We start from the raw sequence: 57671 nt of genomic DNA on the forward strand, positions 1-57671 counted from the left end.
AAAACTAAGAAAAGAGTAGTTAATGTAACTCAGGAGGGAGAAGTTCACATCAGAGCATCTTTTAACAACATTATCATCTCTTTCACCAACAAAGAAGGACAAGTAATTTCTTGGTCTTCAGCTGGTAAAATGGGCTTCAGAGGCTCAAAGAAAAACACTCCTTACGCTGCGCAACAAGCGTCATCTGATGCTGCTAAAGTAGCATTTGACTTAGGTATGCGTAAAGCGGAGGTATTTGTAAAAGGTCCGGGTTCAGGTCGTGAAGCGGCTATCCGTACTGTACAAAATTCAGGTATCGAAGTAACTATCATCAAAGACGTTACTCCTCTACCACATAACGGTTGTCGTCCTCCAAAGAGAAGAAGAGTCTGATACGACTCTCTCTTGTTGAGAGAACCAATCGATATGAGTGTGTTATTTAGTTAGGGTCTGTCGTCTTAAGCCACGACAGAGATCATTAACACCTCCTGAAAAAAATTAATTTTTAAAGACACTCCTAAAAATTCTAGAGAAATGGCTAGATATACAGGGCCTACGTCGAAGATTGCTAGAAAGTTTAATGATCCAATCTTCGGGGCATGCAAGGAACTTAAGAAAAAGGCGTATCCTCCAGGACAGCATGGTAAAAACAGACGTCGTAAACAGTCTGAATATGCTATCCAGCTTGCTGCTAAGCAGAAAGCGAAATACACTTATGGTGTATTAGAACGTCAGTTCCGTAATATTTTCGAAAAAGCTGCGAAAAAGTCAGGTATCACAGGTACTAACTTATTACAGTACTTAGAAGCGAGACTTGACAACACAGTATATCGTTTAGGATTCGCTCCTACTCGTAGAGCTGCGAGACAATTAGTATCGCACAAACACATTACTGTGAACGGTAAAGTAGTGAACATTCCTTCTTACACTTTGAAAGCAGGTGATGTGATTGGTATTCGTGCTAAATCACAAACTAACAAAGTGATTAAAGAGGCTACGACTGGTAAGCAACGTACTGCTTACTCTTGGTTACAATATAATGCTGAGAGCTTAACTGGTACTTTTGTTCAATCACCAGAGAGAGACGAGATCCCTGAAAATATTCAAGAGCAACTTATCGTCGAGTTGTACTCTAAGTAATATAGATCTTTGGAAAATGCTTCTAAGAATGTTATTTTAACATTCTTAGAAGTTTTTCGTATGATCTTATTAATCTTTTTAAAACCGCAACCATTATATGTCCATTCTTGCTTTCCAAAAACCCGATAAAGTGGCGATCGAAAAGGCTGATGATTTTAAAGGTCTTTTTGAGTTTAAACCATTAGAAAAAGGGTACGGTGTAACAATAGGTAACGCACTCAGACGTATTTTACTTTCGTCGCTTGAAGGATATGCTATCGTGGGGATCAAATTCCCAAATGTACTCCACGAATATTCTGCTATAGATGGCGTTGTAGAAGATGTTACTGAAATCATTCTGAACTTGAAACAAGTACGTTTTAAGGCAGAGGTGGAGAGCCCATCGCAAAAAATCAGTATCAACATCAGTGGTAAAAGCGAATTCAAAGCAGGCGATATTGCTCAGTTTACTGAAGAATATAAGGTCTTAAACCCTGATTTCGTAATCTGTAACTTGGATGAGAGTGTGAATCTACAGGTTGAGTTCACAATGATGAACGGCCGTGGATACTTATCTGCTGATGACCAAACAGAGAGCGAAGCTGACGATGTTGTAGGTTTTATTCCAATTGACGCGATCTTTACACCAGTAAAAAATGTTAGATACCATGTTGAAGACCTTCGTGTTGACGACCGTACTGACTTTGAAAAATTGGTGATTGAAGTTGCAACTGATGGGTCTATCCATCCTGAGGAAGCGTTAAAAGGAGCTGCCAACATCCTTATTCAACACTTCATGCTATTCTCTGATAAGAATATGATCATTGATGAGTTTGAAGATACGAATGCTGTAGAAATTGATGATGAGTATTTAAGAATGCGTAAGCTACTTAAAACTTCATTATCTGATCTTGAGTTGTCAGTTCGTGCGTACAATTGTTTGAAGGCTGCTGATGTGAAAACATTGGGTGATTTAGCCTCATTAGAAATTTCTGACATGATGAAATTCAGAAACTTCGGTAAGAAATCTCTTACTGAACTTGAACTTCTTATGACAGAGAAAAATTTATCTTTCGGTATGGACGTGACTAAGTATCGTTTAGACGAAGACTAGGTCATTTTTACATAAAGAATAGATAGCGGTTGTTCCTTGGACACGGCAACTGCTTTACTTACCGGCTAAAAATAAGCTACGGCTTATTGGAAGTTATTCGTCCGATTTAATATTTATTAATTGTAGCAGTTCCTAATACGGCTGTTGCTTAATCATTTTCTTAGAAATGAGACACGGTAAAAAATTCAACCACTTAGGTAGACAAAAGAAGCACAGAGAGTTGATGCTTGCTAACATGGCTTGTTCATTAATCGAGCATAAGCGTATCTTCACTACTGTAGCTAAAGCTAAAGCTTTACGTAAATATGTAGAGCCATTAGTAACTAAAGCGAAAAACGATACAATGCACTCTCGTCGTGTAGTATTCTCTTACCTTCGCGATAAAGAAGGTACTTCAGAGTTATTCACTACAATTCGTGATGCTGTTATCAATCGTCCAGGTGGTTACACTCGTATCATCAAAACTGGTCGTCGTTTAGGTGACGGTGCTGAGATGGCGATGGTAGAATTTGTTGATTTCAACGATATCTACAACGTAAAAGAAACTAAGACGAAAACTCGTCGTAGAAAGAAAAAAGCTTCAGCTCCAGCTGCTCCAGAAGCACCGGCAACTGAAGAAAATAATAATGAAGAATCAGCTGAATAATTCAGATGATGATCCATTAATTTATACAAAGGGAAATGATTTTATTAATCATTTCCCTTTTTTTTGAGCTGTAATTAACATGGTTACAGAGTTTTTAATATTTTTGTGCAATCTAAGTTCAAACATACTGTAATATCAATGGAGAAGAAGACGGCCATTTTAATGCTTCAAGACGGAACTACTTACAAAGGAACGGCTATCGGAGCGGTTGGTACCACAACTGGTGAAATTTGTTTCAACACAAGTATGACAGGTTATCAAGAGATCTATACAGATCCGTCATACTACGGACAAATTATCGTAAATACTGTATCTCATATCGGTAACTATGGTACAGTACACAACGAAAACGAATCAAAAAAGCCTCAAATCAATGGTCTTGTTGTAAAAAACTTTTCTAGCGTATTCTCAAGAAGTACAGCAGAAGTCTCATTACAAGATTACCTTGAACAAGCTAACTTAGTAGGTATTGCAGATATCGATACTCGAGAACTTGTTAGGCATATTCGTCAAAAAGGTGCAATGAATGCTATTATTACATCAGAAACTGATGACCTTGACGAAATCAAAAAACTCTTAAAGGCTACTCCAAACATGGAAGGATTAGAATTATCTTCTGTTGTTTGTACTAAAGAACCTTATTTTGTAGGTGATCCTCATGCTTCTGTAAAAGTAGCAGTTTTAGACCTAGGTGTAAAAAAATCAATCCTTGAGAACTTTACATCAAGAGGTATGCTTTGTAAAGTATTCCCTTCGGATACTACTTTTGAGCAAATGAAACAGTGGAAACCTGACGGATACTTCTTATCTAATGGCCCTGGTGATCCAGCTGTAATGGATTACGCTGTAGAAACTGCTAAGCAAATCTTAGAAGCAAATAAACCATTATTTGGTATTTGTTTAGGGCATCAAATTATTTCAAGAGCTGTAGGTCTTGAAACTTATAAGATGCACAACGGTCATAGAGGAGCAAATCATCCAGTGAAAAACTTGGTTTCAGGTAGATCTGAGATTACTTCACAAAACCACGGTTTTGCTGTAAGTATGGAAAGTATTGAAGGGAATGATTCTATTGAGTTAACACACATCAACCTTAATGATGACACTGTAGAAGGTATCAGAGTTAAGGATAAGAATGCGTTCTCGGTACAATATCACCCTGAGGCATCTCCAGGACCAAATGATTCGAGATATCTATTTACCCGCTTCTTAGAATTAATTCAAGAAAACAGCTAATTGTTGTTATCTTAAAAAAAATACAAGCATAGTTTATTTTTATAGACTATGCTTTTTTTTTGTTTTAAAGAGTCTTCAGTATGTTTTTTGTATCTTGTGTAATTAATAAACAAATCACAGGGAATTTTTTGATGACTTACTTTAAGTTCAATATATATTATCTGATTCATCTAGTATTCTTTTTTACAATAAGTAGTACATGCTTTGGTCAAGGTCCTTTATCAAGTGGTAAAGTATATAAGATTAAGGTAGATAAAAGTGGTGTTTATAAATTAGATGCTACTGTTTTTAATGAATTAGGAATTGACTACACTACTATTAACCCACAAAATATTTCTGTTTTTGGTTTTGGTTATGGTATGATGCCACAACCTAATGCTATAGATAGACCATCTACATTATTAGAGACCCCTATTCAGTTTGTCGGTCAAAACAGTTCATCATTTTCTGAAAATGATTATTTCTTATTTTATGCAGATGGTCCTGATAAAGTAATATTTGATCAGGAGAATGAGTTTGTGGATTATGAGTTAAACTTATATGATACCGATAACTATTACTTTATAAAAGTAGGTAGTGAGCTTGGAGCAAGAATTAACATTGAAGATGCATCGGTATCTAATCCATCAAATTTTTCTAAGCTCATAGAAGTAGTGCATCACGAGGAGGAATTAGTAAAAGGATTAAGTGAACCTTCGGGAAGGTTTTGGTTTGGAGAAAGTTTTATTTCCACAACAGATAGAACTATAGAAGTACCTATTTTATCTTCTACTAGTTCTACAAAACTAAAATTGAAGCCAGGTGTAATGGCTAAATCAAGAGCTGAAAGTACATTTAGTTTTACTATTTCTGGTTCACAGAGAGGAGAGGTCAATGTTCCTGCAGCTCCTGATTTTAACTCTTATCGTTATGGTAATCAAGGACACATGGTTAATACTATGTTTGATCAGTTTACTGTAAGTTCTTTAGGTGCTGCGATTAATGTGGATATAAGCTATAGTAAACCTATCTCAGATTCCGAAGGTTACCTAGATTATCTAACTTTTAATGTTGAAAGAGCATTACAGAAAACTTCAGGAGGTATTGTATTACATGGGTTTTTAGGTAGTACTGAAGATGGTGCATCAATAGAAAACCCTAATAATTTATCAGTATGGAATATATCTCATACTGATCAAATCAAAGAACTTACTACGACTTCAGGTAGGGTTTACCTTCCTACAGATGAGGATAACTTTTCTGTAATCGCTTTTGATAAAAATGATGTATTACTTCCAATAGCAGAAGGAGAAATAAGTAATCAAGATTTGAGAAATTTAAATACCCCTCATCTAATTATTATCACAGCACCTCAATATTTATCAGAATCTCAAAAATTTGCAGATCATAGAAAATCACACTCTAATATTGATGTTACAGTTGTAACGATAGATGAAGTATACAATGAGTTTTCTTCCGGTAGGCAAGATGTAACAGCTATAAGAGATTTTGCAAGACATTTATATTTATCAAACCCTGAAAAATTGAAGTATTTATTACTAATAGGACAGGGGTCGTACGATTATAAAGACATCAAAACAGAAGGAGGAAGTCAAGTAGCTATTTATGAGTCTAGAGATGTTTTGATGAGAACAAGAACTTTTTCGTCAGATGATTATTTTGGTTTTTTTGATGAAGATGAAGGTTTTTGGGGTGAAAATATAGATGGTCAGGTAGATAATGATGATTTGGAAATTGGTATTGGTCGTTTGCCTGTAAAAAATAGCGAACATGCTGAAACCATGATTAATAAAATTATTTATTATGATACAGCTACTCAGAATTTAAATCAATGGAAAAAGTCTGTTTTATTTGTCGCTGATGATGGAGATAATAATACTCACCAACGAGATGCAAATGATCTAGCAGTTTATGTAGAAGAGAATAACCCTGATTTTAATTCAGAACGACTATATATTGATAACCAACCCAAAGAAACATCGCCGACGGGTGCAGTTTCACCAGAAACTAATGAATTGTTAGTGGATTGGATTGAAAATAAGGAAGTTCTTATTGTGAATTATAGTGGTCATGGTTCCGTTTCTAAATGGGCAGATGAGGATATCTTTAATATTCCAACAATTGCAGATCTATCTAATAATGCTGTATTACCATTATTTTTCACAGCAACCTGTGAATTTGGACGTTATGATAACCCAGCTATAACCTCTGGAGCGGAGCGATTAGTATTCCTTGAAAATGCTGGAGCTATTGCCATGATGACAACAACACGACCGGTGTACGCATCTAGTAATTTTAAAATCAATAAAGCTTTCTATGAAAATGTTTTCCAGAAAGAATCAGATGGAACTTTTCAATCTTTAGGAGAAGTATTTAGGTTAACAAAGAATCAAAGTTTATCAGGGGTAAACAATAGAAATTTTGCCTTATTAGGAGATCCTTCTTTAGAGCTATCCTTACCTTCAAGAGAAGTTTCAATTACGTCTTTAAACGGAGAGTCATTAACAGGCGAAGATACTATCAGCGCTTTGGACAGAGTTTCAATAAGTGGGGAGGTAACTTTAAATGGACAGAAAGACGAAAGCTTTAAGGGTGAGGTTTATCTAACGATGTATGAAAAACCAGTAACTAGCTCAACAAGAGGAAATGATGGTGAAGAAACAGTATTTCAATACCAAGAAAGAAAATTCCAATTGTATAGAGGTGTGACAAATATTGAAAATGGAACTTTTAATACAAATTTTGTAGTTCCTAAAGACATAAGATATTCATTTGGCAACGCTAAATTTAGTTTTTATGCTATCAATGATGAAACTAATGATGCACTCGGAAGTAATGTAGATATTATTTTAGGAGGGACTTCTAAAGATCCTGTGATTGATGATACTCCTCCAAGCATACAATTAATGATGAACGGAGTAGAGAATACTACAAATGTCTATCCCGATTGCTTTGTTCAAGGTTTATTAAATGATGAGTCTGGAATAAATCTTTCTGGTCTTGGTGTAGGACATGATTTGTTGTTACAATTGGATGGAGGCGATACTTCTTGGGTAGTCAATGATTATGTTCAACCGTTAAATGATGGAAATAATACATATTCTTTCGTGTTCCCGCTAAATGATTTGGAAGTAGGAGAGCACACTTTGACTTTAGAAGCTTGGGATGTTCTTAATAATAGAAGTGAAGCAACGATTACTTTTTATGTTTCACCTGTTGAAGCAATAGAAGTGGAATCATTTATTGCTTATCCTAATCCTGTTTATGATGATTTTACATTATCATTTATGCATAATATTGAAGGTCAAAACATCAATGTCATCACAAATATTATTGATATGACAGGAAAAGTCGTTATAAGTTCAGAGAATGAGTTTGAAAGTGTGGATAATTCAATACAATTGTATTATAATGGATTAAAATCACAATATGGGTTGTATCCTGGGGTTTATGTAGTTCAATCGATCATAAATTGTAAAGATTTGAACCTAAATACAGTAAAGACGACAAGAATAATATTAAATTAAAATTAAATCTATCAGAAATTTACGATTAGATTAATTATCTTTAAATGAAAGTAAAATCTACGCCTATAAAGTAACTATACTCAACTGTTATAATACTGCTCTATAATGAGCTACATTTTTTTAGACTTTAATAAGTTTCAACATATAGTTATGTTCAATCTGAAAGTTAAATTCGCTTTATTTTTACTAATTATTTTTTCAGTAGTTGAAGTAAAGGCTCAATCATCTAATCCGCCGAGTACAATTGTTGGAGGTAATCCTAACAGCAATCCTATTATTACTGCGGTACCGTTCTTAACGATAGCACCAGAAGCTAGAGGTGCAGCCATGGGTGACATGGGTGTCGCTACTTCTGCAGACGTAAATTCAGCACATTGGAACCCTTCTAAGTATGCGGTTATCGATGACGAATATGGAGTTTCTTTGTCATATAACCCTTGGTTACAGAAAATTGTAGGGGATATGTCTTTAAGTTATCTCGCAGGTTATAAAAGACTAAATGATCGTCAGACTATCGGTCTTAGTATGAAATATTTTGATCTTGGTAGTATTAACTTTACCGATGATCAAGGTAATATCACAAGAAATTTCAATCCAAGAGAATACTCTTTTGATGGACACTTCGCGATGCAATTATCAAAAAGATATAGCATGGCCGTTTCAGCAAGGTATATTTATTCTAACCTTGCAGGTTCAATCAGTAGTAATGGTACTCAGGATAGTAAGCCAGCTCATGGTTTTGCTGCAGATATTTCTGGTTATTGGCAGAATCCAGATATCCATCTTGGACAATATACTGGTGTATTTGCTTGGGGATGGAATATCTCGAACATTGGTACTAAGATGAATTACAATAGTACCTCTCAAGAAGATTTCTTACCAACCAATCTTCGTTTAGGTACAACCTTAACAATGGATTTAGATCCTTACAACAAAATTACTTTTGGTGTAGACGTCAATAAATTGTTAGTACCAACTCCAGACCCTAATGACTCAACGAACAGTTATAAATCTGTGGGTGTATTAGAAGGTATGTGGTATGGATTAACTAAAGCTCCAGGTGGATTTTCAGAGAAGATGAAAGAATTCATGTGGAGTGTGGGTGCCGAATACTGGTATAATGATTTATTCGCAGCTCGTATGGGATACTTTTATGAGAACCCAGATAAAGGAGATCGTCAATATATGCAATTAGGCCTTGGTGTAAAATACCAAGTGGTTACATTAGATTTCTCATATCTCTTATCATTCAAGCGAAACAATCCATTAGAAGATACTTTACGATTTACACTATCGTTTAACTTTGGTGATAAAACGAAAAAAGGATCAAAGAAAAGTAGTGGAGGAAGCTCTGGAGGTAATGATGTACTAGATGCTGACGATATTTAATTCAAAATATTAGAATAAAAGAAGGTGAGGAACATAAAAGTTATCTCACCTTTTTTTATCTTCAAAAGATATTAAAAAAGACAACATGAAGATAAATTTAGATCGTACTATAGCACCAGATTCATATCCGGTAGAAGATTTTGTTTTATTAAAACCTGAAATTTTTTCAACAAGAAATCAGTGTAAAGTTTTTTCACTCAAAAATGCTTCTCAACCGATACTTCATTTTTCTATTGTTATTAAAGGAGGGAAACTTGTTGAAGAGAAACAAGGAGCAGCTGCTTTAACTTCTAAAATGATGGGTGAAGGTGTGAAAGGGATGACTAGTGCTCAAATTCATGAATATTTAGACTCTTTTGGAGCCATCATTTCAGTATCTAATGATATTGATTCATTTACTATCACAGGGCATTGTTTAAACCGATACTTTGAGCCTGTAATGGAAATGGTGAAAAGATACCTTACAGAGCCGACATTTTCAGAAAAGGAGTTTCAGCATATTCTGCAGGTTATGATTCAGCAGAAGATCTTAAGCGAAGAGAAGACGTCTTTTTTGGCTACCAAGTTATTTAGAGAGAAATTTTACGGAAATAAGCACCCTTATGGAAGCTCATTAACTTCTGCAGAATTATCAGAGTTTCCCTTACAAGAACTAGAGAATTATTTTAATAACCATGTAATTGGAGCTCCATTTGAAGTATTTATTTCTGGAGATGTTGACGATAAACATATTAAAATTATTGATGAGCAACTAGGGGACCTTAATATCTCTTCAGAAGCTGCAAATTTAATTTACCCTGATTTTGTATCTAAAATAGCTAGTGATGAATTAAAGATATATCAAGAAAAGGAAGATGCTGTACAAACTAGCTTAAGAATAGGATGTCCCACTTTTAAATTGCCCCATGATGATCTAGAAGCGTTCTCTGTGATGAATGAAACATTAGGTGGGTATTTTGGGTCAAGGTTGATGAGAAACATTAGAGAGGATAAAGGGTTGTCTTATGGAATTCACTCTTCCTTCCGAAATGAAATCAATCAAGGTTATTTTTTAATTGCTTCTGATGTGAAAAAAGATCTTAAAGATTTAGCAATTGATGAAATAAGAAAAGAAATAGATGTACTTGCGACTGAGGTAGTTTCGCAGGAGGAGCTATTGACAGTGAAAAACTATATGGCAGGTAGTTTTGTGATGTCTATTAATTCAAATATTTCGCTTTTAGAAATAACAAAAGGCCTTTATAAGAAAGGATTACCATTCGATTATTATGACAATTATGTGTCAAGAATACAGAGTATTACTGAACAGGATATCATGGCGATGGTAAATAAATATTTAAAAGGAGATTTACTTGAAATAGCAGTAGGGTAGCCTTTTAAATAAACAAAAAGTGCTAGTAAGTTTTTAAAGCTTACTAGCACTATGTTTGTAGTTTGAAGTTTGTGAAGTATTTGTTAATACTTAGTAAATTTGTGCGACAACATAAGTTGCCAGTTAATATCTTTTGACTAAAAAAACTATGTAATTAGTTCAGTTGCATTAGTTGAAAGTTTGTTGTTACATAGTAAGTTAAAAAATAGTCTGTAATGTTAGTTTATTTGTTTATTAAAGTGTGATAAAAACGTTTATAAGTTTAATATTTCTTACTCCGTTTTATCTTGATACAATGGTAATACATTGAGATTTAATAAGCAATATTTGTTAACATTTGACCCTTTTTTTATGAGATAAATCGTATCGATTATTTGATAAGTACTAATTTTTAGTGCTTTTTTTATTGTTAAATGATTTTAGTCAAATTTTTAATTCTTTTTCTACAACACTTTAAAAAAGTTGATAAATTGTATAAAACTTACATAAGTATGTAAAGCTGATATATTTTAGATATTTCCCAATAAATATTAATATAACTTAAATGTTAAATAAAGTACCCGTATACATTAATACATTAAAAAATCTAACTCTTAAAAAATACTCATAGAATATGGCATCATTTGATAACTTGGATATGGCTACTTTATCAGGTAGTTCTTTAGCAAACTTTAAAAAAATTCAAAACCAATACACTATTGAACCTCAATTCAAAAGTAAGTTCAATAAGGCAAAATTAATTAGTACTTTATGTTATCCAGTTGAAGCCATTAACCAGAAATGGTTGTATAAAAAAATAGATAAGTTAAGTGTTGATAAAGCTCCTGTATTTGTTTTAGGTCATTGGAGAAGTGGTACAACGCACTTACACAATATGCTAAGTAAAGATCCTCAGTTTGGATTTGTGAATACTTTCCAAAGTGTATTTCCTAATGCTATGATGTTTGGTAGAAATATTTTCACATTTATGATGAAACAATTTATGCCAAAGGAAAGACCTGCTGATGGTTTGAAGTTAGACCCTAAGTTTCCTCAAGAAGAAGAGTTTGCTTTAGGAAATTTACATGATATGAGTTTCTATTATTTTTGGTATTTCCCACAGGATACTGTAAGAATATTTGATAGATTCTTACTGGGTAAAGGATTAACTGAAGAGGATAAACAATTATGGAGAGATACTTATGAGCGTTTTGTAAAACTTGCTCTATGGCAAACTAAAGGAGAACGTTTCTTGTCTAAAAACCCTCCTCATACTGCAAGGGTTGATGAGATTTTAAAAATCTATCCTAATGCGAAATTTATCTATATCTACAGAAATCCATATGAGGTATTTGGATCTACGGTAAGGTTCTTTAAAGGTGTATTACCAAGTCAGAAGTTCCAAGAGATTTCAGATGAACAACTTGAACAAAATATCTTAGATGTCTTTACTAAGATGTATGACAAGTATGAAACAGATAAAGCATTGATACCGGAGGAAAATCTAATTGAAATTAAATATGAAGAGTTCGCTAAGGATAACCTAGGTTATTTAGAGAACATCTATAAGCATTTAGATATCGGAGACTTTGAAAAAGCTAAACCTTATATGGTTGAATATTTAAATGGCTTAGGAACCCATAAAAAACATCAATATCAATTCCCTCAAAACACAATTGATAAAGTAAATAAGCATTGGAGTTACGCTTTTGAAAAGTGGAATTACGAAATGCTGTAAATAGAAAAAGACCTTCAACGGAAAGTTGAAGGTCTTTTTTATATGAATAATTTCTTTGATTATTCTTGTGCTTGTTGTTGCTCTTCTCTAGTAATCCAACCACCACCAAGCGCTTTGTATAGCTGTACATAAGAAGTTAAGATTTTTCCTTGTACAGTAACCAAATTAAGTTCTGCTTCGAAAGCAGTACGCTGTTGTTCTAGGTATTCAAGGTAACTAGTAACACCCTTATCATATCTTTGTTTTGATAAGTACTCAGCATTAGTAGCTGCTACAACGTGTTTTCTTCTGGCAATAAGTTCTTCTTGGTAGTATTGAACAGAAGCTAAAGCATCTTCTACTTCTTGGAAAGCAGCAATAGCACTTCTTTCATATTCTAGAATTGATGCTTCAAGTCTCGCTTTTTCAACCTCTACTTTTCTTTTGTTTTTACCCCATTGGAATAATGGACCAACAATACCAGCACCGATATTCCAAGCAGCTTCAGCACCAGATGCAGTATTAATAATACTTAGTGCACTTGATACACCGGCAGCACCTGTTAAACTGATGGTAGGGAATCTATTAGCAATAGCAGCTCCTACATTAGCATTCTGAGCAACTATTTCTTGTTCTGTGCGAAGAAGGTCAGGACGTCTTTTCAATAGATCTGAAGGAATTCCTGCAGGAATTACAGGAGGAATCTGTTGTTGATCTAAAGCTTGACCAGTAACAATCTCTCTAGGGTTTTCACCAAGTAATACAGAAAGAGCATTTTCAGATAAGGCTACACCTCTTTTATAAACTGGTACTGCACTCTCAGCAATTGCTTGTTGAATTTGTGCTTGGTTCAAATCAATTTCAGGAATAGTACCTAATCTATACCTTGCATCCATAATTATAATAGAGCTATCTCTAGAAGCTAAAGTTTCCTGAGCAACTTTTAAACTGGCTTTATTTTCCAATAATTGGACATAGGCAGCAGCTACGTTGGCAATAACAGATAGTTGTACAGCTCTTAAGCCGTGAACTGTTCCTGTATAATTTGCCATTGCGGCCTCAGATAGTCTTCTGTTTTTACCCCAAAGGTCAAGCTCCCAGTTCATTTGAAGTCCTCCAAAGTAGTTACTTACAGCTTCTGGTGAGGTAAAACCGTTGTACGTTCCGTAAGTATAACTACCATTGTAATCGAATGATGGTCTTGTTTGAACTTTTTGAATACGGTAAAGCTTTTCCGCTTCAACGATTCTTTGCATTGCCACTCTAACATCTTGGTTATTTTGCAATGCTATTGTAATTAAAGTATCAAGAATAGGATCTTTAATTAAAGTCCACCACCCGATAGTATCGGATGATGTAGTAACTATTGAGTCAACTCCAAAGCGATATTCAGTTGGAGAAACTATATCTGGGGCTTCATAATTTTTCCCCATTTTACAACTCCACATAAAAGCAGTGATGCTAAGAACTATGAAGAGCCTTTTGAAAGTTAAATTCAGTTTTTGATTCATTTTTCTATTCATCTGCCGTTGAAGTTTTCACTCTGTCTTTTTCATAACCAGCAATTCGACCTACTAATACGAATAGCATAGGATAAAGGAACAGTCCTAATATTGTTGCCATACCCATACCTCCAAGTAGAGCCATACCCATTACTTTTCTTGCTTCTGCTCCAGAACCTGTAGCGATTACAAGTGGAAGAACACCAAGAATAAATGAGAATGCTGTCATCAGAATAGGTCTAAATCTTAGTTTTGCAGATTCAATTGCAGCATCGTAAAGTGATAAGCCTTCATCAAATTTAAGCTTAGCAAATTCTACGATTAGGATGGCGTTTTTGGCTGCCATCGCGATAAGCATTACTAATGAAATCTGAGCAAAGATGTTATTTTCATAACTCTCACTAAAGAATCTAGCAAACCATAATAAGAAGAATGCTCCAAATATGGCAAATGGAGTACCTAATAGAATACTGAATGGCATTGACCATGATTCGTATTGGGCAGCCAAGATTAAGAATACAAATATCAAGGAGAATGCAAAAATGATAAATACAGACCCCGAAGCCTTTTTCTCTTGGAATGACATACCATTCCAAGAATAAGTCATGTTCGAAGGTAAGACTTCTGCAGCAACCTCTTCGAGGGCATCCATAGCTTGACCCGAACTATAACCTGGAGCAGGAGAACCTGTTACTTCTACTGATCTAAGCAAGTTAAATCGGTTTGTAAATTCAGGACCACTAACTCTTTCAATATTTACAAGTGTTGATAACGGAACCTTTGCTCCATTGTTCGACTTCACATAGAAAAGGTCTAATTGCTTTTCATTATTTCTATATTCAGGCTCTGCTTGTACATATGCTCTATATAAACGACCAAATCTGTTGAAGTCATTGACATAAGAACCGCCTAGGAAGGCTGCAAATGTTGTATAAACATCTTGAAGGTTTACTCCAAGCTTTAATATCTTGTCTTTATTGATATCAATAAATCGTTGTGGTACACTTGCTTCAAAAGTAGTAAATGCCATACCGATTTCCGGTCTTGCATTAGCTGCTTTGATAAACTCGTTTGTATAATTCGCCAAATAATCTGGAGTGTTACCACCTTTATCTTGGACCATGATACTGAAACCAGAACCGTTACCTAAACCAGGGATTGCAGGAGGACCAAAGGCAAATATTTTCGCTTCGGTGATTTGAGTTGCAAAAAGATAATTCAACTTTTGGATTACCTGTTTTGCAGTTAACTCTCTTTCATCCCATTTCTTTAATGTGACAAAGAAGAAAGTAGAGTTTGTAGAGTTACTACTCGAAAGTAATGAGTAACCAGCTACAGTTGTTGTCATTTCGATTTCTGGAATCTGAGAGACAATCTTTTCTACTTTATATGATAATTCGTTTGTTCTTTGTAGTGATGAAGCTACAGGTAACTGTGCATTTATATAGATGTATCCTTGATCTTCTTCTGGAATAAATCCAATAGGAACTTTAACACCTAACCAACCTGCAGCAACTAATGTACAACCAATAAAGACACAACTCATTACAATCTTTCTTGTTGCGATCTTAGTTACACTAATGTATGATTTTGTAGAACGGTCAAAAACATTATTGAATACCTTGAAAAATGCTCCAAGTGGACCACCCACTGGTTCTGATTTTCTCAATATCAAGCCACAAAGTGCAGGAGATAATGTTAAGGCATTTAGTGATGAGAAACATACTGATACAGCTACTGTAATGGCAAACTGTTGATATAATCGTCCAGTAATACCTGCCATAGCGGCTACAGGAATAAATACTGCAACAAGTACTAGCGTAGTTGCAATAACTGGAGCAGTTACCTCACTCATCGCTTTGTTAGTAGCTTCTTTTGGTGAGTAACCTTCTTCAAGGTAAACCTGAACCGCATCAACTACTACAATTGCATCATCCACTACAATACCAATGGCGAGTACTAAACCTAATAATGATAATACATTGATTGTAAAACCTAATAGAGGGAATAGCATGAATGCTGCCACCAAAGATACAGGGATCGCCATTGTAGGAACTAATGTCGCTCTCCAATCTTGGATGAATACATATACCACAAGTACTACTAATAATAAGGCAACGAATAAAGTTTCGATAATCTCATTAATACCAGCAGTAATCGGAGCTGTTGAGTCAAGTGAAACTTCATACTCTATACCATTTGGAAAATCTTTTTTCAGATTATCCATTTTAGTAATCATTTGTTCTGCTAGTTCAACGGCATTTGAACCTGGTGCTTGGTAAATAGCGATTACCGCACAGTTATTACCATTTAGTCTTGTAAATGCAGAGTACGTTTCAACACCTAATTCGATTCTTGCTACGTCTCTTAATAATACTTGACTACCATCTTTATTTGTTCTTACTACAATATTTCCGAACTCTTCTTCTGATTGAAGACGGTCTGGAAGAAGTACTGTATATGTAAACTCAGTACCTTTTGGCGCAGGCTCTGCACCAAACTTACCACCAGGAACGATAACGTTCTGATTTGAAATAGCATTAGTGATTTCAGGAACTGTAAGGTTCAGTTTTGCTAAGATATCTGGCTTTACCCAAATACGCATTGAGTAATCTGATGTACCTAATACTGCTACACTACCAATACCTTTTGTTCTTGCTAGAACGTCTTTGATATTAATTAGTGAGTAGTTTCCTAAAAAGTTTTGATCAAATCTACCATCGGGAGAGGTAAGAGTGATCAGCATTAGAATGTTAGGTAATGATTTCTCTGTTTTAACACCTGTTCTTTTTACCGCATCGGGTAATTTCGGAGTGGCAGTTGCTACACGGTTTTGTGTAAATACCGTACTCATATCAGGGTCAGTACCGATTTCAAATGAAGTCTGAATCTGTAAAGTACCATCATTGGAGTTGATGGACTTCATGTATATCATATTCTCAACACCATTAATTTCCTGTTCTAATGGAGTTGCTACTGATTGTTCTACATTTAGGGCACTCGCACCAGTGTAAGTTGCTGTAATCTTTACAATAGGAGGAGTTAAATTAGGGTACTGTTCGATGGGTAACCCTTTCATAGATACCGCACCGACGATGGTCATAATAATGGCAATGACCATGGCGACTATTGGTCGCCTAACGAAAAAGTTGGATTTTATTTGTTCTTGGCTCATTATTATCCTTCGTACTGTGATTCGAACTTAACAACTTTGAATTTGATAGTAGCACCTTCGTGTACCTTTTGTAAGCCTTCTAAAACGACTTTGTCGCCTTTTTTCAAGCCTGAACGTACAAGCCAATAGTCTTTATAAGTACGGCCAAGTTCAACACTTTTTTGAGTTACTTTTCCTTGGCTATCCACTACAAAAACAGAATAACGCCCTTGGAATTCCATGATAGCTCTTTGTGGAACCAGAATACCGTTTGGAACGATATCAATAACAGATCTTACTTTTGCAAATTGTCCTGGTCTAATTAAACCATCAGTATTAGGGAATGTTGCTTGAATAAGCATTGCGCCTGTATTTGCGTCAACATTTCTGTCAAGAAAATCATAATGTCCTTTTTCAGCATAAACAGTATTATCAGAGAAAATTAATTCTAACTTATCGGTTTCTTCATCATTTGACCTAGCTTCTTTCTTGCCGCCGTTTTTCTCTCGGCTAATAGCATATCTAGCTAGTTTCAGATAATCATTTTCAGTAATAAAGAAACGAACGTTTACAGAGTCAATTCTAGAAACTGTATTTAAGATAACTGGGTTAGGATCTCTACCTACGAATTCACCAACTTTAGCTTCAGTTCTACCAATGATACCATTAATTGGAGATTCGATAGTAGTATAACCAAGTTCGATTTGTGCCATTCTTAGGTTGGCTTTTGCTGCAGCTACCATAGATTCAGCAGCACCTTTCTCTGCTAAAGCTGCATCAAGATCAGATTTTGAAACGGCATTTTGTTCTGCCAAAGGTTGAATTCTGTCTAAATCATTAGATGCTCTGATTAATGTTACTTCAGCTTCTGCTAATTTACTTTTTAGCATTGTTACTTCAGCAGCATATGTTTGAGGATCGACAGTATATAGAAGTTGTCCTTTTTTTACTCTACTACCTTCTTTGAAGTGTATACCTTCTAAATAGCCTTCAACTCGAGAACGAATTGGGATATCTTTTGTACCGTACACTTGTCCCACAAATACCTTTGATAAGGGAACGTCCTGTACCAACACTTCGGTAACCGGTATTTCTACTTGAGGGATCTTAAGTTGCTTTTTTGCTTCATCGCCACCACATCCAATAAGGAAGTAAGATGTGAATGTCAGTGCTATAAGTTTAAAAGCATTATTAAAGAAATTAGATGTCATTATATTAGGTCGTGTAGTTTGATGTTATATGGACTATATAATCCAACAAATCTATGAAATATTTGTTAATGATTATTCTGAAACCCAAGAAAAACTACGTTTTACGGCTTTTTTCCAGGATTTAATTCTCTTTTTACATTCTTTCTCTAGAATTTTTGGAGAGAAGATCTTTTCCTGTTCCCAAATCTTTTGAATTTCATCGATTGAGTCCCAATATCCTATAGATAATCCTGCTAAAAATGCAGCGCCAAGGGCGGTTGTTTCCATGTCTTTTGGACGTACAACATCGACTTGGCAAATATCACTTTGGATTTGCATGAGTAGATTGTTAGCAGAAGCTCCACCATCTACTCTAAGTTCTTTAGTTGGTTTGCCTACATCAGCTTCCATAGCTTTTAATACATCATTGGATTGTAAAGCAATTGCTTCTAATGTGGCTCTAACTATATGTCCTTTCTCTGTGCCTCTTGTGATACCTAAAATTGTTCCTCTAGCATATTGGTCCCAATAAGGAGCTCCAAGTCCGGTTAATGCAGGAACAAATACAACACCTCCATTATCTTTCACTTCTTTTGCTATTTTTTCGGAATGATGTGCTTTTTTTATAATTCCAAGTCCATCTCTTAACCATTGGATCGCAGCTCCACCAACAAAGACACTTCCTTCAAGTGCATAGTTTGTTTCATCTCCAATTTTCCAAGCTATAGTAGTCAATAACTTGTTTTGAGAAGAGATTGCTTTTTTACCGGTATTCATCATAATAAAACAGCCGGTTCCATACGTATTTTTAGCCATGCCTTTGTTGACACACATCTGACCAAATAATGCAGCTTGCTGATCCCCAGCAATTCCTGAGATGGGGATTTTTGATGCAAAAAGTGTTGTGGCAGTCTTAGCATAGACTTCGCTACTAGATTTTACTTCTGGAAGCATGCTTTCTGGAATATCAAAAATCTTTAATAATTCTGGGTCCCATTTGAGATCATGAATATTAAAGAGCATAGTTCTACTTGCATTACTTACATCAGTAACATGAATTTTTCCTCTTGTTAGGTTCCAGATAAGCCAGCTGTCTACTGTACCAAATTTTAATAACCCCTTTTCAGCTTTTTGTCTTGCACCTTTTACGTTATTCAGTAGCCAATTGATCTTACTTGCGGAGAAATAAGCATCAATAATTAACCCTGTTTTTTCCTGAATTTTTTTTGAATACTTTTTTTTGAGCGAGTCGCAAAATTTGGCAGTTCTTCTATCTTGCCAAACGATGGCATTATAAATCGGTTTTCCAGTTTTTGTATCCCAAATAATTGTTGTTTCTCTTTGGTTGGTAATGCCAATAGCTGCAATGTCTAATCCTGTTAAACCAGCCTGAGCAACAACTTCTGCGGAAACACTAGCTTGTGTAGACCATATTTCTTTGGGATCATGTTCAACCCATCCGGGTTTAGGATAAATTTGTTTGAATTCTTTTTGGGCAATACTGTTTATTCGTCCTTTGTGATCGAATAGTATGGCTCTAGAGCTTGTAGTTCCTTGGTCTAAAGAGAGTATAAATTTATGTTTTTTATTCATAAGAAGGTGATAGCTGTTTTATTGGTTACAGATTATTCCTTCTAAATTATAAAATTATACTGTGAAATTGAATCCTATTACTAGAGTATCATCAATGGATTTATGGCTGATGCCCTCAGATGGAGAAATCCAATTGATATATTCTTTTCTTAAAAGATCTTTTTGCACCTCGAATGGAAGGTGAGAATGTTCAAATAAGAATTTTCTAAGGTTTTTCTCTAAGTATTTTTTGTTATGAATGCCTCCAAATTGGTCTCCAAACCCATCAGAATACATATATAATTTAATATCACTAGTGATATTGAAGGTATGTCGCTCGAAAGGTTTTTTGGGAGTAAATAGAGTTTCACCAATAGATCTTCTTGTACCTTTTATGTAAACAGGCTCATTTTCATTAATAAAGTATAAAGGTCTTTTGGCTCCAGCAAAGGAGATAGTTTTAGCTAAAATATCATATACTAGGATAGATACATCCATCCCTGAAATGTCTTTATTTAATGACGATTCCACATCGATTCGCTGATCTAATTCTTCTAGGATTTCATCGGGGTGAACATGACCTTCATCGATAATATCACTTAAAGTTTTTACTCCTAAAGTAGCCAATAGAGAAGCTGGTGCACCATGTCCAGTACAGTCCATCAGAGTGATAAAAATATAATCGTCTTTCTTTTCAATATGGTAAATATCTCCACTTACTTCTTGTAGAGGTTTCCAAAAAATAAAATGCTCAGGTAATGCTTGTTTAGTATCTCTAGGGATTTCAACTATGGAGCGCTGAATTTTACTTGCAAGCTTTAAACTATCCATTAATTCGGAGTGGATAGTTAATATTTCATGGTTTTGCTCTCTAATAAGCTTATAGGTTTTTCTTCCTTTTCTATTGATTAGATAAATGAAGACTAAAAAGGCTAATAGAAGTAAAGAAATCATGATTAAGAATAAATTGATTCTATTCTGGTAAATGATTTTTTCTTCTTTTAATTCTTTCTGCTTATTGAGTTGGTCAATGAGTAAAAGTTGCTGCTTATTTTCAAATTTACTGTTGATGTCTTCAATGATTTTCTTTTGTTCAAGGTCATTGATTTTTTCGTTGACCACTAACCATTTATCCAAGTAGTGGTAAGCCTTTTTATAGTTTTTCTTTTCAATGTAAGATTGATGAAGGTGTTTCAGAATGTTTCTGTATTCTATGGTATAATGGTCCTCATTGTAAAACTGTTCAGCCTTTTTTAGAAGTACAATGGCTTGATCATATTTACCCATATTATAATAGCACTCCCCTTCGATATAGTAGCTTTTATTCAGAATATGATGGTTTTTTATTTCCTTACTTAACTCTTGTGACTTTTTAATGAAAGAAAGAGCTACACTGTATTCTTCTTTCATGATTAGTACATTGGAGATATTCAAATAAGTCTCACAAATTCTATAACTATTGTTTTGTTTTTTGTAAAGAGATAGTGCGATATAGAACTTTTCTAATGCCTGATCAGCTTCTTTTAGTTGATGGTAGATGGCTCCGATATTACTATTAGCACTTGCAATTCCTCTAGGGTAGTCAATTTCTTCTGCTATACTTTCAGCTCTTTCATAAAAGGAGATAGCTTTATTAAAGCTTTTTGTATTGAAATGAACTTGACCAATATTATTAAGAGCGATGATCATATCTTTTTTATAATCTTGCTCTGTATTAATCTCTAAATCTTTAGTATAATATTTTAATGCTTTAGAATAGTTTCCTTGAATTTTATGTATTGCTCCAAGGTTATTTAAAGCAATAGAAAGACCAATGGTGTCTTGTTTATTTTCTAGATGATAAATAGCGGTTTTATAATGATTGATTGCCGAATCGTATTGGTAAAGTGATTTGTAATTTCTCGCCAACTCAATGTAGATGTCGCCAACTTCATCAACATTGTTGGTTTTGTCTACCCAATAAATAGCACTTAAGGCTGACTTTTTACCTTCATTATACTGTTTTAACCTTCGAAATGATCTGGATTGATATAAAAATAAACATGGCAAATGATCATAGTATAATGACTCTTTTGATAAAGAAATACTATTTGATGCACTTTCTAAGGATGCATTGTAATCACGTTTTTTGTAAAGGTCTTTAGTGTGTTGCACAGAGAATTTGATGGAATCTTTTAAAGCATCATTGCTTTGTTCCTTCTGTGTTGTGTCCTCTGATTTTAAAGTAGCTCTATTGTCAAAATTACACCCAAAGGCAATAACGATGAGTAATATGTTAAGTAATCTATTCAGTTTATTTTTATTTAGTCGCGTAAATTAAATGGAAGTAAGTAAGTATCTGTATTTATGTAAAGGTAAAGGATTGATTTTAATTTTAAAAAACCAACCCTTTCCACAAATTTATAATAATCTAAAATAAAGAACCTTGATTGCCATCTGATGGAGGTGCAATACCTAAATGTTCATAGGCTTTCATAGTGACTTCTCTACCTCTTGATGTCCTTTTAATGAATCCTTCTTGAATCAAGAAAGGTTCGTAAACTTCTTCAATAGTTTCAGCTTCATCGCCACATGCTGTAGCGATTGTACTAATACCAACAGGACCACCTTTAAATTTTTCTATAATTGTAGTCAAAATTCGGTTATCCATTTCATCTAAACCGCCTTGGTCAACATTCAATGCACCTAAAGCCATTTTTGAAATATCTAATGTAATCTGACCATCACCTTTGATTTCTGCAAAATCTCTAGTTCTTCTTAGTAGATTATTACAGATACGAGGTGTTCCTCTACTTCTTCTTGCAATTTCGAAGGCAGCATCTTCATTTATAGGAGTATTTAAAATGGCTGATGATCGTTTTACAATTTTAGACAACAGAGCGGAATCATAATATTGTAAACGGGCATTGATACCAAATCTAGCTCTTAAAGGAGCAGTCAATAAACCTGATCGAGTGGTTGCTCCAATTAATGTAAATGGGTTCAAGTCAATTTGTATTGTTCTTGCATTGGGACCAGAATCTAACATAATGTCAATTCTAAAATCTTCCATAGCAGAATACAAATATTCCTCTACAACAGGGTTTAAACGGTGTATTTCATCTATGAATAATACATCGTTTTCCTCAAGATTAGTCAATAGGCCAGCTAAATCACTAGGTTTTTCTAAAACAGGACCTGAAGTGATTTTTATTTCAGCTTCCATTTCGTTGGCAATGATATTCGATAAGGTGGTTTTACCTAAACCGGGAGGTCCGTGTAAAAGCACATGATCAAGCGGTTCATTACGCTTTTTGGCAGCTAAAACGAATATTTTTAAGTTTTCAACAATTTGATCTTGTCCAGTAAAGTCACCGAATGACAGAGGTCTTAATGCTCTTTCAATATCCTTCTCAGCATCAGAGTACCCTGCATCGTCTCCTTTTAAATAGTCTTCTCTCATATCGGTAATTTCTCTTGAAAACAAAGGTAGTAAAATGTTCTCTCTATTTTATGCTTTGTAAAGTGGTGATTGACTGCTAACTTTATCTGATCACTTAAAATATAAAGAATGATTCAATTTAATGAGTTCGTCCTTGACAATGGTTTAAAGGTGTACGTTCATGAAGATCATCATATTGCTTCGGCAGTAGTGAATATAATGTATGATGTGGGCTCGAGAGATGAAAATCCTAATAAGACAGGTTTTGCACACTTATTCGAACATTTAATGTTTGGAGGTTCAGTCAATATTCCTTCATATGATACTCCTTTACAGAAAGTTGGAGGAACTAACAATGCCTTTACTTCTCCTGATATCACTAATTATTACATCACACTTCCAGCTCAAAACTTAGAAACAGCTTTTTGGTTAGAAGCGGATAGAATGTTAAGCCTTTCATTTGATCCAAAAGTATTGGAAGTTCAAAGAAAGGTAGTGATAGAAGAATACAAGCAGAGGTATATTAACCAACCTTATGGTGACGTTTGGCATCATTTAAGAGAGTTAGCATATGAGAAGCATTCTTACAATTGGCCTACCATAGGCAAAGATATTAGTCATATCGAAGAGGCTACAATGGATGATGTTAAAGCATTTTTCCAAAAGTATTATGTACCCTCTAATGCAGTGATGGTGGTGGCTGGTAACGTTAAACTTGAAGAAGTTAAACGTTTAAGTGAAAAATGGTTTGCTTCAATTCCAAGTGGAGTAAAACCAGAAAGAAATATACCAGTAGAGCCTATTCAAACGGCACCAAAAAGAAAAATTGTTGAAGAAAGTGTTCCTTTAGATATGTTGTATAAGGTATGGCATATGGAAGGACGAACTGATGAAAGTTATTATTCAACAGATTTAGTGAGTGATTTATTAGGAAGAGGTAAATCTTCAGTTTTATATCAAAAGCTAGTTAAGAACGAACAGCTCTTCTCAGGTTTAAGTGCTTACATCACTGGATCATTTGACCCGGGATTATTATGCATTACCGGTAAAATGGCAGATGGTGTGACTATCGAAGATGCTGAAGCGGGCTTAAATGACACTTTAAAAGAATTCTCAAGCAAGGAGATTCCTACAGAGAGTTTAGAAAAAGTGAAAAATCAAGCTGAATTCTCAATGACATATGGTAAAACAGAAATTTTACCAAGAGCGATGTCAATTGCATTTGGAGCTACTTTAGGAAATCCAAATCTAATTAATGAGGAAGAAGAAAAATTAAGAAGTGTTACTGTAGAAGAAGTGACATCAAAAGCAAAAAATATACTTACTGAAGATAACTCATCAACTCTTTATTATAAGGCAAAGAAATAATGAGGAACAATTTTTTTTCGTTAAACTTATTCATCTTATTCATTTCGTCTATTACCGTTTCTTATGCTCAGCTTGGTGGAGTTGATGCATTTAATTTTTTGACAGTACCTACCAATGCAAGACAAGTAGGATTAGGCGGATTTTTAATCACATCAGGCTTAGATGATCCCAATGCGATGTTCTACAATTCGGCTCTATTAGGAGAAGAATCTGTGGACAAAGTCGTATTCAATTATTACGATTATCATACTACTGCAGGTATGACCTCTTTAGGTTATGCCAAACAGTTGGGTGGTGGAATTGTGGGCTTTGGTATGGCATATATGGGGTATGGTGAATTTGATGGATTTGACCAAAACGGAAATTATACTGGTACTTATAATGCCAATGACTATTGGCTGCAAGGTAGTTATACTTACAAACAAGGTGTTTTTTCTTTTTCAGCCAATATGAAGTTTGCCGCTTCTAAAATTGAAAGTTATAAAGCTAATGCATTAATGTTTGATATGAATGGTGCTTTCATTCACCCAACAAAAGATTTGGTTGTTGGATTGTCCGTAAAAAATGCAGGTTTTGTAATGAGACAATATCAACCAAATGATACTAGTGAATTACCTTTTGATACCCAACTAGGACTCTCATTTAAGCCAGAACGTATGCCATTGCGATTTTCTGTGACGTATCATCACATTCATCAGTTCGATATTACGTATACAGATACATCCTTAAAAGGAGAACAGGACGCTTTTGGCAATGATTTATATAAAGAACCGACATTTGCTGACAAATTGTCACGACATTTTGCCTTTGGAGGTGAATTTGTATTAGGGAAAGTGGTAAACGTTCGCGCAGGATACAATGTAATGCGTAGAAAAGAAATGATCACTCAAGGTGTCAAAGGAATGGCAGGGATGTCATTAGGAGCAGCCTTGAAGATCAAAAAACATATTGACTTCGGATACAGTGTGGCTTGGTATCATGTAGCAGGACCTACCAATAGTTTAAGTTTATCCATTGCTACTAAAGGATGGGATAAACGTAAAAAAACTGTGATTGAATAAAATATCAACCCTATTAAATAAAAAATTATGCTTGAAAACTCGAATTATTTAACACCAAGAGAGATAGTACAAGAATTAGATAAATATATTATTGGTCAGGCAGATGCAAAGAAAAATGTATCAATAGCGCTTAGAAACCGTTGGCGTAGAATGAATGTAAAGGGTGACCTTCGCAAAGAAATTATGCCAAATAATATATTAATGATTGGTTCTACTGGTGTTGGTAAAACTGAGATTGCAAGACGTTTAGCTAAGGTTGCAAAAGCACCATTTGTTAAAGTAGAAGCATCTAAGTTTACTGAAGTTGGTTATGTTGGTAGAGATGTTGAAAGCATGGTTCGAGACCTTGTAGAGCAATCAGTAGGGATGATTAAAGACCAAAAAAAGGCACTAGTAGAAGAAAAAACACAACAAGCTGTTGAAGATGCAATTCTTGATGCATTAATTCCACCATTAAAAGGAACTCCAACAACCAATGCGAATGGTGAATATCTAAATCAAGATCATGAGTTAAATGAAAAAACTCGTGAGCGTTTTAGAGAAAAATTAAGAGCAGGAGAATTAGAAGATAGAAAAATCGATGTCACTGTTGATAAAAGCTCAAACTCATTAGGTTTTGTAGGTGGTGCTCCAATGGATGAAGGTTCTATGATGAACATTCAAGAAATGATTAACGGAATGCTTCCTAAGAAAACGAAGAAACGTAAGATGACGATCGAAGAGGCGCGTAAAATCTTGGTAGACCAAGAAAGTGCGAAGCTGATCGATATGGATGAAGTGAAAGATGAGGCAGTGAAGTTGGCAGAAAACTCAGGTATCATTTTCATTGATGAGATTGATAAAGTAGCAAGTGGAGGTTCTAAGCAAGGTGCTGATGTTTCTAGAGAAGGTGTGCAAAGAGACCTTCTTCCCATCGTAGAAGGCTCAACAGTAAATACTAAACATGGTGTAGTGAAAACTGATCATATTTTATTTATTGCTGCTGGTGCTTTCCATTTATCTAAGCCTTCTGATTTAATTCCAGAGCTTCAAGGTAGATTCCCAATTAGAGTGGAGTTACAAAGCTTAACGAATGAAGATTTCAAAACAATCTTACGTCAACCTAAGAATGCTTTAACAAAACAGTATGAAGCATTATTGGATGCTGAAGACGTGAAGTTGAGCTTCAATGAAGATGCGTTGGATGAAATTGCTTCTATTGCTTATGAAATCAACGTAGAAGTTGAAAATATTGGAGCAAGAAGATTGCATACTGTAATGTCTCATTTATTAAATGATTTATTATTTGATGTACCAGATGTTATCGGAGCAAATGCTCAGATCGTTGTTACTAAAGAAATGGTAAATGAGCGTTTATCAGGTCTTGTGAAAAACAGAGATTTAAGCCAATATATCTTATAAGATAACGATATGTTTTGTTGAACATACTGTATGATTATACCGTTGTACAGTAGTGATATAAACAATAAAGTCCTTGATGTAGTTTAATAGCATCAAGGACTTTTTCTGTTTTATAAGGTATGGAAAATGATATAATCACAATTGGTTGAAATTTGAAAAATATGATGATTTCAATGTTTGAAGAAATAAGGTTTATATTTAAAAAAGTTCCCAATCATGATATAATCCTATTTATTCTTTATCTAAAAAGGTGATTTTAAGAAATTTTATATGTAATATTATAGAAAGAAAAATAGACTTTTACTTCATCACCAACAAACGAAGATTAGATTAGTAAACAATTGAGAAACCACTTAAAAATAACTTCTCTCTTTCTATCTGTATTCATTTCAATCTCACTCTTCAGTAATTTAAATAAGAAGGCGATGAACTTAAAGTAGGCTTAATATAGTTAACCAACTTTGAACGAATGAGACTCAAAACAACTCTGTGCCTGCTCCTCTCTTTAATCAGCATGACTTTTTCATTAGCACAAGAAAGATTGGTGACAGGTAATGTAACTGACGGTGTAAAGCCACTCCCCGGGGTAACTATTGTAGTTCAAGGAACTAGAAGAGGTGCCGTTTCTGATATCGAAGGTAATTATAAGATAAAATTACAATCAGAAGACAAGGTTTTAGAATTCAACTTTATCGGGATGAAATCTCAGGTTGTTGAAATCGGTACAAGATCAAAAATTGATGTTGTACTCGAAGAAGATACTGAAGAATTAGATGAAGTAGTAGTTACAGCCAATGCAATTGAAAGGGAAAAAAGAACTTTAGGTTATTCTGTAACTTCTGTAAAGGGTGAAGAAGTAGACCGAGTAAAGTCTACAAACTTTCTTAACTCTTTATCAGGTAAAGTTCCTGGTGTACAAATTTCTCAAGCAAGTTCAAATCCTGGTGGATCTACCAGAATTGTCATTAGAGGTACAAATTCATTGAGTGGAGGTAACCAACCACTTATTGTCGTGGATGGTATCCCTGTAAGTAATACGAATGTATCTACGGGTAGTGGTATTCAAGGAGCTTTTGATGCAGGTAATGGTGCAGGTGAAATCAACCCCGCCGATATTGCTTCGGTGACAGTCCTAAAAGGAGCATCAGCTGCGGCACTTTATGGATCAAGAGCTGCGAATGGAGCAATTATAATCACAACTAAAAGAGGTAAAGAGTCTGCTGGACCTACAGTGAGTATCAACTCAAGTGTAAGAGTAGAAAACCCAAATAGATTGCCATCTTTCCAGAATAAATATGCTCAGGGTTATGATGGTAAATACGATAAAAATGCAGAAAATGGATGGGGTCCGATCATAGATGGTCAAGTTGTTCCTATGTACGATTATGAATCTGATATTAATGAACTACCAGAAAGTGAATGGCCCTTACAAACGCTGACTGCTTATCCATCGAATGTAGAAGATTTTTATGAAACAGGTACTTTATTTATCAACTCTGTTGATGTATCTAGTGCGACTGAAAGAGGCGATTACCGTTTGGGTTTTACTTCGATGAATCAAAAAGGTATTGTTCCTGGTGCAGGGTTGGATAGATATACTTTCGCTGTAAATGCTGGTCAACAACTAAGCAAGGTGATTAAGTCTAGAGTCGGGATGAACTATGTAAGTTCTGAAACGAAAGGTTCTGTCTCTCAGGGTGGTAATTCTCCAAATGTGTTGACATCAATTATAAATGGTATTCCAAGAACAACTCCATTAGAAAGGTTACAATTAGTTGACGGCGAACAAAATCCAATTGGTCGTTTCTCAAATTCACCGTATTGGGTAGCAGAGAAAAATGGTAATGATGTAAATGTTAACCGTTTCTTTGGTTTTGGTATGTTGGAAGCACAAGCAACAGATTGGCTATCCTTCAGAGCAAGAGTTGGTATGGACTATAGAGCAGACAAGAGGTTTGCGAAATCTGCAAAAGGAACATTAGGTGCAATCAACGGTTCATTTACCAATGATGATATGGAAAGAACGGAGTTAACGACTTCGTTAATGGCAACTATTCAGAAAGAGTTTAGCGAGAAATTTAAGTTGACGGCGATTGTTGGACATGAGTATAACCAAAGAGTTTTCAAAAGAAATACTCTTCAAGCTTCAGAGTTGTCAGTGTCTGATTTATATACTCCAACAAATGCAAAAAACACAACGAGTACTACCGATTTTGTAGAACAGAGATTATTAGGAGCTTATGGTGATATATCACTTACTTATAATAATTACCTAACGCTGAATGTAACGATGCGTAATGATTGGTCATCAACTTTACCAAAAGACAATCGATCATATTTCTACCCTTCAGCTAGTTTGTCTTTTGTATTCTCAGATGCATTCAATTTACATAATGATGTATTCTCATATGGTAAATTAAGATTAAGTGCCGCTCAAGTAGGTAATGATACAAGTCCTTATCAATTGGATTATTATTACTATCCAAGGTCAAGTTATTTTGGTCAGTATGGTACCACAAACAATTATCCATTTAATGGACAAACAGCTTATTCGGCAACAAATGTGATTCCTCCAGAAAACTTAGTTCCTGAAAGACAGAATTCTTGGGAGATAGGTACAGAACTAGGATTCTTTAACGGTAGAATTGGTGTAGATTTTACTTACTACCAAATAGAAACAAAGAACCAAATTTTAGCTGTACCTACACCTGAATCAACAGGTTATACGACGAAAAGAGTCAATGCAGGTGCTGTAGAAAATAAAGGTATTGAATTGTTGCTTTCGTTTATTCCTGTTAAAACAACAGAGTTTGAGTGGAATTCTCAGATCAACTTTACCAGAAACCAAAATATGGTAACTGAGCTGACTGAGGGATTGGAAAAACTTCAAATTGCATCAGGCTTTAATGGAGTTTCAGTACAAGCTGTTCCAGGTCAATCACTAGAATTACAAGGGGTAGGTTTTAAAAGAGCACCAACAGGAGAAATCTTGGTGGATCCAAATACAGGCTTAAGAATGCAAGGAGATGAAGAAACATTTGGAGAGATCCAACCTGACTTCTTACTTGGCTTTCAAAATAGCTTCACTTACAAAGGAGTGACATTAAACTTCTTGATTGATTGGAATCAAGGAGGTAAAATGATTTCTAGAACAGTAGGAGATTTAAGATACGATGGATTAGCTGAGGAAACGGCACTAAATAGAGAGCAGACTTTTGTTGATAAAAATGCATATATCTTAAATGGAGATGGATCTGTGACACCAAATAATATTGCAGTCTCACAACAAGATTTCTGGCAAGCATATTCAACAAGTGGTGTGGCAGAAGGTTCTGTTTTTGATAAAACTTATGTCAAGCTAAGAGAAGTTAGTTTAGCTTACACATTCCCTAGTACATGGATTCAGAAAAGTAATTTTATCAAATCACTATCACTAGGTTTTGAAGCAAGAAACTTATGGTTGATTTATAGTAAGATACCTCATATAGATCCAGAAACTAGTTTGTTTCAAGCTGCAAGTGATGCTTCTGGTGCTGTTGAAATGGGTAGTTTACCTTCAACAAGAAGCTTTGGTGGTAATATTAAAATCGTATTTTAATCATGAAAAAGATCAACTCAATATATAAAATCACTCCTATTTTATTTTCATTGTTGTTCACAGTGATTATAGGATGCGATAATATTCTCGATATAAATAAAGACCCATTTGCTGCAGGTGATGATCAGGTGGCAGAACAGCCAGGGTTATTAATGACAACAGTCATGACAAGTGTTTCTTCAGATAAAGTAATGGAGACGAACTTGTTCAATAGATGGGCACAGCATTATGTTGGAGCAGGTGCTAGTGTTTTCTCAACGGCAGATAATTATTCTGTACCAACGTTTCCTCAAACCAATACTTGGTCTACTTTTTATGTTTCAGTGCTAAAAAATGCCAGTAGAGGTGAAGCTTTAGCTTCTGAAATTGGTGAAGTGAATACTGCTGCTCAATTCAAAATTATGCAGGCATTTGCTTTCTATCATCTAACGTTAATGTTTGAAGATGTTCCATTTGATGAGGCATTAAATACAAATATTTTATTCCCTGAAAGTAATGACCAAGCGAATGTCTTAAAAGGTATTGTAAATCTATTAGATCAAGCAATGAATGATATAGATGTATCAAATCCTGAAAAGATTAGCGATGAGGATTTATTATTTAAAGGCGATTTAGATAAATGGTTGATGTTTGCCAATTCTATTAAGATTAAAACTTTAATGGTAATTGCTGGGCAAGATGCTTCGTATGCAAGTTCAAGACTTGAGACGGCTTTTTCACAATCACATGTTGAAGCAATAGAAGATGAAGTGAAATTAGATTACTATGAAGACCTAACCAATGCGAACCAGTTTTATAAGCTGCATTATCAGTTTGCAGGAGGTCAAAGTTTATTCTTCTATGCTTCTAATCCATTTATTGATTTACTGAGAGGAACGAATGATCCTAGAATTGATATTTTTTATGATCGACCTGATGGAACATCAGATCAGGTTCCTCATAGAGGTGTGGACCCTGGAGCAAGATCTGCCTTTACTTCTACTTCAGTATTAAGTTTACATTATATATCAGCAACTTCTCCTGATTATTGGATTACTGCTGCTGAACTAAAATTATTAAGGGCAGAAGCTATTTTACAAGGTTGGCTTACTGGTACAACTGAGGATGCTAATGGTTATTACAGAGAAGGAATCGTTTTGAATATGGTTCATTTAAATACCATGGCTACGGTTCAAACATCAGGAAGAGGTATCACGGGAGCAGAGTATGAAAACTATGACAGTTCTTTACCAAACCTTCAGGAATTGGCTCCAGCTAATGCTTTAAAAGCAGTTTATCAACAAGGATATATTGAAACATTCAATAGAGGTATTGATTCTTGGACATATGTTCGTCGAACAAATTATCCTGAAGATATGCCATTACCTGAGGATGCAGCCATTTCGAATCATATTACTCGTTTACCATATTCTCCTAGTGAAGTAAGTGCTAATCCTAATAGCCCAAGTCAGAAAGCTTTGGATACTCCTATGTGGTTTATGACATCTAACTAACAGAACCTATGAAAAAAATAATTAAAATAGGCATCACTTGTTTGAGTATATCACTCTTTGGATGTGAGCCATATGATACTTATAAAGATGAACTTTCTGTTGAGTTTAATGGATCGGCAGTTGCTTTTTCAACAGCAACGACATCACCGGACTCTGTAAAAGAAAACTCAGTACCAATAAGTTTAACCGTTGAAATGCCTTATGCAATTCAAACGTCAAGAGGCGTTCAAGTAAACTATGAGTTTGGCGGAGATGCAACTTTTGGGACAGACTTTACGGCAAAAGCTATAGAAAGTAATAATCCCAATTCGCAAGATGTCGTAGAAAAGTTCGCTGATGCAAGTGGAGGCTCTTTTATCATTAAAAATAAGGAAAAGTCCGAAGATGCTGATGGAGAACAAAGCTATACGAATGTGAAGAATACAGCGACTATTGAGGTATCACCTTTAGTAGTTTATGGTGTAGATAAAACCGGAGGAAAGGTACTTGATGTGATTTTAACATCAGCTACAAACCTGGATGATAATTCTGATGTAACTGTTGGACAAGGTGGCATTAAAGGAATCTATAATATGGTGTTAGAAGATATTCATTGTCCTACTAGTTTGGATGGTACTTATTCAGCAACAATCGAAACAGAAGAAGGATTAGAAGCTGCTCCAGATGTTATAATTACAACGGTTGATTCATTAGCAAACCCTGATAATATTTGGGGACTTTATGATATTTCTAATATCGCTGGTGATATTCAAGATATTCCTTTTCAAATCATAGATCAGTGTGGAGAATTTTTGGGTCCTTCAGATAGTTATATCACTATTTCAGGAGATACAAATGAGGCTGGTCGAATTGAATTGGATGTGATGTTCTCTGATGGAACAACTACAAGACAATGGATCCTTTATCTTACTAAACAATAAGACACATGAAGAAATTAGTATTATCAATATTATTTGTGGGAAGTCTTTTAGTAGGCAGTAAGGGATATTCCCAAGGTGTACAGCAGATTACAAATCCGACACCTCAATTTATAAGTCCAAATATATCAAGTGCTCCAAATAAACTCTTTGTTCGTTTAAAGGACTACCGAGATGTTGATATGGCTTATATGGAACAGGGACAAGATCAATTTGTAAACTCTGATAAACGTTTCCTTTATAGAGCTTTAACGGATGCAAGAATTGCTTCAGTTATAGAGCCTATGAGTGTCTTGAAAAAAAGAAAATCTGATGTATTACAGATTACGCTACATAATGATAATGACTTGGACCGTTACATGAGTGATTTAGCTCAGGATCCAAACGTTCTTTATGTAGAACGAGTACCATTACCACAATCTTTCTCTACACCAAATGATCCTCTTGCAGGAGATCAATACCATTTGGAGTTAGTGGGAGCAATAGAAGCATGGTCAAAATCTACAGAAAATGCGAATACTCCTAAGAACGATATTGTAATTGCGATTATCGATGACGGGGTATTGATTACACACGAAGATCTAAAAGACAATATGTTCATCAATGAAACAGAGTTAAATGGAACTCCTGGTATTGATGATGATAATAATGGGTATGTAGATGATATCTATGGTTGGGATGCTTCAGGCGATGAGTATTATAACGGAGATCCCGATCCTAATCCTCCATCAAGTGAAGCGACAAGGTTTAACTTCTCTCATGGAACACACTGTGCTGGTATTGCAGCCGCAAGAACTGATAACAGTAAAGGTGTAGCTTCAGTATCAGATAATAGAGTGAAAATATTGGCAGTGAAGGCAACAGCCGATGATACGCCAAATGCTAGAGCTATTACACACTCTACAGAAGCTTTAATGTATGCGATTGAGATGAAAGCAAATGTTGTTAGTATGTCATACGGTGGATATGGTTATTCGGCAACTGTTGCAAGATTAATTCGAGAAGCAACTGAAGATTACGGTATGTTTTTCGTAGCAGCGGCAGGTAATGATAACGTTAACCTTGCTAGTTATCCTGCAGGATATGATAATGTAATGGCTGTAGCTAATACAACGAGTAATGATGTGAAATCACCTTCTTCTCAATATGGACCTTGGATTGATATTTCGGCTCCTGGTACAGATATTATTAGTACAGTTGCAGCAGATGATGGTAATACCAATGGAGATTATGCTCCTTACACAGGTACATCAATGTCATGTCCAATGGTAGCAGGTGCTGCGGCATTTTTGTTAACCCAAGATTCAACAATTTCACCTTTACAAATGAGGGCATTGTTAATGGGGACAGCTACAGACATCAACCCCAGAAACCCTAATTATCAAAATGCATTAGGTGCAGGTCGAATAAACATGAGTGCGGCGATGGATGCATTACTTTCAGATCGTCCAATTGCTGCGTTTGATATCTTATCTGATAATGGTATTGTCAATCAAGATATTCAATTAGTGAACTTATCGTTTGCGGATGGTGCTACCTATGAATGGAATTTTGGAGATAGTGAAACAAGTACCTCATCAGCAGATACAATATCACATGCTTATGATTCTATTCCGACTTTAGGTACTTATTTGATCACTTTAAAAGTGACAGATGCTTCAGGAAGAAGTAATACATATAGAAGAGGAATTACTATGATTGCAGGCCCACCTGAAGGACCTGAAGAATCAGTGCCTTTCTCTACCGACTTTTTGTCGGATACGGGAGGATTCGTTACGGAAACAGAATATCTAGATGGAGGTACTGGTGATGACGTATGGGAATGGGCAAGAGCAAGAGGAGATAACTTGAATAGTGGAGATTCTACTGTTTGGGTAACAGCTGCCTCAGGCGGTGTACCTTTAAGATCATATTCAGCAATTTTATATACACCAATATTTGATTTTAGTGAGGAGGAAAAAGAATATAAAATATCTTTTACAAAAAGTATGGAAACGACATACTGTAATGCCCCTGCTGCTTGTCAAATGCAATATACTACTGATAATGGAGGAACTTGGAGGTTACTGGGTGAGCCAAATGATGGTTTAGGGTATGGTTGGTATAATAAATCACCAGACGATGCCTGTGCGATACACCCTATTATTTTCGAAAACCAAACCGGTTGGTTAGGAAATTATGAAAATGATTCTACCGCTTATAATGTATCGTTCTTAGCAGGCAATGATAAAGTCCGTTTCAGATTTGTCTACAGACATGAATCAGCCTTTCAAATAGAAGATACAGATGATGGTTTTATGATTAGAGATTTTATTGTCACTAAAGAAGAACCAACAGCAGACTTCAACATTACTGCAGATGTTGAATATATCAAAAGACCTATACAATTTGTTTATAACTCAGGTGGAGCAATAGATTATTTGTGGGATTTTGGTGATGGAAATACATCTACAGAGCCAAGTCCAACACATACTTATGAGACTACAGGTGAGTATGAAGTAGAATTATATATAAACAACGATCCTAGCAGGAACCACAAAGACACTATTCCAATCTTAGGGGTAAAAAGTGTACCATTTGATTTAGCAGATGGTGGAGATCTTGAAGGTGATGACTTACTATTTTATTCACTTAACCTTGCTGGAACAGACTTGGAATTAGGTTCATCTAGTATCGAAGGTAAAAACGGAACTCTAAGTGGTGATAATGCTTATGTATTGGGTAAAGATACCGCGGGATATCAAGTACCAACAGGATTCTATTTATATACATCAGTATTTGATTTACCTGATGGAGATGATGATACACAACGCTTTTCTTTTGCTTTAAAGCAAGATGTAAAAGAACAAGTAGATGGCATGTTTGTAGAATTTAGTAATGACTATGGTAGATCATGGAGATTATTAGGTTCTTATGTTGATCCATCATGGAACAATGAATTGTCTTCTGAATATTATTGGAGTGGTGAAAATATTCCTATTATGACTGGTACAACAGACAATGAATGGGAAACAAAATATATCCCTTTGGCAGGGTTTGAAGGGGAGAAAGTAGCCTTTAGATTATTCTTTGTAGCAGCAAGCCAAGATTCTTCTGGAGGTATTGGATTGGCTATGGATAACTTCAGAGTAGTAGATTATGAACCTCAAGTTACTTCATTGAACTATACTATAGATAAAACTATTGTAGGCTTAAATTCAGAGGTAACCTTTACAAGTAGATCAGATGTTGATAGTGCATTGGTAGGATGGTATTTTGGAGAACCTGAAGACGCCACACCTTCTGTCGTTTATGGGGAAGGACCTCATGAGGTGACATATCAGACTGAAGGACTTAAAGACTTATTAATGTTTGTTGTTGGGTCAGACCAGCAGGCTTCCTATCAAGGAGTGGTAAGAGTAAATGCTAGTGTATCTTCAACAGTCGAAGAAGACTTAAAAGAAATGGCTCCGGTAGTTTATCCGAATCCAAACTTAGGGAATGAGCTCTTTATTTTATCTGAAAAAGGGATAAGCTCTGTTGATATCTTAAAAACTTCAGGTCAACAAATTTCTTCTCCTCCACATTGGGATGGAAATAAAGTTGACATCACAAACCTTTCTAAAGGTTTATATATCATAAGGATTGAACAACAAGATGGAAGTATCTATCATAAAAAGCTGATAAAAGAATAATTACTATAACGAAAGGAACAGGTTTACATCTGTTCCTTTTTTTAGCTTGTCCTAAAATTAGAAGGCGTCATTTCAGTCTTTCTTTTAAAGTATCTGATGAAATGAGATGAATCCTTAAAATTCAGATCAAAGGCAATTTCACTAACAGTTTGGTTCGTATATAGAAGCATTCTTTTTGCTTCCTTAATAATGTATTCACCGATAAATTTTGATGCAGATACTCCAATAGCAGTTTTACAGATTGCATTTAGATTTTGTGGAGTGGTATGTAATAAATCTGCATAATGGTTTACGCTGTTGATGATCTGTTCAGAGCTTTCTAACAGATCTTTTAGCTGTATAAAAGACTCTGAATATTGGTGCGTATTGCCAGTAGAAGGAGTTGTGTCATGAAGGAACTTAGCAAATAATGCTTTTAACAACCCTTCGATGACTGTCTGTTGAGTATCATATCTATCTTTTAAATTATCAACAAGAAGCTGAAAAATAGTATTTACTTGATCGATATCTTTGAGATAAACACATGGGTGATGACTCATTTCTCCAATAAGTTGTATTAGCTGCTGGTCAGTACTGTTTTCAAGAAATGATTTTTTCATTATGATAACAAAACCTTTTGGTTCTGAAAGGATATCCCAATGGTGCATCTGTTCTTTTTGAATAAAGAACAAAGTAGGTTGATTAATTTCGAAGGTGTCATAATCTATTGTGTGGCTACCAGAACCTTCGTAGAGATAAACAATCTCAACATATTTGTTGTGCTTGTGTGGGTTGGTTTTTCTGATGTTTGCTCTGAATGCTTCTATTTTTATATCCTTAGCATTTTCTATTTTGTCCTTGGTGGTAATTTCCATTGATAGTTATTTTTAGTAAAGTGTAGTACGCAATACAAAAATGCGAGAATAATCCATTAAATGAATTATTCTCGCATTATTTATAAATTGTTATGATTATATGCCATTTTACAGGATTCCATCATCTGTTTCTGTAGGAGCAACATATTCTTGCTCAGTAGCTACAGAATCATCCTCAGCCATTATATCCCCAAAATTATCAGGGCTGTATTTACTACAATCCAATTCAACATTAATAGGAATTGATGGCTCTGGGAATTTACTACGCTTATAACCTAGTTCTTGGCATAATTGCTTGTCTTTGTAAACATCCTCCATAAAATAAGCAAATGCAGGTAATGCTAAACGGGCACCTTGACCATACTTAATAGTTCTGAAGTGGATTGAACGATCTTCGCCTCCACACCATACACCAGTTACAAGGTCATTAGTGAAGCCCATAAACCAACCATCAGAGAAATTAGCAGTAGTACCTGTTTTACCACCTACATGGAATACCTCTCCAGTTTTCTTATCTCTCTTAAAGTTATATCTATTCAAACGCATGGCAGTACCACCTGCTTCTTCTGAAGTACCTCTTAGCATGTATGTCATTAACCACGCAGTTCTCTCATTTAGTACTTCTACTTTTTTAGGAGTAAATGTTTTTAATACTCTACCATTTTTATCCTCGATTCTAGTAATAAATCTAGGCTCGGTCCAAGTACCTTTATTGATGAAAACAGAATAGGCAGTTACCATTTCAAAAACAGATACATCTTCAGTACCTAAACATAACGAAGGTACACCTTTGATTGGCTTTTTGTCATAACCAGTTCTACCTCTTGCTTTATCATCTTCCGTCAATAAATAAGAGAACATTTGATCTCGTATAAATTTAAAACCAAACTTGTCTCTTGCATATCTTGATAATGTCGGAGCACCTAGTTCTTTTACTAAGTAAGCAGCAGCAGTATTGATTGATCTCGACATTGCTTGTCTCAATGTATATGTTTTACCACTATATCCATCAGCATTGGCAGGTGTCCAAGGTTTGTCCGCTACTGCTTCTTCAGCAGTAAAAGTAATCGGGACGTCAGTGATAGGAGAACAAGGTTGAAAACGATCTTCTAGTGCTTTTGCATATAAGAACGGTTTGAAAGTTGAACCAGGCTGACGATAACCTAAACGAACATGGTCATACTTAAAGTATTTATAGTTGATACCTCCAACCCAAGCTTTTATTGCTCCAGTTTTTGGTTCCATTGATGTCATACCAACTTGTAAGAACATTTTGTAGTACTTTAAAGAGTCATAAGAACTCATAACAGTATCTTTTTCATGGTTGTTGTTCTCCCAAGTAAATACTTTCATTTTCTTTTTCACTTTTAAAGCTTTATCAATAGCTAATGAATCGCCACCGTATTGCTTATAAAGTGATTTGTAAACTCTTGTTCTTTTGATAGCTCTTGGTAAGAAGTTTGGAATTACTTCACCTTCTCTATCTCTCCAAGGCTCACCTTGTCCTTCCCAGTGCTCGTTGAATAATGCTTGCTGAGCTCTCATATGTTTATCAATTGCTTCTTCAGCATATCGCTGCATACGAGAATCGATAGTTGTATAGATTTTTAAACCATCAGCATATAAATCCAAGCCTTTATCTTTACAGAATCTCTGAATATCTTTTACTACTTCAGCTCTAAAGTAAGGAGCAAGACCTTTATTGTGGTTTTCAACATTGTATCTTAAACCTAAATCTTCACCCATATACTCTTTTTCTTGAGCTGCAGTGATCAAGTTGTATTTTTCCATTTGACTGATGACCTGATTACGAACTTTTAAAGCTCTTTCAGGGTGAAATCTTGGGCTATAGAATGTTGGTGCTTGTAAAATACCAACTAGTACCGCAGATTCAGGTACAGTTAATTGATCTGGAGTAGTACTAAAGAAAGTTTGAGCAGCAACATGAATACCATAGGCATTGGAACCAAAATCGACAGTGTTTAAATACATTGTCATGATTTCTTTCTTTGTGTAGGCTTCTTCAAGTTCTACAGCTACAATCCACTCTTTTAATTTATTGATTACAAGTCCAATTAAAGGAACACTTGATAATCTACCTTCTAGATCTTGATCTCTACGGATTTTAAATAGGTTTTTTGCTAATTGTTGAGTTAATGTGGACGATCCTCTCTTCTTACCGCTCATTGTAACGTAGCGGAAAAGATAATAAGGTACAGCAATTGTAGCTTTAAAATCGATACCACTATGGTCGTAAAAACGAACATCCTCAGAAGCTAATAATGCATTCTTTAGGTTAGTAGATAGATCTTCATATTCTACTTTTGTTCTATTTTTTCTGTAGTATTTACCTAATAACTCACCGTCAGCAGAGTATAACTCAGAGGCAACTTCACTTTTAGGGTTTTCTAAGACACTTGGGTCTGGAAGTTCACCATATAAGTTAAACCAGTTATTTTTTAAAGAAATTCCAAAAACGATGGCACTTACGACACCTATAATAAATAGAATCCAAAGTGCTTTTATGGCTTTTAAATACATATGTTTTTAATATTCAGTACTTAAGCTGTATATAATATTAGTATTGAAATGAATAAGTAAGCAAGTTAATCATTCCTTTATACTTTTTATTTGATTCTCTAATTATGATTAGAAAAAAGGCAAGATTTTTACCACCCAATTGTATAGTAAAATCATACCAATTTATTATTCTGTTGTGATTTCATAATCATGATATCTACCAGGGATATATCCATTTTCAAGACGGCGTTCAGTGATTTCTTCTAGCATTCCTTTTGCAGTATCAGAAAACTCTCCAGAAGGATAAGCAAGTAGGTAGCCATTTAGAGCATCTTTGAATGTTTGATAGTATTTGGTAGTTCGACCAATAAGCAAGACTCTTAAAAATCTCCCTTTTTCCTCATAAGCACTTTGAGGGAAGTCGTTTAATAGTTCATTGAGCTTGATATCTGATTGATTATATTGTTTTTCAAGATATAGTTGATAGGCAGAGGCATATAAATCCTTAATATAGTTCTCCCTTTCATTGGTTTCTTTTACATAGTTCGGGTTAAGAAGAATTTTTGAATACAAGCAATCAGGGTAATTTTCGATAAGATATTGCTTTGCTTCTTCTTCATCACAACTTTCATCTTCCTGACAAATCACATAAACAAGGTAAGCGACTTCATGTGCATTTTCATCATTAGGGTATTCATCGAGAAAACGATAAAAGTTATTTAACGCTTCTTCGTTGATTTTCATTCTATAGAAATAAACCTTCCCTAATTCGAAAATGCCATCGGCTAATGCTTTATGTACCTTTTTTAACTCCTCATCTGTAGTAGGTATTTCAGCAATTCTTTGATCCATTGTTTTCAAACCAGCAAATAAGTCCTCATTACTTGCCTCATCATTTTTATCTTTTTTCTTATTACTTGATGTGGGCTTTTGGTTATTATTGGCAGTTTGATTGTTTGTGTTAGCGGCCCCTGAAAATTCCATTTTGTTAGACCTTCTCCAGTTATCTTCTAGAGGTCTTGAGCCCCAAATTCTCAAGAATTGAGCTTTACCTTGTGCCAAAGCATTCGTATTGTAAAAATAAAACTCTTTAGATTCTTTATTACTGAAGGATTGTGATTTTGCAGTAACAGGTTTTTCTTTCTTTTTCTCATTTTCTATCGCATACTGTTGCTTTAGAATGAGCTCTTCTTTTTCTTCTTCAATTTCTTTTTCTAAAAACTCTTTCCTTTCCTCCTCATTCATTTCGTACAAGCTCAGTAAACGTTCATTTTCTTGAACAATTTTGGTGTACTTAGCGAGTTCTTGTAAGTTCTCAGATCTTTTCTTAATGTCTTCAAAACCATATACAGATTCATCAAAGTTTTGAACTGCACTATCATAATAAGCAGCAGCTGCTATATAATCTTTCTTTTCTGTATAATATATTTTGCCCGACTCCCAATACGAATGCCCTTTTTGAATCTGATTGGATGTACTTACCTGAATTGATTCGTTGAAAAAACTTAAGGCTTTATCATAATCGGGTTTACGCATTTCAAACTGAGCCATTTCATAATAGATTTTATCTCTATTATCCCAGTTGTTATGGTCTTTTAATTTTTTGTCAAAATACTTTTTGATTTTCTTCGTCTGCTTTTCATCACTGAAGTCTACAGGTTGCATACTGTAAGCACTAATATCAGATTGAAACTCTAGATCATTCGTTTTTGATATTTTTTCAGCGGTGGAGTAGGCTTTATAAGCATCATTGATCACTCCAGTTTTTTCATACATCTGACCTAGTATGAAATAATACCTAGAGCGTAAATGCTTTTTTTGTTCTAAATCGACAACTAACCTTAGATGAGCGATCGATTGTTTGAAATCATTTTTATTTCTGTAATAGTGGGCGAGATTCAGGTGGTAGTCTTTTGTGTTTTCTTTATTGTAAGGGGCTTTTTGTTGTTTGATGATATCTTTTACTAAAGTAATGTTTCCTTCTTCTTTCTTTTCAATAAACATTCTTAAAAGAGCATTCAGAGCAGCATGTCTACTATTTTCATCATTAAATTTAGCATTGACATATTTAAAAGTAGTGAGTGAATTTTCATAATCCTCTTCATAGAGCCTTACCCAACCCACTAATAAATAACATTCATCGATCCATTCACTACTTTTGTGAAATTTAATAGGACGAGATGCTTTTGTAATGATAAAATCTAGCTGTTCTTTATGCGATAATGTTTTATTGGTATCAATAGGTATTAAAATTGATAGAACGTCATTGTAATCATCCACATGTTCATTAAATAAATCCAACTCCAACTGTTCCATTCCTTCTCTTGCTAAAAAGTAAGAATTGTAATGTGTAGCAGTATCATGATAAAACTGACAAGCACTACCAGAAACAAGAAGTAGTGTTAACAGAAATGCCTTTATAATTAGAGTGGTATTTTTATTTAAAATAATCTGCTTCATTGTGATGTAGCGATCAATTGTATAAAAAATGAATGATGATGAATTCCTGAAAAAAAATGTGTTATCGCAATTTAGAAGGGGGTTGATAACAGCAAAAAGTGGAATATCACTTTAAAAATAACATAATTCAATAAAAAAGAGACTAATTAAATTTTTTCATTGACCTCAGTCAATGGCTAATTTACATTTTTTATTATCGAAAAAGTTATAATAATTCAATAGTTATAGACAAAATGCAAATAAAGTCCTCATTTATTGTAATTTTACCATTTGTAAACTTCTTAAACAAGAAGAAATATAATCAATGAAAAAACAAGGAAAGACCTTATCAGAGTGGCTGACCACTAGATTTGTTCTTGTCGTTAGAGATGAAGAAACCTTTGCTGAAAGGGCTGCATATAGATTCAGCTATGTAAAAATCCTATTAGTCTTAGGAATGCTTTTTACCGTTTTAGGAGGTTTGAGTTTTGTATTAGCGACCACATTATTGGCTAAGATTTTTGATCCTCGAGTTGCTTATCGAGAGACAGACAGAAAGCTGATTGAAATGGAACGTAGTTTGGATTCATTGAAGATTGCTTCTGATGAGAAAGATGTATATATGGCATCCATTAAAGCGATCATTGACGGTGAAGTAGATGACGAAGAAGATTTCAAAGCAAATATCGTTAATACAGACCAAGTAGATGATATCGAAGTTGATTTAAAGAAAATTGACCCAGTTGATTCAATATTTAGAAGTGAATTTGAAGGTTTAGAAATTAAACCTGCGGCAGTCACTTCGATATATCAAGGTATAGAAGATGTTTTCTTTTTTCCACCAGTATCGAATGGTGTACTTTCTAAGAAATTTAATCTAAAGGAAGGACATTATGGTGTTGATGTATTGGCAAAAAGAAATGAAGGGATAAAGGCAATTGCTGATGGAACTGTAATTATGGCCTCATGGACTCAAGATTCAGGGTACGTCATTGGAGTTCAACATAAAGGTCAAGTAATATCATTTTACAAGCATAACTCTGTTCTACTGAAAAAAGTTGGGGAGACGGTTCGTACAGGTGATATTATTGCAATCATTGGTAATAGTGGAGAAATGACAGATGGACAACATCTTCATTTTGAACTTTGGTATAATGGAATACCAGTTGACCCTGTTGATTTTATCGCATTTGAATAAAATCTATTGATATTGAATGTACTTCATTAACGATTAAAAATATTTTTACAGAATAATTATTATGGGATTATTTGGAAACGCAGAAGAAGCAAAAAAAGTGGTACCACAACAGTCAGGTAATGTAACTAACAACTCTATTGGCCAAGGAACTACATTAAAAGGTGATGTAGAAACACATGGTATCTTAAGAATGGACGGTAAATTAATTGGTAATTTACAATGTCATTCAAAATTATTCTTAGGTAATGATGGGCAAGTCGAAGGTGATGTTTTTGCTCAGAATGCTGAAATTGAAGGCGAAATTCATGGTAAGATTGAAGTTGCTGAAAATTTAATCTTAAGAAGCTCAGCAGTAGTTCATGGTGATATCATCACTAAATCGTTAACTATTGATCCAGGAGCAGTCTTTAATGGACAATGTCAAATGGGTAAAGAGCGTCCTCTTTTAGCTTCTTCTACAGCATCTTCATCAGAGAGTATCTCAGTGGAGCAAAAGGAAGCAGAAAAAGATGAAGCAGCCCAATAAGAAAGATAAGTACGTCGAAAAGTATTCGACATTTCTTAAATATTCATCCGTAAGTACAGAAATGATAGTTACATTACTTATTTGTGCTTACGGCGGTAAATATTTGGATAGTTACTTAGACACTAATCAACCTTACTTCACAATAGGTCTTTTATTATTCGGAGTGTTTGCTTCATTGGTCATACTTATCAATGGGTTGCGGAAAATTTCTAAAAAAAATGACTCAGTAGTGAAAAAAAAAGGTAAAGATGACAATTTTTATAAAAAATGATTGATGTCACTTTGAAGTTTAATGACTATTACCTTATGTTTGCACTCGATTCCAATTTTATATTGGAAATTTTATAATGCATCTAGATTTACGAACACACTTTTACTTTGGATTATTGCTCTTGTCGTCAGTATTTATACTTATGATCATAGCAGCAGAGCAAAGTGAGATAGATTTGGGCCGCTTTATCTATTTAGAATTAGTTTTTAATATAGTTCTTGCGGTGATGTCATATGAAATAACATGCTTAGGGGCGGATACGGGAAATGGTCCAACCTTTCATAGTTTCTACATGGCGACAGTCTTGATCAGAATTTTATTATCATTGACTGTTTTTATCTTGTTCTTTCTAAAGGCAAACGCAGAGAAGGCGGAGAAGTTAAGTTTTATACTTTGTTTTTTCTTTTTTTATTTTGCGTACTCAATTTTTGAGATTGTTTGTCTCTATCATAAATTGCAGGGTAGATCCAGGAATGAGTGATTTTATAATAATGAAAAGTAATTTATCTTTTTACAGACGTCTAGCAATGCTAGCAGTGCTATTGACAGCACTAGTACAAACTTCATCTTTACAAGCAAGTGACGGACATGGTGAGCCTCATGATGGAGAACACATTAAGGAATACAATCCTGTAGAAACAATCCTTCACCACGTTAAGGATGAACATTACTGGACTTTCTATTCGACTACAGATGATCATGGACATGAGCATCATTATGGTATCAATCTTCCAGTAATCTTGTATGTAGAAGGTAAAGGGTTTGAATTTTTTGGTTCAAGCGAATTTTTACATCACAAACCTGTAAAAGGTAAGTTTGGTAGTTACGAAAACCACCACGAACACATTTCTTCAGTTGATGGAGATCATATTTATGATTTATCATTAACTAAAAATGCAGCTTCAACTGGTCTTTCAGTTTTATTACTAATCATTATTTTTAGTGCGATTTCAAAAGGATACAAGAACAACGCTGGTAAAGCTCCTTCAGGAATTCAGTCTTTCTTCGAACCTCTTATTGTTTACATGAGAGACGAAGTGATTAAGCCTAACTTAGGTCACAATACTGATAGGTTCTTACCTTACTTATTGACGTTATTCTTCTTTATTCTTTTCAATAACTTATTAGGTTTATTACCTGGTGGAGCCAATGCTTCGGGTAATATCTCTTTCACAATGTTGATGGCGATATTTACTTTGATCATTACAAACATCAACGGTAATAAAGAATATTGGGGACATATTTTTGCTACCCCAGGTGTTCCAGGTTGGTTATTACCAATCATGATTCCAGTAGAGATTATCGGTATCTTCACAAAACCAATTGCCTTGATGCTTCGTTTGTTCGCCAATATTACTGGTGGTCACATCGTATTGCTATCATTTATGTCATTGGTATTTATCTTGGAAGCTGCATGGGTTGGAGGCGTTGCTTCTTTCATCATCGTTCCATTATATTTCATGGAGATCTTTGTAGCTTTCTTACAAGCTTATATCTTTACGATGCTTTCTGCTCTATTTATTGGATCAGCAGTAGCAGAACATCACTAAGAAATCTTTAAGTTGCTGAAATTAAGTTAATTAATGTTTAGTCAGCTTAAATGATAACAAATAATGAATGATCTTCGCGCAAGCGAAAGCTTCATATACGTTTCTTTTTTTAAAACTATTTAAACAAAATTCAAATGTCATTACTTTCAATTTTATTAGAAGTAAGTGGTAGCGTAGGTCAATTAGGTGCAGCTATCGGTGCAGGTTTAGCAGTATTTGGTGCTGGTCTTGGTATCGGTAAAATCGGTGGTAACGCAGTAGAATCAATGGCTCGTCAGCCAGAGATCGCTGGTAACCTTCAAACTGCAATGATTATCGCAGCAGCCTTGATTGAAGGTGTTGCTCTTTTCGCAGTAGTAGTTTGTCTATTGATCGGTTTAGGTTAATCCTAACGACGCAAAGAAACATTTTGTTTGGATATCCATCGCTTTAGGGGTTTGCCCGGCGATGGGTATCTTCCAACAAAGAAACGTCAGAACGCTCACGCAAAAAATAATCAGAGATGGATATTATAACTCCTGGTATTGGTCTTTTATTTTGGAACACATTATTCTTCTTAGTAGTGTTCTTGATTGTTGGAATGAAAATCGTTCCAGTTATCTCAAAAGGCCTTAAAGATAGAGAAGAGTCAATTGATAATGCTCTTAAAGCTGCAGAACAAGCAAAAGCAGATATTGCTAACTTGAAAGCAGAGAACGAGAAGGAAAAAGAAAGAGCTCGTGCTGAAAGAGAAGAAATTATTTCTTCAGCTAAGAAGAAAGCAGATCAAATGATTAACGAAGCTACAGACCAAGCTAAGGCTGAAGCTAAGAAAATCGTTGATGATGCAAGAAATTCTATCGAAGCGGAGAAAAGAGAGGCGTTGGCTGAAATCAAAGGTGTTGTTTCAGAACTTTCTTTAGATATCGCTGAGAAAGTAATCCGTAAACAATTAGCTGATGATGCCGCTCAACAAGAGCTTGTAGCTAAACTTGTTGAAGACGCAAATATCTAATTTTAACAGATAAACATGCGGAAGCAATTCCGCTGTATATAAATCATAACCATGAGTGCAGAATCTAGAGTAGCAACTCGATATGCTAAAGCCTTTGTATCGGTAGCTTTGCAGGAAGGAAGTCAAGATAAGTTGTATGCAGATGCAGACTTTATCTTATCTACTATTAATGATAGTCGTGAATTACAAAACGCACTTAATAGTCCTATCATCAAAGCCGAGAAAAAAGCAGCAATCTTAACAGGTATTTTTTCAGCAAATGTTTCTGATTTAACTAACAAACTAATCACTTTAGTTGTTGAGAAAAACAGAACGTCAGCATTATCAGAAATCGTTAAGGCGATTAAAGCTGAGTTTGATGTTGTGAAAAATATTCAAAGAGCTACTGTAGTAACTTCAACTCCTCTTAACGCAACAACTAAAGAGGCGTTAGTGGCAAAGGTTACAAAATCTACAGGTAAGACGGTTGAACTTGAAGAAAAAGTTGATCCTTCTCTTATCGGTGGTTACATCTTAACGGTGGGTGACAAGCAATTGGACTGTTCTGTGAAATCACAGTTACAGCAATTAAAAGTCGCTTTCCAATAGAACATTATAAGTATCCTCTTATATAAGGATACTTTTTTTAGTAAAGAATAGTCAAAATTCAAATCCAGATACAAAAATGGCTCAAGTAAGACCAGACGAAGTTTCTGCGATCCTGAAAGAACAACTTACAGGTTTCAAATCTTCAACTGATTTAGAAGAAGTAGGAACCGTTTTAGAAGTAGGTGATGGTGTAGCTCGTATTTACGGCTTGCTTAATGCTGAAGCTGGCGAGTTAATCGAGTTCGAGTCAGGTGTCGTAGGTATGGTATTGAACCTCGAAGAAGATAATGTAGGTGCCGTAATTATGGGTAAATACACTGATATCAAAGAGGGCGATACAGTTAAGCGTACTAGACGTATTGCATCTATCAAGGTAGGTATGGGTATGTTTGGTCGCGTTGTTGACGCATTAGGTAATCCTATCGATGGTAAAGGTGATATCGAAGGCGATTTATACGAAATGCCTATCGAGCGTAAAGCTCCAGGTGTATTGTTCCGTCAGCCAGTAGACGAACCTATGCAAACAGGTATCAAGTCAATTGACTCAATGACTCCGATTGGTCGTGGTCAGCGTGAATTGATTATTGGTGACCGTCAAACAGGTAAAACTGCGGTAGCGATTGACACAATCATCAACCAAAAAGAGTTTTACGATAAAGGCGAACCTGTATACTGTATTTATGTAGCAGTAGGTCAAAAAGCTTCTACGGTAGCAACTATCGTTTCTGCTTTAGAAAAAGCAGGTGCTATGGCTTATACTACAATTGTTGCTGCAAACGCATCAGATCCAGCTCCAATGCAATACTTTGCTCCTTTCGCAGGTGCAGCAATTGGTGAGTTCATCCGTGACACTGGACGTCCTGCATTAGCAGTTTATGATGACCTTTCAAAGCAAGCAGTAGCATACCGTGAGGTATCACTACTTCTTCGTCGTCCTCCAGGACGTGAGGCATACCCTGGTGATGTATTCTACCTTCACTCTCGTTTATTAGAGCGTGCATCTAGAATTAACACATCAGATGATATCGCTAAAAATATGAACGACCTTCCTGAGTCAATCAAACATATGGTAAAAGGTGGCGGTTCTTTAACTGCATTACCAATTATCGAAACTCAGTCAGGTGACGTTTCTGCATATATCCCTACAAACGTAATTTCGATTACTGATGGTCAGGTATTCTTAGAGACTAACTTATTCAACGCAGGTATTCGTCCAGCGATGAACGTAGGTATCTCTGTATCTCGTGTAGGTGGTAACGCTCAGATCAAAGGTATGAAAAAGGTATCTGGTAAATTGAAAACTGACCTTGCTCAGTTCCGTGAACTAGAAGCCTTCGCTAAATTTGGTTCTGACTTGGATGCTGCTACTAAGCTTACAATTGATCGTGGTCGTAAGAACACTGAAATCTTGAAACAAGCTCAGTACACTCCATATACTGTAGAAAAGCAAATCGCTATTATCTGGGCAGGTTCAAACGGTATTACCGACCCTGTTGCAGAATCTAAAGTGAAAGCTTTCGAAAACGAATTCTTAGAAGTTCTTGAAACTAAACACAAAGACGTGATGGATCAAGTAGCCGCTGGTAAGTGGGGAGATGATCATATCGCAGTGTTTAAGAAAGTAGGTGAAGAGGTAGCTCAAAACCACAAGGCTTAATTATAATATGCAATTAGCAATGGTAATGTTTAAATATTACTATTGCTAATTCACTTTATTACTCAAACAGAAAATGGCTAGTCTTAAAGAAGTAAAAGAGAGGATCACCTCTGTAGACTCAACGCAACAAATCACTAAAGCCATGAAAATGGTTTCAGCGGCAAAAATGCGTAGAGCACAAGACCGTGTAACAGGTATGCGTCCATATGCTGATAAGCTTGCGTCCATCCTTGAAAACGTTACTTCGGCACTTGGTACGGATTTCTCTAGCCCATTCGTTGAGGCTCGTGAAGAAGTGAATAGCGTTCTTGTTATTGTAGTTACTTCCGATCGTGGTTTAGCAGGTGCTTTTAACTCAAACATTCAAAAAGAATCTTCTCGTTTAATTAATGAAGAGTTTTCTTCACAATTTAACGCGGGTAGAGTTGAGGTATTGGCAGTTGGTTCTAAAGGAGCTGACTACTTCAAAAGAAGAAATTATGAATTAAACGCAGAGTTTGTAGATTTATTTCATAATCTTGATTTTGATGGTGCTAGAAAAGCAGCTGAATATGCTATGGATGGCTATGTTTCAGGAAAGTTTGATAAAGTTGTGATGGTTTATAACGAATTCAAAAATGTGGCAACACAGATCGTTAGAACTAAACAATTTTTACCTTTCACATTAGAGCAATCAACAGATAAAGAAGAATCAACTCAAGAAGCTGATTACATCTTTGAACCTGAGAAAGAAAAAATTCTTTCTGAATTGATTCCTAAGACGTTGAAAGTAAACTTCTATGCGCATTTGCTTGATTCGAATGCGGCAGAACATGGTGCTCGTATGACAGCAATGGACAAGGCGACTGAAAACGCTGGTGAACTATTGAAAGATCTTAAGTTGGATTACAACAGATCTCGTCAAGCGGCAATTACCAATGAAATTCTAGAGATTGTAGGTGGTGCAGAAGCACTAGCTTCAAACTAAAGATAAATGCTGAAAAGCATAAAAAATCCTAGGCCCTACAAAGGTCTAGGATTTTTTTGTTTATATATATTAACGATTTGTGTAATTACATCACTTTTTTTGGATTGATATTCGCGTCAATTTTTGTAATAGGTTTTTTACCCATACACCTATTTTAACCTTTTATTAAATTAACAGCATTCAGTGCTTAACTATGCGAAACTTACATCCATCAGGTATTATTATATCTGTACTAATTATCGTATCCATCTTTTATAGCTATCAAATCTTATCTCAAAATTCGATTTACCCATCAAGTACAATCATCGAATATTCCACAGACGCTAATAAGAATGGTTCCTTGTCTTTAGATTGGGAGTTTAAGGACCAATCATTGAATTACAATAAGGTGATCCTTACTTTTAATGGTAAAGTTTATACCTTCAATGGTGAAGGATCAGAGATAATTGAAGGTCTTCAAGAAGGACAATATAGAGTACAATTAGATGTATTGGACGATACGCTACAAACATCTAGTATTCGTACCTATGTTCAAGAAGTAGATATCTTGGAAGGTAAAACATTGAGTATGGCGGTAAAATTATAGCTTTGTATTCCATGAATAAATAGTTTTTATCGAACTATTATCCTTCAACTCTTTTATTCCATGACTACTTATTAGAGTAGAATGGAGGTTTATGGTTTCAAGTTTTTTCATCATTTTAAAGATATTCACCCCATCATCTCCGATGGGGTTTTTACTTAAATTCAGTTTTCGTAATTCTGAGAATTGTTGCAATTCATCAGGTCTTTGAATGTTTTGGGCCTTCAAATCCAACCAAATAATATTGTCTTTTATAGGAAGTAATGCTGAAATAAGATCTATGTTAGACAGTTTAGGGTACGACACATCAAATGCATTTTTATCAATTTCTCTAATTTGAAAACCTTTATTTCTAAGATCTTGAACAATTGATGTATCATAATCGGTAAGTGCTATTGAATTATGGTTAGATATAAAACCTAATTTAGTGTTACAATATGTCATCAATTCTTCAGTGAGAGGTATATCAGTAATTAGTGTGTCAAAACTTCCATGTCCTATATCAATCCAACCGATCAGTAACTCTATCTCTTTGTCTGTTAGAGGTGTTTTACCTTCGGGGGGCATAATATTTTCATCACCATGTGGCAGCAATATTCGTTGAATTATTTCACTATGATTACTTTCACCTTGTACAATTAAGTTTTTTGTTTTTCCTCCCTTTAGAATATCTGCTTTATTACTAAGTGATAATTCTCCTTTTTTCTTCTCTGTATTATGACAACTAATGCATTTTTGTTGAAGAATTGGTTGAATGATATGCTCATACATTATCACTTCATTAGCACTATTTGGAGGTGAAATTACTATTTCAGTATCGTTTAATTTAAGTGGAGCATACTGTGTTAAATAAGTACTTCCATGTGTGAGATTGCCTCCATAATGACCTGTGATACTTATAGTAAAAACTATAACAAGGAGTGAAAAGTCGTACATCTTTTGAATATTATACTTTTTAAGGAAGAACATACCAATAATCAATACCGTAGTAATGATGCCGAACCATTGATGAAAACTGATTGCTTCATAGTTATAATCATTGTTATCGTAAGCGAGTAGATATCCAAGTAGACAACTTATTATTGCACTAGCTGCTCCGACAATATAGGATAGCTCAATACTTTTATGATCCGGTTGAAAAATTTTTAGTTTACCTACAATTTCAAGTATAATTCCAAAGAAGATAAAGCCAATTGGCAAGTGAACAAATAAAGGATGGAACCTACCAATAAATAAATGAAAGTTTGAAAAGTCCATAATGTGATATTAGATACGTTCTAGTTTGAGTGGTGGAGTATTACCTGCATTCCATTGGCAGATATATAAATTTTTATCTTCATCTATACAGACATCATGACCATGTAATATAGGTTGATGAGCTAGCTGATATGAAGGTAGTAATTCACCATTATCGTCATATTTTGGTGCTGTTCCACCAGGATTTGAAACGACTTTATCATTTTCTAAGATGGTGACGAATCCTGTATGTTTTGTCCAGTCATATCCGTCTTCATTTGTTGGAGAAGACCAACATACTCCGGCATACAAGTTATTATCATCAAAAACAGCTCGGCACATATACATATTTGGGAGCTTAATTTTTTTTACAAACTCTCCTTCTAAAGTATAGAACTTGAAAGTACTTTCATTTCTGGAAGAGCATACCACTAGAGTCTGATTGGGATCTCGATAATCAATACTTACACCATGTGCATTGAATAAATTGTAATTGTTATTTTTATTATCATGACCGCCCCAATGCCTTTTATATTGACCATACTGGTTATATTGAATAATTAAATCTTTACCATAGCCATCGGCTACATAAATGTCACCATTAGGGCCTATTGCTACTTCTGTAGGACAGAAATGTTCACCAGGTTTGTAGATACCAATGGTTTGAGGATGTCCGATATCAAAAATTACTTGACCATCCATAGTGGTTTTTGAGACTCTACCGTTATGTTTTATCCATTGTCCCTTTTTATCTAAATACCAACCAGAATCAGTGATATATAAGAAATCTTCACCTCCCTCTTCGGATAATGTTAAACCATGTCCTCCAGGGTAAGCGGTTCCCCAAAAGTCAAGTAACTTTCCGGATTTATCGAAAATTAGAATATTGTTATCGGTATGATCACCAATCATGATTAACCTCCCTTTAGAATCCATAACCATTTCATGACAATTAAGAATAGGATTACGAACACTACTTATTTTAGCCCAATCTCGGTGTATTTTATATTGATAGTCACCATGCCCAATGATCTCATCTTTTTTGAAAGAAGGTTGAAATGCAAGTGATGGAGTAGATATCACTCCACTTAATAACAAGGAAGTTTTTTTTATAAATGATCTTCTAGAATCCATAATTATGAGAGTATATCTTTAACAACATTTCCATGAACATCAGTCAGTCTAAATCTTCTGCCTTGATGTTTAAAAGTTAGTTTTTCATGATCAATTCCAAGTATATGCATTAACGTAGCATGGAAGTCATGTACATGAACAGGATTTTTTGTGATGTTGTAACTAAAATCATCCGTTTCACCATAAGACATTCCAGCCTTTACTCCTGCACCGGCCATCCACATACTGAAACATTTTGGATGATGGTCTCTTCCATAATCATTTTGAGTCAATTTCCCTTGAGAGTAAACCGTTCTTCCAAACTCACCTCCCCAAATGACTAAAGTATCTTCTAGTAAGCCTCTTCTTTTGAGATCCTTTAAGAAGCCTGCAGTTGCTTGGTCGGTATCTAGACATTGTTTCTTTATTCCATTGGGTAACCCGATATGTTGGTCCCAACCTCTATGGTAGAGTTGAATAAATTTGACATCTTTCTCTAGTAGTCTTCTAGCCATTAGGCAATTGGCTGCATAGGTGCCTGGTGTTCTACTATCTTTTCCATAGAGGTCAAAAACTTCTTCAGGTTCATCAGACATATCTGTTACTTCAGGTACCGAAGTTTGCATTCTAAATGCCATTTCATACTGGGCAATTCGAGCATCAATTTCTTGGTCACCATAAGTAGAGTTTTGTATTTGGTTTAACTCTTTCAAATAGCCAAGCATATCAGATCTATCGTGGTGGTCATAGTTTTCGGGGTTATTAAGAAATAATACAGGGTCCTTACCCGTTCTGAATTGAACTCCTTGATGTTGTGTAGGCAAAAAGCCGTTACCCCATAGTCTTGAATACAAAGGTTGCCCTGCATTCCCTGAAGTAAGCACAATAAACGAAGGTAAGTTTTGATTATCTGACCCTAAACCATAACTCAACCAAGACCCAATAGAAGGTCGCCCTGGTAGTTGATGACCTGTCTGAAAAAATGTGATTGCAGGATCATGATTAATCTGTTCAGTATACATCGATTTAATGATACAAAGGTCATCGACAACCTCTGCAGTATGAGGAAGCAACTCACTTACCCAAGTGTCATTTTTTCCATACTGTTTGAATTTAAATTTTGAAGGAGCAATTGGCAATGAAGACTGCTGAGCACTCATTGCTGTTAACCGCTGTCCATTTCTAACAGAGGAAGGCAGTTCTTTTCCGAAAAGGTCAACTAATTTTGGTTTGTAGTCAAAAGTTTCAAATTGTGATGGTCCACCACTTTGAAAAAGATAAACCACTCTTTTTGCTTTCGGCAAGAAATGAGGAAGAGAGTCTGTGATACTTTTTACTGGATCGCTGGAAGCAAACGTTTTATCTGACCCTAATAAGGACCCCAGTGCAAAAGCACCTATTCCCAATGATGTTTTCTTTAAAAAGTGTCTTCGATCCATTTTCTTCTCAACAGATTGAAGGTCTTTATTAGTAGATCTTACTTTTTTGTGATTACACATAATATTTATCTTCTAGTAATAGTAGCGTCTGAATTAAGAATGATGCTCGCTATAATTGCATTTGCGATAACAGTTGGAGCTTCAGCATCTTTTGAAATTTGATATTGACCTGAGGATAGCCAACCTTTCATTTTATCAGGACTGTTAGAGAATCTCAATTTTTCTTTTTGATGGACTTCTTTTAACAGTGTTAATTCAGTAGAGGAAATGTTCTTACCTGTTAGTTTTAAATACACTTTTGAAATACCATCGTCTAATGTGATTTGATTTGAAATTTCCTCACCAAGTTTTCGAGATATTTCAATAAAAGTAGGATCGTTTAATAGAACCAATGCTTGTAGTGGAGTATTAGTTTTCTGTCGTCGCACTGTGCATTCACTACGATCAGGTTGGTCAAATGTAGATTGTGTAGGGTTGGGTACCGTTCGTTTCCATACAGTATATAAGCTACGTCTGTATAAGTCATTTCCAGTACTTTGCTCATACTTATTGGCATTCATAGACCATAATCCATCAGGTTGGTAAGGAAATACACTCTTGCCTCCAATTTTTGTATTTATTAATCCACTAGCAGTAAGCGCATTGTCTCTCATCATTTCACTAGTTAGTCTAAATTGAGGTCCCCTTGCTAACCAATCATTATTAGGGTCTTTCTCCTTTAGCATCTGATTACCTATACTACTTTGACGATAGGTGGATGACATAACCATAGCTTTATGTAGGGACTTTACATCCCAGTTATCTTGCATAAATGAATAAGCCAAATGATCTAATAGCTTAGGGTGAGTAGGTAGTTTACCTTGGTTGCCAAAATCTTCTGTGGTTTCAACAATACCTTTTCCAAAGAAATTTTGCCAATATCTATTCACAGCAACTCGAGCTGTCAATGGGTGTTTGGGGTGAGTTAACCATTGTGCTAATCCAAGTCTATTTCTCGGATATTCATCTGGAAATTCAAGAATACTTAATGGGGTATTGGGGTATACTTTCTCACCATAATTATCATACACACCTCTTTCTAAAATATATGCTTGCCTTGGTTCATCCATTTCTTTCATAACCATAACTTCAGGAAGTGTATCTGTAGTTTGGTTGAGTTGCTTTTGCTTTGCTAAAAACTTTTTATTGACTTGATTTAATTTTCTTGATTTCCTTTGGAGATAATACTGTTGCAAGACTTTCCTTTCTTCTTTTGAAAGTAGGGATGGTTTTTTACGGATTAACTGTTTCCATTTCTTGAGATCAGATAACTGTAGAATTTCCAATTGGGTGATATTTCTTGAGAATACTTCAATCTGATCTACGCTACATCCTTTGGCTCCTAAACCTCTCCAGCGGGCACCAATTTGTAATCCGGGTTCAATAGGAGACGAATAGATAATATCTTCATAGTTATTGAAAATAATACTTTTGAAGAGGTTGTCTTGTTCTACATCCATCACTTGTTGTAGTCCATTGACATATAGCTGTACGCCTTTAGCTTTACTTGTACCGTCGTTGGTTAGTGTAATATGTATCCACTCATCTTTTGGAACCTTGTTTTTAGAAGTTTTAATTATGGCATTTTCAGGGTAAGTATGAGCCATAATTACTTGTAGTTTTTCATCCTTTACATATAAAGTATACCCTTTCATACTATGTAACATGACTGCCTTATTTTTATGGAATAATACCCCTTCTTTAAAGTTTTGAGGAATCTTTATCCATAAACTAATGCTAAATGGATCGTGTCTGTCATAAATGCCAATTGGGGCTAGATCAATCCAAGCATCACCATCCAAGAGTAAACCTTTATTATATTTTCCATTGGTGAAATTGGGGATCTCCTTTTTAGAAAATTGTCGATCCATTTTTCCCACTTTACCATTGAGTGTATTAATTAAACTATTGTTTAATTGAAATTCAGCTACTTTTTGATGATTGATAGAACCTTGACTTATTCCTTGATACTTTTCATCCTTGATCCACTGTGAAGCAGGTTTAATTTCTGCTTTTGTGATGGTTTGCTTTTCTAATAGCGATGAGTCACAAACACTTTTTAGAAAACTGATAACCTCCTCTTGTTCTTCATTAGGAAGAAGCAGTGTAGGAACAGGCATATCGCCTGCATCCCAAGAAATTTGTCCCGTTTCATTGATGTTATTGAAAAAGCTAAACAGCTCATAATAGTTTTTCTGTGAGATAGGATCATACTTATGATCATGACATCTTGCACAAGCTATGGTCATCCCCATAATTCCTTGACCTAAAACGGCAGTGCGGTCTGCTACATATTCTACTCTGAATTCTTCATCAACGATTCCTCCTTCGGCATTTTGAGGATGTAAACGATTGAAGCCTGTTGCTAATATTTGCTCTTTAGTTGCTTTTTTTAATAGATCCCCAGCGAGCTGTTCTGTTATAAATTCATCATAAGGTTTATTAGAATTAAAAGCTTTGATTACCCAATCTCTCCAAGGGCTCATATCTCTTAATCTATCTATTTGATATCCATGAGTATCTGCATAACGCGCTACATCCATCCAATCTGTAGCCATTTTTTCACCGTAATGGGGAGAAGTTAATAACCGATCCACTTGTTTTTCATAGGCATTTTCAGATGAATCATTGAGAAAATACTCTATTTCTTCAGTTGTAGGAGGTAACCCAGTTAAGTCTAGTGATAATCGTCGTAAAAGTAATTGCTTGTTAGCTTCCTTACTTGGAGATAACCCTTTTTCATTAAGCTTTTTGGAGATATAATAATCAATAAAATTACGTTCCCATTTGCTGTTGTTAGAATGGATTTTTTCTGGTTTCGATACAGGAGTGAAGGCCCAATGGGGTTCATATTTTGCACCTTCTTCAACCCATTTTATTAGTACCGCTTTTTCATAATCACTTAAACTTAAGTGAGATTCTGGTGTAGGCATGACTTGTGAAGGATCTTCAGAAAGTATCCTTTTGATCATTTCACTGTTGTTCGGGTTGCCTGGTAGAATGGCAAATTTTCCTTTTGATTCTTTTAATTCTGCTGTGGCGGCCTCAAAAGAATGAAGCTGTAATCCACCTTTTATCTTTCCATTATCAGGGCCATGGCAAGCAAAACATTTATCAGATAGAATAGGTTTGATGTCTTGGTTAAATACCAATTCATATGGGATTTCTTGATATGCTTTCTTTACTTTTTCAGGCATTTTAGTCGAGCATGAATAAAGAAGTGTACATATCAATAGTATTAAGTAGAGATGAGCCTTTATCATCATTT

General features: G+C 35.1%; 39 protein-coding genes (1 of these 39 only partly in view). 26 read left to right on the top strand and 13 right to left on the bottom strand.

Annotated features, from left to right (window positions below):
• The 9 genes from rpsK to HGP29_RS00645 form a co-directional block, all read left to right on the top strand.
• A protein-coding gene (rpsK, locus tag HGP29_RS00605; protein WP_168880365.1) for a 30S ribosomal protein S11 crosses the window boundary here: on the top strand, positions 1–372 show its 3' portion. It extends 24 nt beyond the left edge of the window; the window shows 372 of its 396 coding nt (coding positions 25–396); its start codon lies beyond the left edge, outside the window; its stop codon occupies positions 370–372.
• Between the two features lie 141 nt (positions 373–513).
• Positions 514–1119 carry a 30S ribosomal protein S4 gene (gene rpsD / locus HGP29_RS00610; protein WP_168880366.1) on the top strand — a complete coding sequence of 202 codons (606 nt, stop codon included), beginning with the start codon at positions 514–516 and terminating at the stop codon, positions 1117–1119.
• Positions 1120–1216: 97 nt separating this feature from the next.
• Positions 1217–2212 (top strand): DNA-directed RNA polymerase subunit alpha, encoded by a 996-nt coding sequence (locus HGP29_RS00615; protein WP_168880367.1) that lies wholly within the window; start codon positions 1217–1219, stop codon positions 2210–2212.
• A 166-nt stretch (positions 2213–2378) separates the two neighbouring features.
• Positions 2379–2858 carry a 50S ribosomal protein L17 gene (rplQ, locus tag HGP29_RS00620; RefSeq protein ID WP_168880368.1) on the top strand — a complete coding sequence of 160 codons (480 nt, stop codon included), beginning with the start codon at positions 2379–2381 and terminating at the stop codon, positions 2856–2858.
• A gap of 138 nt (positions 2859–2996) precedes the next feature.
• On the top strand, positions 2997–4094 hold the full coding sequence (gene carA / locus HGP29_RS00625; RefSeq protein WP_168880369.1) for a glutamine-hydrolyzing carbamoyl-phosphate synthase small subunit: 1098 nt from the start codon (positions 2997–2999) through the stop codon (positions 4092–4094).
• A gap of 131 nt (positions 4095–4225) precedes the next feature.
• Positions 4226–7621, top strand: coding sequence for a type IX secretion system sortase PorU (gene porU, locus HGP29_RS00630; RefSeq protein WP_168880370.1), 3396 nt, complete (start codon positions 4226–4228; stop codon positions 7619–7621).
• A 150-nt stretch (positions 7622–7771) separates the two neighbouring features.
• A complete protein-coding gene (porV, locus tag HGP29_RS00635) occupies positions 7772–9010 on the top strand; it encodes a type IX secretion system outer membrane channel protein PorV (protein ID WP_211093164.1) in 1239 nt (412 codons plus the stop codon).
• Positions 9011–9095: 85 nt separating this feature from the next.
• Positions 9096–10382: a M16 family metallopeptidase gene (locus HGP29_RS00640; RefSeq protein WP_168880372.1), complete on the top strand. Its 1287-nt coding sequence runs from the start codon at positions 9096–9098 to the stop codon at positions 10380–10382.
• A gap of 613 nt (positions 10383–10995) precedes the next feature.
• Positions 10996–12099, top strand: a complete 1104-nt coding sequence (locus HGP29_RS00645) for a sulfotransferase family protein (RefSeq protein ID WP_168880373.1) — start codon at positions 10996–10998, stop codon at positions 12097–12099.
• 59 nt (positions 12100–12158) lie between these two features.
• Here the strand turns inward: HGP29_RS00645 and HGP29_RS00650 are convergent, their stop codons facing one another.
• The 6 genes from HGP29_RS00650 to ruvB all read right to left on the bottom strand — a co-directional run bounded on the left by HGP29_RS00650 (position 12159) and on the right by ruvB (position 22938).
• A complete protein-coding gene (locus HGP29_RS00650) occupies positions 12159–13601 on the bottom strand; it encodes a TolC family protein (protein WP_317169927.1) in 1443 nt (480 codons plus the stop codon).
• Positions 13594–16755, bottom strand: a complete 3162-nt coding sequence (locus HGP29_RS00655; RefSeq protein WP_168880375.1) for an efflux RND transporter permease subunit — start codon at positions 16753–16755, stop codon at positions 13594–13596. The genes HGP29_RS00650 and HGP29_RS00655 overlap by 8 nt, the downstream gene beginning before the upstream one ends.
• A gap of 2 nt (positions 16756–16757) precedes the next feature.
• Positions 16758–17945 (bottom strand): efflux RND transporter periplasmic adaptor subunit, encoded by a 1188-nt coding sequence (locus HGP29_RS00660; protein WP_168880376.1) that lies wholly within the window; start codon positions 17943–17945, stop codon positions 16758–16760.
• A 72-nt stretch (positions 17946–18017) separates the two neighbouring features.
• Positions 18018–19517 (bottom strand): glycerol kinase GlpK, encoded by a 1500-nt coding sequence (glpK, locus tag HGP29_RS00665; RefSeq protein WP_168880377.1) that lies wholly within the window; start codon positions 19515–19517, stop codon positions 18018–18020.
• A gap of 54 nt (positions 19518–19571) precedes the next feature.
• Complete coding sequence (locus tag HGP29_RS00670) at positions 19572–21650, bottom strand: tetratricopeptide repeat protein (RefSeq protein WP_168880378.1); 2079 nt, start codon at positions 21648–21650, stop codon at positions 19572–19574.
• A 256-nt stretch (positions 21651–21906) separates the two neighbouring features.
• Entirely contained in the window at positions 21907–22938 is a 1032-nt protein-coding gene (gene ruvB / locus HGP29_RS00675) for a Holliday junction branch migration DNA helicase RuvB (RefSeq protein ID WP_168880379.1), read from the bottom strand.
• Positions 22939–23046: 108 nt separating this feature from the next.
• Between ruvB and HGP29_RS00680 the strand changes: the two genes are divergently transcribed.
• The 7 genes from HGP29_RS00680 (at position 23047) to HGP29_RS00710 (ending at position 36429) form a co-directional block, all read left to right on the top strand.
• Entirely contained in the window at positions 23047–24285 is a 1239-nt protein-coding gene (locus HGP29_RS00680) for a M16 family metallopeptidase (protein WP_168880380.1), read from the top strand.
• Positions 24285–25346: a type IX secretion system protein PorQ gene (porQ, locus tag HGP29_RS00685; protein WP_168880381.1), complete on the top strand. Its 1062-nt coding sequence runs from the start codon at positions 24285–24287 to the stop codon at positions 25344–25346. The genes HGP29_RS00680 and porQ overlap by 1 nt, the downstream gene beginning before the upstream one ends.
• A gap of 27 nt (positions 25347–25373) precedes the next feature.
• Positions 25374–26747, top strand: coding sequence for an ATP-dependent protease ATPase subunit HslU (gene hslU, locus HGP29_RS00690; protein ID WP_168880382.1), 1374 nt, complete (start codon positions 25374–25376; stop codon positions 26745–26747).
• Positions 26748–27216: 469 nt separating this feature from the next.
• The gene (locus HGP29_RS00695) at positions 27217–30345 is read left to right on the top strand and encodes a SusC/RagA family TonB-linked outer membrane protein (protein WP_168880383.1); all 3129 of its coding nucleotides are present in this window, start codon (positions 27217–27219) and stop codon (positions 30343–30345) included.
• Between the two features lie 2 nt (positions 30346–30347).
• Positions 30348–31838, top strand: a complete 1491-nt coding sequence (locus tag HGP29_RS00700) for a SusD/RagB family nutrient-binding outer membrane lipoprotein (protein WP_168880384.1) — start codon at positions 30348–30350, stop codon at positions 31836–31838.
• 8 nt (positions 31839–31846) lie between these two features.
• Positions 31847–32758, top strand: a complete 912-nt coding sequence (locus HGP29_RS00705) for a hypothetical protein (protein WP_168880385.1) — start codon at positions 31847–31849, stop codon at positions 32756–32758.
• Positions 32759–32763: 5 nt separating this feature from the next.
• A complete protein-coding gene (locus HGP29_RS00710; RefSeq protein ID WP_168880386.1) occupies positions 32764–36429 on the top strand; it encodes a S8 family serine peptidase in 3666 nt (1221 codons plus the stop codon).
• 41 nt (positions 36430–36470) lie between these two features.
• Here HGP29_RS00710 and HGP29_RS00715 read toward each other — a convergent pair whose 3' ends face one another.
• The 3 genes from HGP29_RS00715 to porW form a co-directional block, all read right to left on the bottom strand.
• Positions 36471–37283 carry a helix-turn-helix transcriptional regulator gene (locus tag HGP29_RS00715; RefSeq protein WP_168880387.1) on the bottom strand — a complete coding sequence of 271 codons (813 nt, stop codon included), beginning with the start codon at positions 37281–37283 and terminating at the stop codon, positions 36471–36473.
• Positions 37284–37391: 108 nt separating this feature from the next.
• Positions 37392–39824, bottom strand: coding sequence for a transglycosylase domain-containing protein (locus tag HGP29_RS00720; RefSeq protein ID WP_168880388.1), 2433 nt, complete (start codon positions 39822–39824; stop codon positions 37392–37394).
• Between the two features lie 165 nt (positions 39825–39989).
• Entirely contained in the window at positions 39990–42263 is a 2274-nt protein-coding gene (gene porW / locus HGP29_RS00725; protein WP_168880389.1) for a type IX secretion system periplasmic lipoprotein PorW/SprE, read from the bottom strand.
• A 304-nt stretch (positions 42264–42567) separates the two neighbouring features.
• Between porW and HGP29_RS00730 the strand changes: the two genes are divergently transcribed.
• The 10 genes from HGP29_RS00730 (at position 42568) to HGP29_RS00775 (ending at position 50579) form a co-directional block, all read left to right on the top strand.
• On the top strand, positions 42568–43440 hold the full coding sequence (locus tag HGP29_RS00730; RefSeq protein ID WP_168880390.1) for a M23 family metallopeptidase: 873 nt from the start codon (positions 42568–42570) through the stop codon (positions 43438–43440).
• A gap of 61 nt (positions 43441–43501) precedes the next feature.
• Positions 43502–43966 carry a bactofilin family protein gene (locus HGP29_RS00735; protein ID WP_168880391.1) on the top strand — a complete coding sequence of 155 codons (465 nt, stop codon included), beginning with the start codon at positions 43502–43504 and terminating at the stop codon, positions 43964–43966.
• Positions 43950–44237 carry an AtpZ/AtpI family protein gene (locus HGP29_RS29105; protein ID WP_394354068.1) on the top strand — a complete coding sequence of 96 codons (288 nt, stop codon included), beginning with the start codon at positions 43950–43952 and terminating at the stop codon, positions 44235–44237. Before HGP29_RS00735 ends, HGP29_RS29105 begins: the two co-directional genes overlap by 17 nt.
• Before the next feature lie 491 nt (positions 44238–44728).
• Entirely contained in the window at positions 44729–45787 is a 1059-nt protein-coding gene (atpB, locus tag HGP29_RS00745; protein ID WP_168880393.1) for a F0F1 ATP synthase subunit A, read from the top strand.
• A gap of 134 nt (positions 45788–45921) precedes the next feature.
• Positions 45922–46173, top strand: a complete 252-nt coding sequence (atpE, locus tag HGP29_RS00750; protein ID WP_168880394.1) for an ATP synthase F0 subunit C — start codon at positions 45922–45924, stop codon at positions 46171–46173.
• A gap of 116 nt (positions 46174–46289) precedes the next feature.
• The gene (gene atpF / locus HGP29_RS00755; RefSeq protein WP_168880395.1) at positions 46290–46781 is read left to right on the top strand and encodes a F0F1 ATP synthase subunit B; all 492 of its coding nucleotides are present in this window, start codon (positions 46290–46292) and stop codon (positions 46779–46781) included.
• Between the two features lie 51 nt (positions 46782–46832).
• Positions 46833–47369, top strand: coding sequence for an ATP synthase F1 subunit delta (gene atpH / locus HGP29_RS00760; RefSeq protein WP_168880396.1), 537 nt, complete (start codon positions 46833–46835; stop codon positions 47367–47369).
• A 76-nt stretch (positions 47370–47445) separates the two neighbouring features.
• The gene (gene atpA, locus HGP29_RS00765; protein WP_168880397.1) at positions 47446–49026 is read left to right on the top strand and encodes a F0F1 ATP synthase subunit alpha; all 1581 of its coding nucleotides are present in this window, start codon (positions 47446–47448) and stop codon (positions 49024–49026) included.
• Between the two features lie 73 nt (positions 49027–49099).
• Positions 49100–49993, top strand: coding sequence for an ATP synthase F1 subunit gamma (atpG, locus tag HGP29_RS00770; RefSeq protein ID WP_168880398.1), 894 nt, complete (start codon positions 49100–49102; stop codon positions 49991–49993).
• A gap of 193 nt (positions 49994–50186) precedes the next feature.
• Positions 50187–50579, top strand: a complete 393-nt coding sequence (locus HGP29_RS00775) for a hypothetical protein (RefSeq protein ID WP_168880399.1) — start codon at positions 50187–50189, stop codon at positions 50577–50579.
• Here HGP29_RS00775 and HGP29_RS00780 read toward each other — a convergent pair.
• The 4 genes from HGP29_RS00780 to HGP29_RS00795 are packed head-to-tail and all read right to left on the bottom strand — an operon-like array spanning position 50574 to position 57600.
• Positions 50574–51833 carry a c-type cytochrome domain-containing protein gene (locus HGP29_RS00780; protein ID WP_168880400.1) on the bottom strand — a complete coding sequence of 420 codons (1260 nt, stop codon included), beginning with the start codon at positions 51831–51833 and terminating at the stop codon, positions 50574–50576. The genes HGP29_RS00775 and HGP29_RS00780 overlap by 6 nt on opposite strands.
• 9 nt (positions 51834–51842) lie before the next feature.
• Positions 51843–52946 carry an NHL repeat-containing protein gene (locus HGP29_RS00785; RefSeq protein WP_211093166.1) on the bottom strand — a complete coding sequence of 368 codons (1104 nt, stop codon included), beginning with the start codon at positions 52944–52946 and terminating at the stop codon, positions 51843–51845.
• Between the two features lie 2 nt (positions 52947–52948).
• On the bottom strand, positions 52949–54424 hold the full coding sequence (locus HGP29_RS00790; protein ID WP_168880401.1) for a DUF1501 domain-containing protein: 1476 nt from the start codon (positions 54422–54424) through the stop codon (positions 52949–52951).
• A gap of 5 nt (positions 54425–54429) precedes the next feature.
• Positions 54430–57600, bottom strand: a complete 3171-nt coding sequence (locus HGP29_RS00795; RefSeq protein WP_235958243.1) for a DUF1553 domain-containing protein — start codon at positions 57598–57600, stop codon at positions 54430–54432.
• Positions 57601–57671: the final 71 nt, after the last annotated feature.

Source organism: Flammeovirga agarivorans (assembly GCF_012641475.1).
In the GTDB taxonomy this organism is placed as follows: domain Bacteria; phylum Bacteroidota; class Bacteroidia; order Cytophagales; family Flammeovirgaceae; genus Flammeovirga; species Flammeovirga agarivorans.

What these genes read in the sequence shown, in the direction of transcription:
- rpsD (WP_168880366.1), top strand. Translation starts at nt 514, where the DNA reads ATGGCTAGATATACAGGGCCTACGTCGAAGATTGCTAGAAAGTTTAAT.
- HGP29_RS00615 (WP_168880367.1), top strand. Translation starts at nt 1,217, where the DNA reads ATGTCCATTCTTGCTTTCCAAAAACCCGATAAAGTGGCGATCGAAAAG.
- rplQ (WP_168880368.1), top strand. Translation starts at nt 2,379, where the DNA reads ATGAGACACGGTAAAAAATTCAACCACTTAGGTAGACAAAAGAAGCAC.
- carA (WP_168880369.1), top strand. Translation starts at nt 2,997, where the DNA reads ATGGAGAAGAAGACGGCCATTTTAATGCTTCAAGACGGAACTACTTAC.
- porU (WP_168880370.1), top strand. Translation starts at nt 4,226, where the DNA reads ATGACTTACTTTAAGTTCAATATATATTATCTGATTCATCTAGTATTC.
- porV (WP_211093164.1), top strand. Translation starts at nt 7,772, where the DNA reads ATGTTCAATCTGAAAGTTAAATTCGCTTTATTTTTACTAATTATTTTT.
- HGP29_RS00640 (WP_168880372.1), top strand. Translation starts at nt 9,096, where the DNA reads ATGAAGATAAATTTAGATCGTACTATAGCACCAGATTCATATCCGGTA.
- HGP29_RS00645 (WP_168880373.1), top strand. Translation starts at nt 10,996, where the DNA reads ATGGCATCATTTGATAACTTGGATATGGCTACTTTATCAGGTAGTTCT.
- HGP29_RS00650 (WP_317169927.1), bottom strand. Translation starts at nt 13,601, where the DNA reads ATGAATAGAAAAATGAATCAAAAACTGAATTTAACTTTCAAAAGGCTC.
- HGP29_RS00655 (WP_168880375.1), bottom strand. Translation starts at nt 16,755, where the DNA reads ATGAGCCAAGAACAAATAAAATCCAACTTTTTCGTTAGGCGACCAATA.
- HGP29_RS00660 (WP_168880376.1), bottom strand. Translation starts at nt 17,945, where the DNA reads ATGACATCTAATTTCTTTAATAATGCTTTTAAACTTATAGCACTGACA.
- glpK (WP_168880377.1), bottom strand. Translation starts at nt 19,517, where the DNA reads ATGAATAAAAAACATAAATTTATACTCTCTTTAGACCAAGGAACTACA.
- ruvB (WP_168880379.1), bottom strand. Translation starts at nt 22,938, where the DNA reads ATGAGAGAAGACTATTTAAAAGGAGACGATGCAGGGTACTCTGATGCT.
- HGP29_RS00680 (WP_168880380.1), top strand. Translation starts at nt 23,047, where the DNA reads ATGATTCAATTTAATGAGTTCGTCCTTGACAATGGTTTAAAGGTGTAC.
- porQ (WP_168880381.1), top strand. Translation starts at nt 24,285, where the DNA reads ATGAGGAACAATTTTTTTTCGTTAAACTTATTCATCTTATTCATTTCG.
- hslU (WP_168880382.1), top strand. Translation starts at nt 25,374, where the DNA reads ATGCTTGAAAACTCGAATTATTTAACACCAAGAGAGATAGTACAAGAA.
- HGP29_RS00695 (WP_168880383.1), top strand. Translation starts at nt 27,217, where the DNA reads ATGAGACTCAAAACAACTCTGTGCCTGCTCCTCTCTTTAATCAGCATG.
- HGP29_RS00700 (WP_168880384.1), top strand. Translation starts at nt 30,348, where the DNA reads ATGAAAAAGATCAACTCAATATATAAAATCACTCCTATTTTATTTTCA.
- HGP29_RS00705 (WP_168880385.1), top strand. Translation starts at nt 31,847, where the DNA reads ATGAAAAAAATAATTAAAATAGGCATCACTTGTTTGAGTATATCACTC.
- HGP29_RS00710 (WP_168880386.1), top strand. Translation starts at nt 32,764, where the DNA reads ATGAAGAAATTAGTATTATCAATATTATTTGTGGGAAGTCTTTTAGTA.
- HGP29_RS00715 (WP_168880387.1), bottom strand. Translation starts at nt 37,283, where the DNA reads ATGGAAATTACCACCAAGGACAAAATAGAAAATGCTAAGGATATAAAA.
- HGP29_RS00720 (WP_168880388.1), bottom strand. Translation starts at nt 39,824, where the DNA reads ATGTATTTAAAAGCCATAAAAGCACTTTGGATTCTATTTATTATAGGT.
- porW (WP_168880389.1), bottom strand. Translation starts at nt 42,263, where the DNA reads ATGAAGCAGATTATTTTAAATAAAAATACCACTCTAATTATAAAGGCA.
- HGP29_RS00730 (WP_168880390.1), top strand. Translation starts at nt 42,568, where the DNA reads ATGAAAAAACAAGGAAAGACCTTATCAGAGTGGCTGACCACTAGATTT.
- HGP29_RS00735 (WP_168880391.1), top strand. Translation starts at nt 43,502, where the DNA reads ATGGGATTATTTGGAAACGCAGAAGAAGCAAAAAAAGTGGTACCACAA.
- HGP29_RS29105 (WP_394354068.1), top strand. Translation starts at nt 43,950, where the DNA reads ATGAAGCAGCCCAATAAGAAAGATAAGTACGTCGAAAAGTATTCGACA.
- atpB (WP_168880393.1), top strand. Translation starts at nt 44,729, where the DNA reads ATGAAAAGTAATTTATCTTTTTACAGACGTCTAGCAATGCTAGCAGTG.
- atpE (WP_168880394.1), top strand. Translation starts at nt 45,922, where the DNA reads ATGTCATTACTTTCAATTTTATTAGAAGTAAGTGGTAGCGTAGGTCAA.
- atpF (WP_168880395.1), top strand. Translation starts at nt 46,290, where the DNA reads ATGGATATTATAACTCCTGGTATTGGTCTTTTATTTTGGAACACATTA.
- atpH (WP_168880396.1), top strand. Translation starts at nt 46,833, where the DNA reads ATGAGTGCAGAATCTAGAGTAGCAACTCGATATGCTAAAGCCTTTGTA.
- atpA (WP_168880397.1), top strand. Translation starts at nt 47,446, where the DNA reads ATGGCTCAAGTAAGACCAGACGAAGTTTCTGCGATCCTGAAAGAACAA.
- atpG (WP_168880398.1), top strand. Translation starts at nt 49,100, where the DNA reads ATGGCTAGTCTTAAAGAAGTAAAAGAGAGGATCACCTCTGTAGACTCA.
- HGP29_RS00775 (WP_168880399.1), top strand. Translation starts at nt 50,187, where the DNA reads ATGCGAAACTTACATCCATCAGGTATTATTATATCTGTACTAATTATC.
- HGP29_RS00780 (WP_168880400.1), bottom strand. Translation starts at nt 51,833, where the DNA reads ATGGACTTTTCAAACTTTCATTTATTTATTGGTAGGTTCCATCCTTTA.
- HGP29_RS00785 (WP_211093166.1), bottom strand. Translation starts at nt 52,946, where the DNA reads ATGGATTCTAGAAGATCATTTATAAAAAAAACTTCCTTGTTATTAAGT.
- HGP29_RS00790 (WP_168880401.1), bottom strand. Translation starts at nt 54,424, where the DNA reads ATGTGTAATCACAAAAAAGTAAGATCTACTAATAAAGACCTTCAATCT.
- HGP29_RS00795 (WP_235958243.1), bottom strand. Translation starts at nt 57,600, where the DNA reads ATGCCTGAAAAAGTAAAGAAAGCATATCAAGAAATCCCATATGAATTG.